General features: G+C 68.6%; 52 protein-coding genes (1 of these 52 only partly in view). 39 read left to right on the forward strand and 13 right to left on the reverse strand.

Annotation, left to right across the window (positions count from 1 at the left end; genetic code table 11):
- The first annotated feature begins 116 nt into the window (after positions 1–116).
- The 6 genes from purN (at position 117) to CHB84_RS04265 (ending at position 9,041) form a co-directional block, all read left to right on the forward strand.
- Entirely contained in the window at positions 117–749 is a 633-nt protein-coding gene (gene purN, locus CHB84_RS04240) for a phosphoribosylglycinamide formyltransferase (protein WP_089300318.1), read from the forward strand.
- Positions 743–2,302, forward strand: coding sequence for a bifunctional phosphoribosylaminoimidazolecarboxamide formyltransferase/IMP cyclohydrolase (gene purH / locus CHB84_RS04245; RefSeq protein WP_425432276.1), 1,560 nt, complete (start codon positions 743–745; stop codon positions 2,300–2,302). Before purN ends, purH begins: the two co-directional genes overlap by 7 nt.
- Positions 2,303–2,606: 304 nt before the next feature.
- Entirely contained in the window at positions 2,607–3,338 is a 732-nt protein-coding gene (locus tag CHB84_RS04250) for a hypothetical protein (RefSeq protein WP_342743923.1), read from the forward strand.
- Positions 3,339–3,342: 4 nt separating this feature from the next.
- Positions 3,343–4,965 carry a DNA polymerase Y family protein gene (locus tag CHB84_RS04255; protein ID WP_245818549.1) on the forward strand — a complete coding sequence of 541 codons (1,623 nt, stop codon included), beginning with the start codon at positions 3,343–3,345 and terminating at the stop codon, positions 4,963–4,965.
- A complete protein-coding gene (locus CHB84_RS04260; protein ID WP_089300169.1) occupies positions 4,965–8,375 on the forward strand; it encodes an error-prone DNA polymerase in 3,411 nt (1,136 codons plus the stop codon). The genes CHB84_RS04255 and CHB84_RS04260 overlap by 1 nt, the downstream gene beginning before the upstream one ends.
- 54 nt (positions 8,376–8,429) lie before the next feature.
- Positions 8,430–9,041 carry a pentapeptide repeat-containing protein gene (locus CHB84_RS04265; RefSeq protein ID WP_089300320.1) on the forward strand — a complete coding sequence of 204 codons (612 nt, stop codon included), beginning with the start codon at positions 8,430–8,432 and terminating at the stop codon, positions 9,039–9,041.
- Positions 9,042–9,116: 75 nt separating this feature from the next.
- Here CHB84_RS04265 and CHB84_RS04270 read toward each other — a convergent pair whose 3' ends face one another.
- Positions 9,117–10,895 (reverse strand): TNT domain-containing protein, encoded by a 1,779-nt coding sequence (locus tag CHB84_RS04270; RefSeq protein WP_089300170.1) that lies wholly within the window; start codon positions 10,893–10,895, stop codon positions 9,117–9,119.
- A gap of 82 nt (positions 10,896–10,977) precedes the next feature.
- Between CHB84_RS04270 and CHB84_RS04275 the strand changes: the two genes are divergently transcribed.
- The 3 genes from CHB84_RS04275 to CHB84_RS04285 are packed head-to-tail and all read left to right on the forward strand — an operon-like array spanning position 10,978 to position 13,229.
- Entirely contained in the window at positions 10,978–11,967 is a 990-nt protein-coding gene (locus CHB84_RS04275; protein ID WP_089300171.1) for a DMT family transporter, read from the forward strand.
- Between the two features lie 60 nt (positions 11,968–12,027).
- The gene (locus CHB84_RS04280; protein WP_089300172.1) at positions 12,028–12,933 is read left to right on the forward strand and encodes a bifunctional methylenetetrahydrofolate dehydrogenase/methenyltetrahydrofolate cyclohydrolase; all 906 of its coding nucleotides are present in this window, start codon (positions 12,028–12,030) and stop codon (positions 12,931–12,933) included.
- On the forward strand, positions 12,933–13,229 hold the full coding sequence (locus tag CHB84_RS04285; RefSeq protein WP_089300173.1) for a DUF3017 domain-containing protein: 297 nt from the start codon (positions 12,933–12,935) through the stop codon (positions 13,227–13,229). Before CHB84_RS04280 ends, CHB84_RS04285 begins: the two co-directional genes overlap by 1 nt.
- Before the next feature lie 4 nt (positions 13,230–13,233).
- Here CHB84_RS04285 and CHB84_RS04290 read toward each other — a convergent pair whose 3' ends face one another.
- The gene (locus CHB84_RS04290) at positions 13,234–13,422 is read right to left on the reverse strand and encodes a DUF1918 domain-containing protein (RefSeq protein ID WP_089300321.1); all 189 of its coding nucleotides are present in this window, start codon (positions 13,420–13,422) and stop codon (positions 13,234–13,236) included.
- 109 nt (positions 13,423–13,531) lie between these two features.
- On the opposite strand from CHB84_RS04290, the gene CHB84_RS04295 reads away from it, so the two are divergent.
- From CHB84_RS04295 to CHB84_RS04325, 7 genes are all read left to right on the forward strand, one after another.
- Positions 13,532–14,194, forward strand: coding sequence for a spermine/spermidine synthase domain-containing protein (locus CHB84_RS04295; protein WP_089300174.1), 663 nt, complete (start codon positions 13,532–13,534; stop codon positions 14,192–14,194).
- Positions 14,195–14,307: 113 nt separating this feature from the next.
- Positions 14,308–14,571 (forward strand): Prokaryotic metallothionein, encoded by a 264-nt coding sequence (locus CHB84_RS04300; RefSeq protein WP_089300175.1) that lies wholly within the window; start codon positions 14,308–14,310, stop codon positions 14,569–14,571.
- A 51-nt stretch (positions 14,572–14,622) separates the two neighbouring features.
- On the forward strand, positions 14,623–15,102 hold the full coding sequence (locus CHB84_RS04305; protein WP_089300176.1) for a hypothetical protein: 480 nt from the start codon (positions 14,623–14,625) through the stop codon (positions 15,100–15,102).
- A gap of 336 nt (positions 15,103–15,438) precedes the next feature.
- Entirely contained in the window at positions 15,439–16,662 is a 1,224-nt protein-coding gene (locus CHB84_RS04310) for an NADP-dependent isocitrate dehydrogenase (protein WP_089300177.1), read from the forward strand.
- A 225-nt stretch (positions 16,663–16,887) separates the two neighbouring features.
- On the forward strand, positions 16,888–17,655 hold the full coding sequence (locus CHB84_RS04315; protein WP_089300178.1) for a hypothetical protein: 768 nt from the start codon (positions 16,888–16,890) through the stop codon (positions 17,653–17,655).
- Between the two features lie 8 nt (positions 17,656–17,663).
- Positions 17,664–18,062, forward strand: a complete 399-nt coding sequence (locus tag CHB84_RS04320) for a DUF4326 domain-containing protein (protein ID WP_089300179.1) — start codon at positions 17,664–17,666, stop codon at positions 18,060–18,062.
- A gap of 80 nt (positions 18,063–18,142) precedes the next feature.
- Positions 18,143–18,946: an exodeoxyribonuclease III gene (locus CHB84_RS04325; RefSeq protein WP_089300322.1), complete on the forward strand. Its 804-nt coding sequence runs from the start codon at positions 18,143–18,145 to the stop codon at positions 18,944–18,946.
- Positions 18,947–19,249: 303 nt separating this feature from the next.
- Here the strand turns inward: CHB84_RS04325 and CHB84_RS23765 are convergent, their stop codons facing one another.
- Complete coding sequence (locus tag CHB84_RS23765; RefSeq protein WP_281251729.1) at positions 19,250–19,378, reverse strand: hypothetical protein; 129 nt, start codon at positions 19,376–19,378, stop codon at positions 19,250–19,252.
- 27 nt (positions 19,379–19,405) lie between these two features.
- Between CHB84_RS23765 and CHB84_RS04330 the strand changes: the two genes are divergently transcribed.
- From CHB84_RS04330 to pstB, 7 genes are all read left to right on the forward strand, one after another.
- Positions 19,406–20,227 (forward strand): helix-turn-helix domain-containing protein, encoded by an 822-nt coding sequence (locus CHB84_RS04330; RefSeq protein WP_176439774.1) that lies wholly within the window; start codon positions 19,406–19,408, stop codon positions 20,225–20,227.
- Positions 20,224–20,397 carry a DUF397 domain-containing protein gene (locus CHB84_RS04335; protein WP_089300181.1) on the forward strand — a complete coding sequence of 58 codons (174 nt, stop codon included), beginning with the start codon at positions 20,224–20,226 and terminating at the stop codon, positions 20,395–20,397. Before CHB84_RS04330 ends, CHB84_RS04335 begins: the two co-directional genes overlap by 4 nt.
- A 1,396-nt stretch (positions 20,398–21,793) precedes the next feature.
- Positions 21,794–24,346: a bifunctional FO biosynthesis protein CofGH gene (locus CHB84_RS04340; protein WP_089300182.1), complete on the forward strand. Its 2,553-nt coding sequence runs from the start codon at positions 21,794–21,796 to the stop codon at positions 24,344–24,346.
- Between the two features lie 412 nt (positions 24,347–24,758).
- Positions 24,759–25,841: a phosphate ABC transporter substrate-binding protein PstS gene (locus CHB84_RS04345; RefSeq protein WP_089300183.1), complete on the forward strand. Its 1,083-nt coding sequence runs from the start codon at positions 24,759–24,761 to the stop codon at positions 25,839–25,841.
- A gap of 154 nt (positions 25,842–25,995) precedes the next feature.
- A complete protein-coding gene (pstC, locus tag CHB84_RS04350; protein WP_089300184.1) occupies positions 25,996–26,940 on the forward strand; it encodes a phosphate ABC transporter permease subunit PstC in 945 nt (314 codons plus the stop codon).
- Between the two features lie 5 nt (positions 26,941–26,945).
- The gene (gene pstA, locus CHB84_RS04355) at positions 26,946–28,016 is read left to right on the forward strand and encodes a phosphate ABC transporter permease PstA (protein ID WP_425432277.1); all 1,071 of its coding nucleotides are present in this window, start codon (positions 26,946–26,948) and stop codon (positions 28,014–28,016) included.
- Between the two features lie 80 nt (positions 28,017–28,096).
- Complete coding sequence (gene pstB, locus CHB84_RS04360) at positions 28,097–28,876, forward strand: phosphate ABC transporter ATP-binding protein PstB (RefSeq protein ID WP_089300186.1); 780 nt, start codon at positions 28,097–28,099, stop codon at positions 28,874–28,876.
- A 42-nt stretch (positions 28,877–28,918) separates the two neighbouring features.
- Here pstB and CHB84_RS04365 read toward each other — a convergent pair whose 3' ends face one another.
- Positions 28,919–29,593, reverse strand: a complete 675-nt coding sequence (locus CHB84_RS04365) for a response regulator (RefSeq protein ID WP_089300187.1) — start codon at positions 29,591–29,593, stop codon at positions 28,919–28,921.
- Positions 29,590–31,275 carry a sensor histidine kinase gene (locus CHB84_RS04370; protein ID WP_089300188.1) on the reverse strand — a complete coding sequence of 562 codons (1,686 nt, stop codon included), beginning with the start codon at positions 31,273–31,275 and terminating at the stop codon, positions 29,590–29,592. The genes CHB84_RS04365 and CHB84_RS04370 overlap by 4 nt, the downstream gene beginning before the upstream one ends.
- Positions 31,276–31,523: 248 nt before the next feature.
- On the opposite strand from CHB84_RS04370, the gene CHB84_RS04375 reads away from it, so the two are divergent.
- The 6 genes from CHB84_RS04375 (at position 31,524) to CHB84_RS04400 (ending at position 37,780) form a co-directional block, all read left to right on the forward strand.
- Complete coding sequence (locus tag CHB84_RS04375) at positions 31,524–32,528, forward strand: tripartite tricarboxylate transporter substrate binding protein (protein ID WP_089300323.1); 1,005 nt, start codon at positions 31,524–31,526, stop codon at positions 32,526–32,528.
- 11 nt (positions 32,529–32,539) lie between these two features.
- Positions 32,540–33,055 carry a tripartite tricarboxylate transporter TctB family protein gene (locus CHB84_RS04380; protein WP_089300189.1) on the forward strand — a complete coding sequence of 172 codons (516 nt, stop codon included), beginning with the start codon at positions 32,540–32,542 and terminating at the stop codon, positions 33,053–33,055.
- Positions 33,056–33,094: 39 nt separating this feature from the next.
- Positions 33,095–34,609, forward strand: coding sequence for a tripartite tricarboxylate transporter permease (locus tag CHB84_RS04385; RefSeq protein ID WP_089300190.1), 1,515 nt, complete (start codon positions 33,095–33,097; stop codon positions 34,607–34,609).
- The gene (locus tag CHB84_RS04390; protein WP_089300191.1) at positions 34,606–35,574 is read left to right on the forward strand and encodes a tripartite tricarboxylate transporter substrate binding protein; all 969 of its coding nucleotides are present in this window, start codon (positions 34,606–34,608) and stop codon (positions 35,572–35,574) included. The genes CHB84_RS04385 and CHB84_RS04390 overlap by 4 nt, the downstream gene beginning before the upstream one ends.
- 91 nt (positions 35,575–35,665) lie before the next feature.
- Positions 35,666–36,778, forward strand: a complete 1,113-nt coding sequence (gene yhjD, locus CHB84_RS04395) for an inner membrane protein YhjD (protein WP_089300192.1) — start codon at positions 35,666–35,668, stop codon at positions 36,776–36,778.
- A gap of 96 nt (positions 36,779–36,874) precedes the next feature.
- Complete coding sequence (locus tag CHB84_RS04400; RefSeq protein WP_217898464.1) at positions 36,875–37,780, forward strand: SGNH/GDSL hydrolase family protein; 906 nt, start codon at positions 36,875–36,877, stop codon at positions 37,778–37,780.
- Positions 37,781–37,789: 9 nt separating this feature from the next.
- Here the strand turns inward: CHB84_RS04400 and CHB84_RS04405 are convergent, their stop codons facing one another.
- Complete coding sequence (locus CHB84_RS04405) at positions 37,790–39,055, reverse strand: D-alanyl-D-alanine carboxypeptidase family protein (protein WP_245818552.1); 1,266 nt, start codon at positions 39,053–39,055, stop codon at positions 37,790–37,792.
- A gap of 142 nt (positions 39,056–39,197) precedes the next feature.
- On the opposite strand from CHB84_RS04405, the gene CHB84_RS04410 reads away from it, so the two are divergent.
- From CHB84_RS04410 to CHB84_RS04420, 3 genes are all read left to right on the forward strand, one after another.
- Positions 39,198–39,476 carry an SCO4848 family membrane protein gene (locus CHB84_RS04410; protein ID WP_089300193.1) on the forward strand — a complete coding sequence of 93 codons (279 nt, stop codon included), beginning with the start codon at positions 39,198–39,200 and terminating at the stop codon, positions 39,474–39,476.
- The gene (locus CHB84_RS04415) at positions 39,476–39,823 is read left to right on the forward strand and encodes a hypothetical protein (RefSeq protein ID WP_089300194.1); all 348 of its coding nucleotides are present in this window, start codon (positions 39,476–39,478) and stop codon (positions 39,821–39,823) included. The genes CHB84_RS04410 and CHB84_RS04415 overlap by 1 nt, the downstream gene beginning before the upstream one ends.
- A gap of 401 nt (positions 39,824–40,224) precedes the next feature.
- Entirely contained in the window at positions 40,225–41,571 is a 1,347-nt protein-coding gene (locus CHB84_RS04420; protein WP_089300195.1) for an acyl-CoA dehydrogenase family protein, read from the forward strand.
- Positions 41,572–41,662: 91 nt separating this feature from the next.
- On the opposite strand, the gene CHB84_RS04425 is transcribed toward CHB84_RS04420, so the two are convergent.
- Genes CHB84_RS04425 through sdhC form a run of 4 tightly spaced genes read right to left on the reverse strand, consistent with a single transcriptional unit; the run spans position 41,663 to position 45,148 of the window.
- Positions 41,663–42,448, reverse strand: coding sequence for a succinate dehydrogenase iron-sulfur subunit (locus CHB84_RS04425; RefSeq protein ID WP_089300196.1), 786 nt, complete (start codon positions 42,446–42,448; stop codon positions 41,663–41,665).
- Entirely contained in the window at positions 42,448–44,250 is a 1,803-nt protein-coding gene (gene sdhA, locus CHB84_RS04430) for a succinate dehydrogenase flavoprotein subunit (RefSeq protein WP_089300197.1), read from the reverse strand. The genes CHB84_RS04425 and sdhA overlap by 1 nt, the downstream gene beginning before the upstream one ends.
- A 38-nt stretch (positions 44,251–44,288) precedes the next feature.
- Complete coding sequence (locus CHB84_RS04435; protein WP_089300198.1) at positions 44,289–44,705, reverse strand: succinate dehydrogenase hydrophobic membrane anchor subunit; 417 nt, start codon at positions 44,703–44,705, stop codon at positions 44,289–44,291.
- Between the two features lie 2 nt (positions 44,706–44,707).
- Complete coding sequence (sdhC, locus tag CHB84_RS04440; protein ID WP_089300199.1) at positions 44,708–45,148, reverse strand: succinate dehydrogenase, cytochrome b556 subunit; 441 nt, start codon at positions 45,146–45,148, stop codon at positions 44,708–44,710.
- 429 nt (positions 45,149–45,577) lie between these two features.
- On the opposite strand from sdhC, the gene CHB84_RS04445 reads away from it, so the two are divergent.
- From CHB84_RS04445 to CHB84_RS04470, 6 genes are read left to right on the forward strand one after another with little or no spacing between them, the layout of a single operon-like run.
- A complete protein-coding gene (locus CHB84_RS04445; RefSeq protein ID WP_089300200.1) occupies positions 45,578–46,669 on the forward strand; it encodes a BMP family lipoprotein in 1,092 nt (363 codons plus the stop codon).
- 19 nt (positions 46,670–46,688) lie between these two features.
- Positions 46,689–48,269, forward strand: a complete 1,581-nt coding sequence (locus tag CHB84_RS04450; protein ID WP_089300201.1) for an ABC transporter ATP-binding protein — start codon at positions 46,689–46,691, stop codon at positions 48,267–48,269.
- The gene (locus CHB84_RS04455) at positions 48,266–49,513 is read left to right on the forward strand and encodes an ABC transporter permease (RefSeq protein WP_217898465.1); all 1,248 of its coding nucleotides are present in this window, start codon (positions 48,266–48,268) and stop codon (positions 49,511–49,513) included. The genes CHB84_RS04450 and CHB84_RS04455 overlap by 4 nt, the downstream gene beginning before the upstream one ends.
- Entirely contained in the window at positions 49,510–50,793 is a 1,284-nt protein-coding gene (locus CHB84_RS04460; protein WP_217898466.1) for an ABC transporter permease, read from the forward strand. Before CHB84_RS04455 ends, CHB84_RS04460 begins: the two co-directional genes overlap by 4 nt.
- Positions 50,794–50,823: 30 nt before the next feature.
- Positions 50,824–51,213 (forward strand): cytidine deaminase, encoded by a 390-nt coding sequence (locus tag CHB84_RS04465; protein ID WP_425432273.1) that lies wholly within the window; start codon positions 50,824–50,826, stop codon positions 51,211–51,213.
- Positions 51,214–51,225: 12 nt separating this feature from the next.
- Complete coding sequence (locus CHB84_RS04470) at positions 51,226–52,530, forward strand: thymidine phosphorylase (RefSeq protein ID WP_089300203.1); 1,305 nt, start codon at positions 51,226–51,228, stop codon at positions 52,528–52,530.
- A gap of 21 nt (positions 52,531–52,551) precedes the next feature.
- Here CHB84_RS04470 and CHB84_RS04475 read toward each other — a convergent pair whose 3' ends face one another.
- From CHB84_RS04475 to CHB84_RS04485, 3 genes are all read right to left on the reverse strand, one after another.
- Positions 52,552–52,878: a hypothetical protein gene (locus tag CHB84_RS04475; protein WP_089300204.1), complete on the reverse strand. Its 327-nt coding sequence runs from the start codon at positions 52,876–52,878 to the stop codon at positions 52,552–52,554.
- Positions 52,879–53,116: 238 nt separating this feature from the next.
- Positions 53,117–54,241, reverse strand: a complete 1,125-nt coding sequence (locus CHB84_RS04480) for a PA containing protein (RefSeq protein ID WP_245818553.1) — start codon at positions 54,239–54,241, stop codon at positions 53,117–53,119.
- 337 nt (positions 54,242–54,578) lie between these two features.
- Complete coding sequence (locus CHB84_RS04485; RefSeq protein WP_089300205.1) at positions 54,579–55,808, reverse strand: primosomal protein; 1,230 nt, start codon at positions 55,806–55,808, stop codon at positions 54,579–54,581.
- A gap of 112 nt (positions 55,809–55,920) precedes the next feature.
- On the opposite strand from CHB84_RS04485, the gene CHB84_RS04490 reads away from it, so the two are divergent.
- Positions 55,921–57,671, forward strand: the 5' portion of a protein-coding gene (locus CHB84_RS04490) for a DEAD/DEAH box helicase (protein ID WP_089300206.1). It continues 781 nt past the right edge of the window; the window shows 1,751 of its 2,532 coding nt (coding positions 1–1,751); it begins with the start codon at positions 55,921–55,923; the stop codon falls past the right edge of the window.

Genomic DNA, 57,671 nt, shown 5'->3' on the forward strand with positions numbered 1-57,671 from the left:
GATGTCTAGGGTTGGCTGTGCCATCCGTTCGATCCCGCGCGTAGCCGCGCGAGTCCAGGCAAGGAGCGGCGTTGCAACGTCCGTGGCGAGTACCGGCCGGCACCGGGCCGGCAGAGGTGCAGCACGATGCGCCGGAAGAGGGATCCGTCGCCAGGCTCGTCGTGCTCGCCTCGGGATCGGGGACGCTGCTGCAGGCACTGCTGGAGTCCACCAGGGAAGCCGGGTTCCCGGCGCGGGTGGTCGCTGTCGGCGCCGACCGCGACGGCATCGCGGCACTGCAGCGCGCCGCGGACGCCGAGGTGGATCACTTCGTCGTGCGGCTGGCCGATCATGGCGATCGTGCCGCGTGGGATCGCGCGCTGACCGAGGCGGTGGCCGCGTACGAGCCGGATTTCGTCGTCTCGGCGGGCTTCTTGAAGATCCTCGGCCCGGAGTTTCTCGCTCGTTTCCCGTCCCGTGTGATCAACACACATCCGGCGTTGCTCCCGGCCTTTCCCGGGATGCACGCTGTCTCGGATGCGTTGGCGGCTGGGGTGAAGGTCACCGGATCCACCGTGCATTTCGCCGATGCCGGGGTGGATACCGGACCGATCATCGCCCAGGAACCGGTCACGATCGAACCGGAGGACGATGAAGCGAGCCTGCACGAACGTATCAAGGCTGTTGAGCGAAGGCTGCTCGTCGACGTGGTGGCGAAGCTGGCTCACTACCGCTATACGGTGACTGGACGGAAGGTGAGTTTCTGGTGAGTGCATCGGATCAAGCTGTGGTGCGACGCGCCTTGCTCGGGGTGTCGGACAAGTCCGGCCTCGCAGAGCTCGCGTCCGGGTTGCACGCCGCCGGTGTCGAGATCGTCTCGACGGGCGGCACCGCCCGTGTCATCCGCGACGCCGGCGTGCCGGTGACTCCGGTCGAGGAGGTCACAGGGTTTCCCGAATCGCTGGATGGCCGGGTGAAGACGCTGCATCCCGGTGTGCACGCAGGGTTGCTCGCCGATGTGCGCAAGCAGGAGCACCGCCGGCAGCTGGAGGAGCTGGATATCGCGCCGTTCGACCTGCTCGTGGTGAACCTGTACCCGTTCGCGGACACGGTCGCCTCCGGGGCGAGCGGAGAGGACTGCGTCGAGCAGATCGACATCGGCGGGCCGGCCATGGTGCGGGCCGCTGCGAAGAACCACCCCTCGGTCGCTGTGGTCGTCGACCCGCAGCAGTACGAGTGGGCGCTCGGGCGGGTGTCGGCAGGAGGGTTCACCCTCGCCGAACGCAAGCGGCTCGCGGGGCAGGCGTTCGCCCACACGGCGGGCTACGATCTCGCGGTCGCCTCGTGGTTCGCCGACACCTATGCCCCCGACGACCAGGCGCGGGCCCCGGAATTCCTGGGCAGCGCGTGGCGGCGCTCGGCCGTTCTGCGCTACGGGGAGAACCCGCACCAGCACGCTGCGCTCTACACCTCGGGATCGGGCGGGCTCGCGAACGCCGAGCAGCTGCACGGCAAGGAGATGTCCTACAACAACTACGTGGACGCCGACGCGGCCGTACGCGCCGCACACGACCACAACGACCCCGCCGTGGCGATCATCAAGCATGCCAACCCGTGCGGGTTGGCGACCGGTTCGGACGTCGCCGAGGCTCACCGCAAGGCGCACGCCTGTGACCCGGTCAGCGCGTTCGGCGGCGTCATCGCGGCCAACGGCTCCGTCGGGCTGGATGCGGCGGAGCAGATCGCCGAGGTGTTCACCGAGGTGGTCGTGGCTCCCGACTACACGGAGGACGCACTCGACGTGCTGCGGCGCAAGAAGAACGTCCGCATACTGCGCTGCGCCGCTCCGGAGCGCGGTGGTCGCGAGCTGCGGCCGATCACCGGCGGCGCGCTCATGCAGGCGGCGGATGCTCTGGATGCCGATGGCGACGACCCCGCGAGCTGGACGCTGGCCACGGGCGCGGCCGCCGACGCGGCGACGCTGGCCGATCTGGCCTTCGCCTGGCGTGCCGTGCGCGCGGTGAAGTCGAACGCGATCCTGCTCGCGGACGACCGTGCCTCCGTGGGTGTCGGTATGGGGCAGGTCAACCGGGTGGACTCGGCACATCTCGCTGTGCAGCGGGCAGGCGACCGCGCGCGCGGCTCGGTCGCCGCGTCGGATGCGTTCTTCCCGTTCCCCGACGGGTTGCAGGTGCTGCTCGACGCCGGGGTACGCGCGGTCGTGCAGCCGGGTGGTTCGGTGCGCGACGCCGAGGTGATCGCGGCTGCCGAGGCCGCGGGCGTAACGCTCTACCTCACCGGAACCCGCCACTTCGCGCACTGATCTCACCCCACCCCCTCCAGGTAGGAGCCGAAGGTGACATCGGGCTCCATAGAAGGAGCCGCGGCCACCTTGGGCTCCTACCACCTCGCGCCAGCGGGAAGGAGCCCGAGGTGACCTCGGTTCCCTAGAAGGAGCCCGATGTCACCTTCGGCTCCCTCCTCGCGCGTTCAGTCGGCTTGACAGCACCGGGGCGATGAGGTTGACTATCGGTGTCGAACACCAGTTCGATACCTGTTGATCAGGTGGTGTACGAGAGCTCGCCAAGGTGTGCTGCCTTCGGTGTGGTTGAGCGGAGGTGGTGATCGTGTCCGGCTCGGTTCGGTCCACCGGGGCGGTCGCACGGCTCTCGTCGTTGCCAGGAGTGAGCACGGCCAGTGACATGGCCGCTGCCGCCGAGCGGGATTCGGTCACGGGACGGCTACTTCCCGTGCGTTCCGAGCTGTCCGCTGCGCTTCCTCTCGGGGGGTTGCGCAGAGGCAGCACGGTGTCGGTTCGAGGCTCGCGTGCTCTGCTGTTCGCGTTACTCGCCGAGGCCACGACACGGGGGTCGTGGGCGGCGATCGTGGGGATGCCCGATATCGGGGCGGTCGCGGCGGCAGAGCTCGGAGTGGATGTGCGCAGGCTGGCGGTGGTGCCCGCGCCGGGAACCGAGCTCCTGCCGGTGACAGCGGCCCTGCTGGACGGGCTCGACCTGGTCGTTCTCGGGGACGGTCTGCTGGCGCGGCACGCACTGTCGCGCCAGCAGACCGAGAAGTTGACAGCGCGAGCGCGGCACAGGGGAGCCGTGCTGCTCGCCGCCGATGCCTTCCCGGGGGCGGAGCTGGAGCTGCACTGTACGCCGGGGCGCTGGTACGGCCTCGACGAGTCGGGTGGCTACGGGTACCTGCGGGAGCGTGCGGTCACCGTGCACGGTTCCGGTAGGGGAGCCGCGGCGAAGCCCGCCCGGGTGAGCGTGCTGCTTCCCGGCCCGTCCGGGGGAGTGGCCGCTCCCCACTCGAGTGGTACGGAAACGTCTCGGGCGCGAGAAGCGGGGTAGCGGAGTGCCGTCTCACGTCGTATCCCGCGGCAGGGTGCTCGTGCTGTGGTGTCCTGACTGGCCGGTCACCGCGGCGGCCGCGGCTGCCGGCGTATCCCCGCATGTACCGGCCGCGGTGTTCGCGGGCAACCGCGTGGTCATCTGTTCGGCCGTGGCGCGGCGCTACGGTGTGCGCAAAGGGATGCTTCGCCGGGAAGCGCAATCCCGCTGCCCCGATGTCGCGGTACTCGCCTCCGACCCCGCGCGTGACGCCCGGCTGTTCGAGCCGGTGGTCGCCGCTGTCGAGGATCTCGTCCCCGGGGTTGACGTGGTACGCCCCGGGGTGGTCGCCGTTCCCGTGCGGGGAGCGGCCGCGTACTTCGGGGGCAGGAACTCACCGGATGCCGCGGAACACGCGTTCAGCGAGCGGCTGGCCGAGCAGGTCTCGGCAACGGCGGGGGTGGAATGCCAGGTAGGCATCGCCGATGGCCTGTTCGCCGCCCTGCTCGCCGCACGTCGAGGGGTGCTCGTGCCCGAGGGGCGGGACGCGGAGTTCCTGGCGCCCCTCCCGGTCGCCGAGCTCGATCAGCAGGGCGAGGGCACGGCCGAGTTCGTCGACCTGTTGCGGCGCCTGGGGCTGCGCACGCTCGGCCAGCTCGCGGAGCTGACCGAGCGCACCGTCGCCACCCGGTTCGGACAAGAGGGAGTGCTCGCGCGCAGGCTCGCGCGCGGTGCGGCCGAACGCCCCCTGTCCCCGCGCAGGCCTGCCAGGGATCTCGCTGTCGAGCAGCACTGCGATCCGCCGCTCGAGCGGGTCCATACGGCGGCGTTCGTGGCCAGGACGTTGGCGGACCGGCTGCATGCCGGCCTGACCGCGCAGGACCTGGCCTGCACGCGGGTGGGTATCTATGCCCGTACCGAGGGAGGGGAGGAGCGCCACCGGGTCTGGCGCTCCGCGCGACCGGTGACCGCGCACGACGTGGCGGATCGTGTGCGCTGGCAGTTCGAGAGCTGGCTGCAGGCGGGCTCCGGGGCCCGCCCGACGGGCGGGGTGGTGCACCTGCGGCTGGTGCCGGAGGAGCTGGTGCACGGTGCCGCGCTGCAGCTTCACCTGTGGCACGGCGCGGGCGCTGCAGGCGAGATGGAGGACGACCCCGGTACGGAACGGGCGACCCGCGCCTTCACCAGGGTACAAGCCCTGCTCGGTCCGGAGGGCGTATGCACTCCCGTACTGACCGGCGGGCGGGGACCCGCCGAGCGGGTCGAGTTCGTGTCCTGGGGAAGCCCCCTCGACAGGGCCGGGGAGCAGGCACCGTGGCCCGGCAGGCTCCCGGCGCCGTCGTCGACGGCGGTGCCGGCCCGCCCGGTACCGGCCGCCGTGTCGGACAAGGAGCGCAGAGCGGTGAGCCTCACCGCGCGGGGCGCGCTCACCTCTCGGCCACACTCCGTGGCCGTCGAGGGAGGGGCAGCCAGGAACATCACCGGCTGGGCAGGGCCGTGGCCGGTGGACGAGCGGTGGTGGGACAGCGCGGCGGAGGGGCAGCGCGCCAGGATCCAGGTGGTGACCGCGGGCGACGGGCCGGCCATGCTCCTGCTGCTGCGCGAGCATGGAAAGCCACAGTGGATAGTTGAGGGAGTGTACGACTAGTGGGCTGGTACAACCCGCCGATGCGATGGTCCGAATTGGAACGAACCCTGTCCGGTCGCCCGCGGCGCGCGGACGACCAGGGCGACGGTTCGGACAGTCCGGCGTGGACACGACGCCGTGAGGGCTATCTCAGGCCGGACGACCTCCGCTCGCTACGCGAGGACGACCACACAGGGGCCGGTACCCGCGTGCCCTACGCTGAGCTGCACTGCCACTCCAACTTCAGCTTCCTCGACGGGGCCAGTCACCCGGAGGAACTGGTCGAGGAGGCCTCCCGCCTCGGGCTGGATGCCGTGGCGCTGACCGACCACGACGGGATGTACGGGGTGATGCGCTTCTCCCAGGCAGCGCACGAGCTCGGCGTGCGTACGGTCTTCGGCACGGAGCTCAGCATCGGCCTGTCGCAACCGCAGAACGGTGTCGCCGATCCGGAGGGCGAGCACCTGCTGTTGCTGGCGCGCAACCCGCGCGGCTACAGCGACCTGTGCAGGGTGCTGACGGAAGGACAGCTCGGCACGGGTGAGGAGGACGGTGACGATCGCGGTGGGGTGCGGGGCACCGCGGAGAAGGGCAAGCCGGTCTACCGGCTCACCGATGTCGCCGAGCAGGTGGCCGGGAACTGCGTCGTGCTCACCGGCTGCCGGAAGGGGGCTGTGCGTACGGCGTTGGGCACCGGGCAGTCCGGCCACGAGTACCGGGCCGCCGCCGACAGGTTGCGGGAGCTCGGTGAGCTGTTCGGCTGGGACAACGTTCTCGTCGAGCTCTTCGACCACGGCATGCCTGCCGACAGCGCGCGCAACGACGTCCTGGCCACGCTGGCTGCGGAGTTCGGGCTGCCGACGGTGGCGACGGGCGTCGCGCACTACGCTGCGCCCGAGCGGGGCAGGTTGGCCGCCGCGCTGGCCGCTGTCCGGGCGCGGCGCAGCCTGGACGAGATGGACGGCTGGCTGCCTCCGGCACACGGCGCGCACATGCGGTCCGGAGCCGAGATGGCCGAGCGGTTCGCCCGGTATCCCGGCGCGGTCGGCCGGGCCGCCCTGCTGGGTGTGGAGTGCTCCTTCGACCTCACCCTGATCGCCCCCGAACTGCCGCCCTTCGACGTGCCGCCAGGGCACACCGAGGCCAGCTACCTGCGCCAGATGACCTACTACGGGGCGCTCGAACGGTACGGCAACCGCGAGTCCTGCCCGGATGCCTACCGCCAGCTCGAGCGGGAGCTGGCGGTCATCACCGAGCTGGGCTTTCCCGGATACTTCTTGATCGTCGCCGACATCGTCCGGTTCTGCAGGGAGAACGACATCCTGTGCCAGGGACGCGGATCGGCGGCGAACTCGGCCGTGTGTTTCGCGCTGGGGGTGACCAACGTCGACCCCGTGCGGTGGGGGCTGTTGTTCGAGCGCTTCCTGGCCACCGAACGGGACGGCCCGCCGGACATCGACATCGACATCGAGTCCGACCGGCGGGAGGAGGTCATCCAGTACGTCTACGCCAAGCACGGCAGGTTGCGTGCCGCCCAGGTCGCCAACGTCATCACCTACCGGGCCCGCTCGGCGGTGCGGGACGTGGCGAAGGCACTCGGGTACTCGCCGGGGCAACAGGACGCCTGGAGCAAGCAGGTGGAGCGCTGGGGCACGCGGCCGGGCCCGGTCAACGGCCAGCCCTACACGGCCCAGGTCACCGGAGGGGACGTGCCGGAACCCGTGCTCGGGCTCGCCACCGAGCTGGGTGACTTCCCGCGCCATCTCGGTATCCATCCGGGTGGCATGGTTCTCGCCGACCGGCCGGTGAGCGAGGTGTGCCCGGTCGAGCGGGCGCGGATGGACGGCCGCACCGTGCTGCAGTGGGACAAGGACGACTGTGCCGCGGCTGGGCTGGTCAAGTTCGACCTGCTGGGCCTGGGGATGCTCTCCGCCCTGCACTACGCGATCGACCTCGTGGCCGAGCACGAGGGCGTCTCGGTGGACATCGGCCGGCTGGACCTGGCGGACCAGGAGGTGTACGCGATGCTGCGCCGCGCCGATGCCGTGGGGGTGTTCCAGGTGGAAAGCCGGGCACAGCTGGCCACCCTGCCCAGGCTCAACCCGCGGACGTTCTACGACCTCGCCGTGGAGGTCGCGTTGATCCGTCCCGGCCCGATCCAGGGCGGCTCGGTGCACCCCTACATCCGCAGGCGCAACGGCGAGGAAGAGGTGAGCTACGAGCACCCGCTGCTGGCCAACGCGCTGGACAAGACCTACGGCATCCCGCTGTTCCAGGAACAGCTCATGCAGATCGCGGTGGACGTGGCGGGCTTCGGCCCAGGGGAGGCGGACGAGCTGCGCAGGGCGATGGGCGCCAAGCGTTCGGCCAGGAAGATGGAGCGGCTGCGGGAACGCTTCTGCGCCGGGGCGATGCGCAACGGTGTGGATGCCGAGCTCGCGGAGCGTATCTACGAGAAGCTGCTCGCCTTCGCCAACTTCGGTTTCCCGGAAAGCCACGCCCTCAGCTTCGCCCATCTGGTGTTCTCCAGCGCCTACTTCAAGCGTTACCACCCGGCGGCGTTCTGCGCGGCCCTGCTGCGTGCCCAGCCGATGGGGTTCTACTCTCCCCAGTCGCTGGTCGCCGACGCGCGCAGGCATGGCGTGACGGTGCGCGGCCCGTGCGTCAACGCCGCGGCCGCACACACCGGGCTGGAACCGCTCGGGGAGGGGAGCGAGGAGCCCGCGGTGCGTATCGGGCTGGCTTCGGTGCGCTCGCTCGGCCAGCACGGTGCCGAGGAGATCGTCGCGGAGCGGGAGCGTGGTGGTCCGTTCACCGGCCCCGCCGACCTGGCGCGGCGGGTGCGGCTGCGGAGGGCGCAGCTCGAGTCGCTTGCCACGGCCGGTGCGTTGCACTGTTTCGAACCGGACAGGCGCAAGGCGCTGTGGGGTGCCGGTGCCGTAGCTCGGGAACAGGACGGCACGCTGCCGGGCACCGGCCTCGGAACGGCTGCACCCGAGCTGCCCGGGATGGACCCCGTCGAGCTCGCTGTCGCCGACGTCTGGGCGACGGGGCTGTCGCCGGACAGCTTCCCGACGCAGTTCCTCCGGCAGCACCTGGAGGAGCTGGGGGCGCTGCCCGCGGAGCGTCTCCACACGGTCGAGCACGGTAGCCGGGTACTCATCGGGGGTGCGGTGACCCACCGCCAGCGTCCGGCCACGGCGGGCGGGGTGACGTTCCTCAACATCGAGGACGAGACCGGGATGGTCAACGTGGTGTGCTCCCCGGGGCTGTGGGGGCGCTACCATCGTGTGGCGCGGTCGAGCCCGGCACTGCTGGTCCGTGGGGTGGTCGAGCACGACCAGCACGAGGCGGGAGTGGTCAGCGTGCTCGCCGACCGGCTGCAGCATCTGGACCTGCGGATCCCCTCGGCCTCACGCGACTTCCGGTGAGCGGTGCCGGTCGGCGTCGGGTTCGGTGTCGGCCGGCTGTGCCAACCTGGCCGCATGCCTGACATCGACGCCGTCACCGAGATCGACGCGAACTACCGGGATGCCGTGTGCGCGGGCGAGACCTGGGTCGACCGGCACTTCCTTCGCTGTGACTTCACCGAGGCGGATCTGCACGGCCTCCGTACCCAGGGATGCACGTTCACCGACTGCAGGTTCGTCCGGACCGACCTCGGCGAGTCGAGCCACGCCTCGTCTGCGCTGCGTACGTGCACGTTCCAGCGGGCGAGCCTCGGCGGAAGCTCGTGGCATCGATGCAGCTTGCTGGGATCGACGATCGTGGATTGCCGGATACGTCCCGTCACCGTCGCCGACAGCGACCTGACCCTGGTGGGGCTCGGCGGAGCCGACCTGCGCGGGACCGACCTGTCCCGGCTACGGCTGAGGGAGGCGAACCTGAGCGAGGCCGACCTGCGAGAGGTCGACCTGCGACACGCGGACCTGTCCGGCGCCCGGTTGCTGCGGACCCGGCTCGACGGGGCCGACCTACGCGGCACCGTCCTGGACGCCGACGGTCTCGTCCAGGCTTCGTTGCGCGGCGCTCACGTCGATACCGATACCGCCCTCGCCTTCGCCGCCGCTCACGGCCTGCGCTGGAGCGCTGAATGACGCTTTCAGTCCGTTTCGCGAGCTGAAAGCGTCATTCAGCGCTCCACACGGATTGAAAGCGTCATTCAGCATTCCCTAGTCGACGGGTGGGTCGCCGGGCTCGAGTTCGATCAGTACGCCGCTGTCGAGCAGCTCCTGTACGGACACGGGCAGCATGTACGCGTGACCGCCGCCCGGCTGGTTGAACCACGGGATCGCGACGCCGGTGAGCGCTTCGATGGGGCGCTGCACCCGGTAGACGTGGTAGGTCCGGTGCACCCACTCGGGCACCAGGGATCGCTCCTCGAAGGGGGTTCCCGCGATGTAGGTGAGGTTGCCGTCGGGAGAGCCGAACCGGTCCAGCTCACTGCCTGCCGGTAGCTGCCGGATCTCCTTGCCTCGGATCAGGGTCAGCGGGGGCTCGCCCGGCAGCGGCTGGATCGGCCACTGCTGTCCCGGACCCGGCTGAGCGGGCGTGCCAGGGACCTTCGACTGCTGGGAAGCCGCATCGGGAAGCTGCTGGGACTGTGCCGCTCCAGCGGCCGCCCCTGTAGCCGCCCCGGCCACCGCCGCGCCCGGTCCGGCGGCGCCTCCGGGGGCCGCTTCAGCCTCGTCCTGGGCACGGTCGGCACGGGTGACGTGCGGCGCCGCCGGTGCCGGCTGTTCTGCCAGCAGCAGCTTGCCGAGCATGAACGCGGCAGCGTCCTCGGCGTCCCCGAAGACCGCCGGGTTGGTGAGTGACTCGTCGTACCAGCCGACCCGCCACCCGTTGTCGACCTGCTCCAGGCTCCACGCGTGCCGGGCTGGTTCGCCGATGCGGAAGCGTGCGCGATCCACTCCCAGCTCGTCGAGCTTGCTGGCGAGCCGCTCGATCACGGGGAAGTCGGCGAGCGCGGCCGCGTGCGCCTCGCTGCCCGACGGTGGGCCTGCCGCGTGCCGCTCCGCAGGCTCACCTCCACCCGGTTGGGGGTGCGGCTCGGCTTGCGGCGGGGGCGCGGCCTGGTGACGGGGTGGTGGCGGAGGCGGCGCTTGCTGGGCTTGCTGGGCTTGCTGGTTGTTGCCGCCTGCGATGTAGCTGCTGGCCGCCGCGCGCTGCTCCTGACTGACCTCGGGAACGGTGAAGCCGTTGGCGCGGATGTGGGTGACGAGGTCGGGCTCGGGTGCGACGCCGTGCTCGCGGAGGTAGTAGTTGACCGCGGCCGGCCAGATCCAGGTCCCGTCGCTGTGGAAGGCCACGGGCACGGTCGGTTCGGACTGCCCGCTGAGCCGGTCGGTGTCCACGCCGTTACCCGGCAGCACCACGGGGGCGGTGTTGAGGTACTCGAGAACCTTCTCCCGCTCGTCGCTGTCCAGCTCCGTGCGGTTGATCAGCGGGCGCCCCGACGGGCCGGTGCCGTCGAACACGCGCGCGAACCGGAACCGCGGGCCGGGACGCTCTGGGCCGAGGCCCGCGAGCCGCCGCATCAACCACTCCGGGACGTTGTCGTCGGAGCGGGGGAACATGCGCAGTTCATCCGAGTAAGCCTGCGGCGGCGGCTCCATGTTCCACTGCGGTTCGTCCCGGTCGTACTCGAGGTTGTAGCTCGCCGGAGCGTCGAGCTGGTACACCGCGTTGAACCACGTGCCGCGCTGGTCGCGGTACATCCCCGCGCGGAGCTTGCCGAACATCGACGCGATGTCGTGGGTCGCGATCCACTCGCGCGTGGTCCCGTCGGTGAAGGTAACCTCGCCGTCGAGCTCGTGGTACTTGCCAACGGCGCGGTACTCGGCAGTGATGCTCTGCCAATCCTGCGGGGCTGCGCGGAGCAGGGCGAGGCCGATCTGCTTGACCAGAGTGTCCTGCTCCGTCGCGTTGAGCTGCGTCGCGTGTGCCACCTCAACATCTTGACGTGTAACCAGGGATTCTGCACAGGGGCGTGTGACAAGCACAGCCTTTGCGGCGGGCCGATTGTGAAGGATGAGCGAAATCGTCACCTCCGCGGACGGTAAGTGGCAGACGAGGAAGTTCCCGGGCGTGGCTCTGGCACTCGCCGCGGGCGGGGCGCTCGCCGTCCAGGCGCGGATCAACGGTCAGCTTGCCACCGACTTGGGTGACTCGATGCTGGCCGCGGTGATCTCGTTCGGCGGTGGGCTCATCGCCCTGCTGGCACTGCTGACGTTGGTGCCGGACATGCGCGCGGGGGTGCGCAGGTTGGTCGATGCCCTCGCCCGTCGCGTGCTGCCTCCGTGGCACCTGCTCGGAGGTGCCGGCGGTGCGATGCTCGTCGCCAGCCAGTCGGTCACCGTCGGCGTGCTCGGTGTCGCCTTGTTCACGGTCGGTGTCGTCGCGGGACAGACGATCAGTGGTCTGGTCGTGGACAGGATCGGCCTGGGGCCTGCCGGGCCGCGCGCGATCAGCGTGCCGCGCCTGGTCGGTGCGGCGGTCATGCTGGTGGCCGTGGTCATCACGATGCGAGGCGGCATCGTGGTGGCCGGCGCGGGCGCGTGGCTGCTTGTCCTGCCGATCGTCGCGGGTTTCGCCATCGCGGTCCAGCAGGCCGTCAACGGCAGGGTCGGTGCGGCCTCGGGCAACGCCATGACGGCGACCCTGGTCAACTTCGCTGTCGGCACGTCGTTCCTGGTCCTGGCATGGCTGGTGTCGCTGGTACTCAGGGGAGGGCCTACCGGCGCGCCCACCCATCCGATGCTCTACACCGGCGGCCTCATCGGCATCGGGGTCATCGCCGTGGCCGCGGTCGTGGTGCGCTGGACCGGGGTGCTCGTGCTGGGACTCGCGACGGTCGCGGGTCAGCTTGCCGGGTCGTTCCTGCTGGATGTCTTCCTGCCCGCCCACGACGAGGACGTCACCGTGGCAACGGTGGCCGGGCTGCTTCTGGCGCTGGCCGCGACGGCCTGCGCGTCGATCCCGCACAGGGAGCGGGGCTGGTCGGCTGCTCTGCGAGAATGAGCGCGTTGGGGCACGCGGTACGGCCGGCGAGGTGGCGCGTCCCGCGAGCCGCGGCACGGGATGAGGATCGAACCGGACGTTGGAGGGCAGGCTGTGGCCACGCTGCTGGATGGGAAGGCAACCAAGGACGCCGTCTTCGCTGAGCTGGAGCCCAGGGTGTCCGCCCTCGCCGAGCAGGACGTGGTGCCGGGGCTGGCTACGGTGCTGGTGGGGGACGACCCGGCCTCGCAGAACTACGTGCGGTCGAAGCATCGCGACTGCGCGGCGGTCGGCGTGCGCTCGATCAGCAGGGAACTACCCGCGGACGTGTCGCAGGCGCAGCTGGAGGCGGTGATCGACGAGCTCAACGCCGACCCCGCGTGCTCGGGCTACATCGTGCAGCTGCCCCTTCCCGAGCACATCGACACCGGCGCGGTCCTTGCCCGTATCGACCCGGCCAAGGACGCCGACGGGTTGGCTCCGAGCAGCCTGGGGAGGTTGGTGCTCGGTGAGCCGGCCCCGTTGCCGTGCACGCCGCGCGGCATCATCGAGCTGCTGCGCCGCTACGACATTCCGCTGGCAGGCGCCCACGTCGCGGTGGTCGGCAGGGGCATCACGGTCGGCCGCGCTCTCGGCCTGTTGCTGACGCGCAAGTCGGAGAACGCGACGGTCACGCTGTGCCACACCGGTACGCGCGATGTGGCCGCCGAGACTCGCCGCGCGGATATCGTCGTCGCGGCCGCGGGCGTGCCGCACCTGGTCACTCCGGACCACGTCAAGTCCGGGGCGGTCGTGCTCGATGTGGGTGTTTCCCGGGTGGACGGCGTGTTGACCGGCGATGTCGCGCCGGGAGTGGCCGAGGTCGCTGCCTACCTGTCGCCCAACCCGGGCGGGGTCGGGCCGATGACGCGAGCGATGCTGCTGACGAACGTCGTGGAGGCCGCGGAGCGGGCCCGTGGTCAGGTTCTCGCGAGCCGGGGTGCGTGATGGTCTCGCGGCTCGCCCGCTGGCGGCAGCCCGTGGTGGCCCACCTGCCCTTCGGGGTGGTGCTGGTCATGGTGGCGGCGGCTATGGTGCGGATCGCGCAGTACCACTGGCGTGAGGGCGCGGCGCTGATCGCGCTGTCGCTGCTGGCGGCGGCGCTGATGCGCGCGGTGCTGTCCACCGAGCGCGCAGGCCTTCTCGTGATCCGTGGGCGTGCCGTCGATGTGGCGTACTACTCGGCCTTCGGGCTGATGATCATGGCTGTCGCGCTGACCATCACCGGCGGCCCGTTCCACTGACGGGCTACCGGTTCGGGTTCAGGACCTCGGTGTCGGGACCGGGGTAGATCAGGCTCTCGTGGCCGTCGGAGAACCGGACGAGGTACGGCGGATGACCGTCGTCGCCACGCACCTCGAGGATCTCGGCTTGTTGCTCCCCAGCACCGACCGTGCGGCCGTGGATGAGGAGCTGGTCCCCTGTCGTCGCTTGCATGCCGACCACCTCCTTGCGCGTTCCAGGGTAGGAGAGCGCGCTGTCACGCGTCGATGGTCGGCGAGCCGGTCCACCGTGTTCGGTGAGCAGGTCCCGGTACCGTAGGTGCGTGGCTGAGGTCATCGACATGGCCGACGGCGTATGTGGGGTCATCGCACTGCGTTCGGCCGACGAGCACTACGAGGTCATCGCCGACGGGATGTTCCTCATGGATACCAGGGACGGCGAGTCGGAACGCCTGATGGTCACCAGTGTCGCCGACGAGATCGGCGCTCGCCCGGCAGGCGGTGCGCGCATCCTGATCGGCGGGCTGGGGGTCGGGTGCTCGTTGCGGGCCGCCCTGGACCATCCGGCTGTGGGCGAGGTCGTCGTCGTCGAGCGCGAGAAGGCGGTTGTCGCATGGAACACGACGGGGCCGTTGCGGCAGGTGCACGGGGACGCGCTGGCCGACGAGCGCGTGCGGGTGGTCGAGGCCGACCTGCTCGAGTGGCTCGGCCGCACGGACGAGCGCTTCGACGCGCTCTGCTTGGATATCGACAACGGGCCGACCTGGACCGTCAGCGCGAGCAACGCCGAGCTCTACACCTCGGACGGTGTGGAGCTGATGTGGTCCCGGCTGCGCGCGGGCGGGTTGCTGTCGGTGTGGGGTGCTCAGGACGACGCGACCTTCACCGCGCGGCTGCGCGCGCAGTTCACCGAGGTGCGTACCGAGACGGTCGCGGTCCGGCGGGGCGAGCCCGATGTCGTCTGGGTGGCGCGCAGGGGCCGCTGACCCGCCGGGAGGCCTTCGAGTTGCCTGCCACGAGCACGAGGAGCACCCTTTGACGGTGAGCGGGCGCCGGTGGGCGGCGTGCCGCATGCCCAGTCAGGACAGGAGGTGCCGTTGTGGGTACGTGCGAGGTCTGCGGGAACGACTACTGGATGGCCTTCGAGGTGCGCACGTCCAGCGGTCACACACACGTATTCGACTCCATCGAGTGCGCCGCGCAGCGGATCGCTCCGGAGTGCGAGCACTGCCGGTGCCGGGTGCTCGGCCACGGAGTGGAGGTCGACGGGCGGTTCTTCTGCTGCGCCCATTGCGCGCGTTCGGCCGATGCCGCCAAGGGGGCCGATATCCGCGACGCGGTCGGCGCACATCCGGGCGCGTAGCTGACCGGCGCTGCGGCGCCGGTACAGGTGTGCAGTCGATACCGTGGCCCCATGCGCCTGGATTGCCGGTGTTCGCGGTACGCCGTTTCCGTCCTCGCACCTGCGGTGCTGCTGCTCGGTGCCTGTACGGACTCGATCGCCGGTTCCGCGGCCCCTGTCACCTTCGACGGGGCCGAGCTGGTCGAGGAGCTGGCGGGCACGTGGCAGGGAGAGTACACGTGCCCGCAGGGCCGGCAAGGTATGACGTTGGTCATCGACGGCGGTGACCAGGGCGGTGACCAGGGACGGCTGGTCGTCGAGTTCTTCGAGCTCGGCCACAACCCGGGAGTCGCGGAGGGGAGCTTCCTGGCGCGCGTCACCGCCGACGAGGACGGCACCGTGGAGTTCACCCCCGATCGCTGGATCGAGCAGCCGGAAGGCTACGCGATGACTCCCCTGGTCATCAGCGATGCGATCGCGCCGGGGGCCACGCGGCTGCGTGGCGATGTCGACTCCCCGGGGTGCGGGGAGTTCGTGGTGGAGAAACAGTAGGGCGCCCCGCGCGGGCGGTCGAGGCTGCGGTCGAACATGGGGTCGAACCTGCGGGGCGAGCGTCGACGCGGCCGGGTCACGGATAGCACGATGGGGTGAGTGCTGCCCCAGCAGGCATTACTGCTGGGTAACCAGGGGACGGGCGACAGGTTGTTCCTTTACCAGTACGCTTGTACCGCTAAGAAGTGCTGACGTCGAGCTCTGTTCCGTCCGCCGGAGCACTGCAGGGTAGTCGCGACCGCCGACGGGCGGCCCCGTCTACCGGGCAGGCGGACGGACCACCGCAGGGCTGATAACTAGAGACGCGAAGATCCGCGAGAGGAGCACCCGGCGCTCATGGGCAAGATCAAAGTCCAGGGGACCGTCGTCGAGCTGGATGGCGACGAAATGACCCGCATCATCTGGCAGTTCATCAAGGACAAGTTGATTCACCCGTACCTGGATGTGAATCTCGAGTACTACGATCTCAGCATCTCCGAGCGCGACCGCACGGATGACCAGGTCACGGTCGACGCGGCGAACGCGATCGCCAAACACGGCGCCGGTGTGAAATGCGCGACAATCACCCCCGACGAGGCTCGGGTCGAGGAGTTCGGGCTGAAGAAGATGTGGCGCAGCCCGAACGGCACGATCCGCAACATCCTCGGCGGCGTGGTGTTCCGCGAACCGATCATCATCTCGAACATCCCCCGCCTGGTACCCGGCTGGACGAAGCCGATCATCATCGGCAGGCACGCGCACGCCGACCAGTACAAGGCCACCGACTTCAAGGTGCCCGGTCCCGGCACGCTCACCATCACCTACACGCCGGAGGACGGCTCCGAGCCGATGGAGTTCGAGGTCGCCCGCTACCCGGAGGGCGGCGGCGTCGCGATGGGCATGTACAACTACCGCAAGTCCATCGAGGATTTCGCACGCGCGTCCCTGCAGTACGGGCTCGACCGGGACATGCCGGTGTACATGTCGACGAAGAACACGATCCTCAAGTCCTATGACGGCATGTTCAAGGAGGTCTTCGCCGAGATCTACGAGTCCGAGTTCAAGGCGGACTTCGAGGCCAAGGGCCTGACCTACGAGCACCGACTGATCGACGACATGGTCGCGGCCTCGCTGAAGTGGGAAGGCGGCTATGTATGGGCGTGCAAGAACTACGACGGCGACGTGCAGTCGGACACCGTCGCGCAGGGCTTCGGATCTCTCGGCCTGATGACCTCGGTGCTGCGTAGCCCGGACGGCAGGATCGTCGAGGCCGAGGCCGCGCACGGCACGGTGACCCGGCACTACCGCCAGCACCAGCAGGGCAAGGAGACCTCGACCAACCCGATCGCGTCGATCTTCGCGTGGACGCGGGGCCTGGAGCACCGCGGCAAGCTGGACGGCACACCGGAGGTCGTCGAGTTCGCGCACACGCTCGAGCAGGTCGTCATCGAGACCGTGGAAAGCGGCAGGATGACCAAGGATCTCGCGCTCATCGTCGGTGACGACACGCCGTTCCAGACCACCGACGAGTTCCTCACGAGTCTGGACGAGAACCTGCAGAAGAAGATGGCCTCGCGCTGACCGGCCCGTCCACGCGACACGGCCGGGGCCCGGTCCGGATGCGGTGTTCGCGCGCCGCCCCCGCCGTACCGGGCCACTGACCGCCCTCGCTCGCCGGCCATCGGCTGCAGGCTGATTCGTTCCGGCAGCGGGTAGCCCGGCGGGCCGCCCAGGGGCCGGCAGGCACGTCGTGCGACGCGCCGACGGCCACGCAGGCATACTGGGATCAGGCGTTGGAGGTGGTCGTTGAAGCTGGCCGATAACGGCGGGGAGCTGGATCGCCCGCGACACGAGGACTGGCGGGACCGCACGTCCGTCAAGGGCGGTCCCCTCGTTCACGCGCTCGCGCGCGCGGGCTGGGGGGCGGGTGCCGCGCTCGGTGCGGTGACCGTGCCCGGCGCGGTCGTGCTCGGCGGCGCGCTCGGTGGCACCGGTATCGGCGCTGCGCTGCTTGTGCTGGCGGTACTACTCGTCGCAGGGGCTGTGCCGGGTGCCGCGCTCGGCGCGCTCGCCCAGCAAGGCGCGCGGGCATGGCTGTGTGCGCCGACCGAGCAGGAACGGCGTTCGGCCCGCTCGCGTTCGGCGCACGCCGAGCGACTGGATGCCTCGGACCTGGACGACTCCAGCCGGTGGGGTCGGCACTACCAGGCCTGTGCCGCGTCCGTCCGCGCCTTCCACGAGCTGGTGCGTACGGTCCCGGCAGGCCGGAGCCGGGACTGGCTCGCCGACATCGGTGAACGCCTGGACGGCGAACTCGCCGAGGCGTTGCGGTTGGCGCGGCTCGGCCAGCAGCTCGACAGCGGCGCGTACCAGCACGACGAGCAGGCGGCGACGCCGGAACGCATCGTCGAGCGGTTGCGCGCGGCGGAGGCCGACTTCGCAGCCACGGTCGAGCGCGCTTCGGCGATCGCCCTGGAATCCACAGGCGACAGCGACTTCCAGCACCTGCACGCCGAGCTCGACATGCTCGCCGAGCAGGCCCCGCGGCTGCGCCTTCCCGGAGGTCACGAGTAGGGGGAGCCATGACGCACGAGCGGCTGCCCGAGGAGTCCACCACCTGGACAGACGATGAGCGCGAACGCGCGGCACGGGTGCTCGACGGGCGCACGACCGTGGTGAACGTCCGCAAGTCCGGTCCGCACAAGCATCTCGTGCCGTGGCTGGTGCGGCAGGATCTGCTGACCTACGTGGGGCATGGCGGTCCCCGGCACGCCTGGCCAGAGTCCGACTTCGCCAGCCCGTTCGTCAAGCAGGCCCGCACGGACCGTGCTGCCGCCAAGCGCAGCTACGAGCGGTGGCTCGATGAGCAGGACGAGCTCTTACGCAGGCTGCGTAGCGGCGAGCTGTCCGGACGCGCGCTCGGCTGCTGGTGCGCGCCGGAACCCTGCCATGCCGACGTGCTCGCGGAGCGGGCAGGCTGAGACGTGGCGCGCGGCCGGTTGGGCCGGGCACGCCGACCGGAGTGGACCGTTCGTCGGGGGTGGCCGGTACGCTGCGCGACGTGTTCACAGTTTCCACGGTTAACGTCAACGGCCTGCGCGCCGCGGCGCGCAAGGGGTACACGTCCTGGCTCGACGACACCGACGCCGACATCGTCGCGTTGCAGGAGGTCCGGGCCGAGCCGGACCAGCTGGCGGCCGGTGTGCGTGATCCGGAGGGGTGGCACTGCACCATCGCGCCCGCCTCGGACAAGGGGAGAAACGGGGTGGCCCTGCTGTCCCGCAGGGAGCCGGACGAGGTGCGCGTGGGGTTCGGCTCCACCGAGTTCGACGCGGCGGGCCGCTACTTAGAGTACGAGTTCGACAACCTGGTCGCCGGCAGCCTCTACCTGCCGAGCGGTGAGGTGGGTACGGCCCGCCAGGACGAGAAGGAACGGTTCCTGGACGAGTTCCTGCGGTACCTGAAGACGTTGCGCGAGTACGCCGAGACTGAGGGTAAGGAGGTCCTCGTCGCAGGCGACTGGAACATCGCCCATGCCGAGATCGACTTGAAGAACTGGAAGAACAACCAGAAGACCGCAGGCTTCCTCCCGGAGGAGCGGGCATGGCTGACCAGGGTGCTCGACGAGGCCGGGTATGTGGACGTACATCGCGCGCTCGAACCGGAGGGTCCGGGTCCGTACTCCTGGTGGTCCTATCGCGGCAAGGCCTTCGACAACGACGCAGGCTGGAGGATCGACTACCAGATGGCGACACCCACCCTGGCCGGGAAGGCCGTTTCCGGCAGGGTCGAGCGCGCAGCGAGCTACGACCAGCGGTGGTCCGATCACGCGCCCGTGACGATCGTGTTCGACTGGGAGCTGTAAGCGGGAAACGCAAGAAGCCCCGGTCTCGCGAAAAGCCCTGGCAACGACGCAAGGCAGACCCGGGTCGGGTGCGGGGTTTCACTCGTCGCTGCCGTCGCCTTGCGTTGGAATGCACCGTGCCCCGCAGGGCCCCGCAGGCAGCGCGATAGGCCCAGCCGTAGACGTGTGGTGTGACCTCTGCGTCCTCGGGCACGTAGTGCACCGGCCTCGTCGGTCGTCGTAAGTCGGGCACCTCAGACATCCACCCAGCGGTCATGTCAGTCCACCTCGATCCGGTATGGGGGCCACCCATCGGGGTTGTGTTCAGCGGCGTCGATGACGCCCTCCGGAGTACTGGTGCCACGCCGAGCGCCGGGTGATCAGCTTGTTCCACGGCACCATCTGCAATACCGCGATCGCCGACATGGCCAACAAGGTCACGAGCGCTGTCATGTACACGGGTGTGCCTCCAGTCACGTCGTGTGCCTGGTAGCCGAGCTGAAGAGGGAGCGCGAGTCACGTGGGTTGTCGGTACAAGACGCGGCGGAGGCCGCTGACTGGGACCCGACGAAGCTTTCCCGTATTGAGAACATGCGTGTCGGGATCAACGGCGACGACACGCTGATCCTGTGCGAGGCGTTAGGTGTGGACGAGGACAAAGCCAATGCCTTGGCTAAGCTCACTCGTGAATCCCGTCGTCGGGGGTGGTGGCACAGCTACCACGACGTGCTTGGCGATTTCGCCGGCTTGCTGGAGCTGGAGATGGACGCCGAGCGCATCCGGGAGTGGGAAGCCGACGTGATCCCCGGCGCACTGCAGACCGAGGAGTATGCGCGTGCCGTCATCACACACGCTCACTCGCGAAGCACCCCAGATGACGTGGAGCGCCGTGTCGACCTCCGCACCGAGCGTCAGCAGAAGCTGCACAAGCGTCACGTAGAGCTGTGGTTCATCATTGACGAAGCTGCATTGTTGCGTCCGATCGGTGGGTGGGAGACCATGGCCACGCAACTTGAGCAGCTTGTCGAGTCAGCCCGGCAGCCAGGCATCACCGTGCAGGTGCTCCCGCTGGAGCTGAGCGGCCACCCGTCGATGGGAACGCCATTCACGGTGCTTGATCTGGCTGACGGTGCGCAGTATGTCTACATCGAGAGCATCACGGGCGGGCTCTACCTAGAGGAGCCCCAGGACATCAGCATGTACTCGGCCGTGATGCAGCGCCTTCAGGCCCAGGCTCTAGACTTTGATCGATCCGTGCAGACGATCAAGGGTCGAGCCGACCAGATGAGGACGCAACAATGACGCACTCGGAATGGCGCACGGACAGCTACTCAGGCGGTAGCGGCCAGTGTGTCGAGGTATCCTTCGGCGACACAGCCCGCGTGCGCGACACCAAGGACCGGCAGGGTGGCGTGTTGGACCTGTCTGACGCCGCGTGGCGAGCATTCACAACCGCTCTCAAGGTTCGTTGAGAGCGGTCAACGTGTAAAAGTCCCGGTCCGTCCATGGTGTGGGCCGGGACTTTGTCTACGGTGCTTAGCTGAGGCCTTGCTGGTACAGGTGATAGTCCCGCGTGTACGCGGCTAGCTTCTGCTCGTATTCGCGTTCCGCTCGCGAGTTGGACAGGTTGATAGCAATGGCCCACCAGGGCCATACCATGATCGCCCAACTGCCGAATGTAATGATCGTGAGTACCAGGTGAAGGAGGTGGTTGACCTTCTTCGGCGTTGGTCGTACCGGAGGCACCGGGGGCGGCGCCAAAGGTGCTTGTTTCGGGCTTTGATCATGGTGTGTCATTGACTGCCTCCTGTCCGGTACCTGCATTGTCGCACGAATCTCCTGTGTTGTTAGCGGCTCTACTCAGAAGTCGCCGGGGCGACCTGATAACCCATCGGTCGTCACACATTGACCACGCTGATGCGGTCATCGAACAGGCGAGCACGTTGTAGTTGCCTCGGACGTGCTCGTCGAACAGCTCCTGCTCGACCAGCGGTGGTCCGATCACGCGCCCGTGACGACCGTGTTCGACTGGGAGTTGCGCCGACGCCGCCGTGTCGCGGCCGGGCCGCACAGTGAGGCGTCCGGCGTCGCTCGTCGGAGTGGTTCGGGGCGGGCGAGAGCCGACACGCGTGCGGTGCGGCGTGTTTCGCGAGCGGGCAGGTGCATGATGGGGATACGCGGTCGCTCACGCGGCGTACCGCGACGGCAAGACCGGGTCGTGCGTGTTTCAGCGGGGTGGCGTCCCGCCTGTTACTCACCTCCGGTAGTTTCTGACCGTCACTGTTACTCGTGCCTCGTTCGAACGAGGGACGTGTATCGCTGGAGGTGCTTCGGTGCGTAGTCGAGTTCCGTCGCTGACGCGGAGCGTTCGGCACGTCGGAGCATGCAGTGCGCTCGTGCTCGGCTGGCTCCTCGCTTCCGCTGGGGTCGCCGCCGGCGAGCCGGAAGGTGTTGCTGGGGGTGCCATGGCAGGGTTCGCGAGTGTTTCCGGAGTTGCCGCGGCGGAGGCTCGGATAATTGTGGCGCAGGCAACACAAGCGGGTGTCCCGTTCGGCTTGCTTGGGCCCGTCGGGGTGATCGCGGTCGGACTCGGTGTGTCCGGGTTGTGCGCCGGGCTCCTCCGTGCGGCAAGTAGGCGTGGTTCCGGCGAGCGCGGTGATTCCGCTGGTCAGAACCGCACTGCTGACCCTTCGGGGCAGATCCCGTCGGCCGTTACGTCCCGAACCGCGACGTCCGGCTGGGTCGGTGACCGTGCTCGTGCAGCGGACCGGTCGACGCGCGTGGACGGATCCTCGCCGGCCTAGCGGGACCCCGCGAGACTGCGCGGTTGTTGGCCAGTACAGCGACGTGAGTCGTAGTCTCGCGATCATGGCTGATTCCACACCTCACCCCACGTCCGACTCCGCGCCGACGACGTCCGCGTTGCGCCGTGCCTTGCGGCGCGCAGAGGACGGTGTGCCGCTGGATGTGTCCGAAGCGGCGACGTTGCTGCACGCGCGGGGCGACGACCTGGAGCGCCTGCTGGGCGCGGCCTCGCGGGTGCGTGCGGCACACACGACGGACCAGGGACGCAGCGGTGTGGTGACGTACAGCCGCAAGGTGTTCGTCCCCCTCACCCACCTCTGCAGGGACCGGTGTCACTACTGCACGTTCGTCTCCGTCCCGGGCAAGCTGGACCAGCTCTTCATGGAGCGCGACGAGGTCGTGGAGATCGCGAGGGCCGGAGCCGAAGCGGGCTGCAGGGAAGCGCTGTTCACCCTGGGGGACCGTCCGGAGGATCGCTGGCCGCAGGCGCGGGAGTGGCTCGCCGCGCGAGGGTACGACTCCACGCTGGACTACGTGCGCGCGTGCGCGATCGCGGTACTCGAGGAGACCGGCCTGCTGCCACACCTGAATCCGGGGGTGATGAGCTGGGAGGAGCTGCAGCGGCTGAAGCCGGTATCACCGAGCATGGGCATGATGCTGGAGACCACGGCCGAGCGGCTGTGGTCCCAGAAGGGGCAACCGCACTACGCAAGCCCGGACAAGGAGCCAGCCGTCCGGTTGCGGGTACTCGACGACGCCGGGCGGGTCGGCGTGCCGTTCACCACCGGCATCCTGGTCGGGATCGGGGAGACCCACACCGAGAGGGCCGAGTCGCTGCTGGCGATCCGGCAGCGCGCTCGGCAGTACCGCCATATCCAGGAAGTCATCGTGCAGAACTTCCGCGCCAAGCCGGATACCGCGATGCGCTCGGAGCCGGATACGGACCTGGAGGAGCTGGCAGCCACCGTGGCGGTGGCGCGGCTGTTGATGCCGCCCGGGGTCAGTATCCAGGCCCCGCCCAACCTGGCCGGGCAGGAGCATGCCCTGCTGCTGCGTGCCGGCATCGACGACTGGGGCGGTGTCTCTCCGGTGACCCCGGACCACGTCAACCCGGAGAGCCCGTGGCCGCGGATCGAGGAGCTGGCCGGGTGGACGGCCGATGCCGGTTTCGAGCTGCGTGAGCGGCTGACCGCCTATCCCCGGTACGTCAACGCGGCCGAGAAGTGGATCGACATCCGGCTGCACGAGCACGTCCGCGCGCTCGCAGCCGATGACGGGCTCGCTGCCGGCGACTCGGTTGTCGAGGGCAGGCCGTGGCAGGAGCCGGACGGTGGGCTCGAGACGACGGGCCGGGCCGACCTGCACACCGCGATCGACACCGAGGGCAGGACAGGGGACCGCCGCGGCGACTTCGACAGCGTGTACGGCGACTGGGAGATGCTGCGCGAGGCGGTGCGCGATCGCGGCGCCCCGGAACGCATCGACTCCGATGCTCGCGACGGCCTCGATCTCGCCCGCCGAGACCCTGCCGCGTTGCTCGACCCCGCGCACGCCGACGCGGCGTTGGCGCTGTTGACCGCGGACGGCCCTGCGTTGGAATCGCTGGCCGAGCTCGCCGACGAGTTGCGCGCCGATGTGGCAGGCGACGACGTCACCTACGTGGTCAACCGCAACATCAACTTCTCCAACGTGTGCTATGTCGGGTGCCGGTTCTGCGCTTTCGCGCAGCGTGAGCGGGACGCCGACGCGTTCCGGCTGTCGGCGGAGGACGTGGCCGACCGGGCGGCCGAGGCAGCCGCCGCCGGGGCGACTGAGGTGTGCATGCAGGGCGGGATCGACCCGAAGCTGCCTGTCACGTACTACGCAGAGATCGTGCGGGCGATCAAGGCACGGGTGCCGGGGATACACGTGCACGCGTTCTCCCCGATGGAGGTGGTCTCGGCTGCTTCCAAGGCCGGGGTCAGCGTGGCCGAGTGGTTGACCGAGTTGCGCGATGCCGGTCTCGACTCCGTGCCGGGCACGGCGGCGGAGATCCTCGATGACGACGTGCGGTGGGTCCTGACCAAGGGCAAGCTACCTGCCGCCACCTGGGTCGACGTGATCAGCACCGCGCACCGGCTTGGGCTGCCGTCGAGCAGCACGATGATGTACGGGCACGTGGACCGGCCGGATCACTGGGTCGGGCACCTGCGCACGCTGGCCGGTGTGGCAGACAGGGCAGCCGAACACGGCACCGCGGGCTTCACGGAGTTCGTCGCTCTGCCGTTCGTGCACCACAACGCGCCGATCTACCTGGCAGGCGTGGCAAGACCGGGCCCGACGGTGCGGGACAACCGCGCGGTGCATGCCTTTGCGCGCCTGGCGCTGCACGGCCGGATCGCCAACGTGCAGTGCTCCTGGGTCAAGCTCGGCGAGCAGGGCACCGCGCAGGTGCTGCGCGGCGGGGCCAACGACGTCGGTGGGACTCTGATGGAGGAGACCATCTCCCGGATGGCAGGTTCCGAGCACGGCTCGGCCCGCACGATCGCCGAGCTGGAGAACCTCGCCGCGCTCGCGGGACGGCCCGCCCGCGAGCGTACGACGACGTACGGTGCGGTTTCCGCGCCCGCGAGCTGATCAGGATCGAGCTGAACCGGACGCTGCACCGGAGCCCGGTGCGTGGCCTCGTCCCCAACCGGCGTTCACCACGCCTTCGCCTGCGTACCCGCGCCGGGCTCGGGCAGTGACCGGGTCGTGCGACTGACATCACACTCACGCGTGAGCACCCGGTGATGCCGCTCGCGGAACGTGATGCTACAGCGTACCTGCGGTCGACCCGGCGCGCAGTGTACTGTCGGCTGTCTCATACCGCAGCTCGACACTTCGTTGTTTCACTGTGACGTCCCCCTGAGGGTGAACCATCGCCCCTTGCTGTTCCCTTTCGGTTCACCTGCAGTGCCCTTTCGTGTCACGTCGCCCTCCTAGCGTTCGACCTGTCCGCGTTATCGCGCGGAGGGAATCGAGCACAATACCCCGAAAGAGGTCGATCGTGAATCGCACCAGCCTTGGCCGCTTCGTTGCGTTACCGACAGCCGGCGCCCTCGTACTCGGAGTCGCGGCATGCGGTGCCGCCAACGAAGGTTCCGCGGAGGAGAGCGAGCTCGCCGGAACGATCTCCGGCGCGGGCGCCAGCTCGCAGCAGGCCGCACAGCAGGCATGGACGGCGGGCTTCCAGGACCAGTATCCGGACGTCACGGTGAACTACGACCCGATCGGCTCCGGAGGGGGCCGGGAGCAGTTCGTCAGCGGCGGGTCCGACTTCGGAGGCACGGACGCGTACCTCGATGATGACGAGCTCGCCGCCGCGCAGGATCGGTGTGCCGACTTCATCGAGGTCCCGCTCTACATATCGCCGGTGGCGATCGTGTTCAATCTGGACGGTGTCGACGAGCTGAACCTGTCACCGCGGACCATCGCCGGCATCTTCAACCAGGACATCACCGAGTGGGACGATCCGGCGATCGCCGAGGACAATCCGGACGCCGAGCTCCCGTCCTTGCCCATCAGCCCGGTGAACCGTTCGGACGAGTCCGGCACCACCGAGAACTTCCTGGAGTACTTGACCGCAGCCGCAGGCGACGCGTGGCCGCACGAGCCGAGTGGTGACTGGCCCGTCGGTGGCGGCGAGGCAGCGCAGGGGACGTCGGGTGTGGTCGAGGCGGTACGCAACGGCGACGGCACCATCGGCTACGCCGACGCAAGCCAGGCGGGCGATCTGTCTACTGTGGCCGTGGGAGTCGGCGACGAGTTCGTGAACTACTCGCCGGAGGCCGCGTCCACCGTCCTGGACGTCTCCGAGCGGGTCGAAGGCAGGGGCGAGAACAGCTTCGCCTATGAACTGGCGAGGGACACCACGGAGGAAGGCACGTACCCGATCGTGCTCGTCTCCTACGGGCTCGCCTGCACCGAGTACGACGACGACCAGGTCGGTGAGCTGGTCCGGGAGTACTTCACCTTCATGGCCAGTGAAGAGGGGCAGCAGCAGGCGGCCGAGAACGCAGGCTCCGCGCCGATCTCCGACGAGCTCCGCGAACAGATCACGCCGGCGATCGAGGCCATCGGCGCGACCTGAACGCACAGCGACCGGTCATCCGGGTAGCCGTACCCGACGGCTGCCCGGATGACGTCCTGTGCCTGCCCGGAGGCCCTGTACGGGATCACCCCGGGCCACCGGGTGACCCGGCGTTGGCCGGCTACCACGACACCAGGGAAAGGGATACCAGGCTGTGCCTTTGAGCGAAACACCCAGCGCGGTCGCTCGCCCCCGACTGCGCGCAGGCGACCGGGTCTTCGCCGGACTGTCGACCGGCGCCGGTCTGCTGATCCTCTTCGTGCTCGCGGGCGTGGCCGCCTTCCTCCTGGTTGAGGCCTGGCCTGCGCTGACCGCTCCACCGGAGGAGGTACCCGGTGGGCGTGGCGTGGCGTTGTACGTATGGCCGTTGCTGTTCGGCACCGCGCTCTCGGCCGTCTTCGCCCTGCTGATCGCCGCCCCGCTCGCGGTCACGATCGCGCTGTTCGTCACGTACTACGCGCCGCGCGCCCTTGCCCAGGGGCTCGGTTACCTCATCGACCTGTTGGCGGCGGTGCCGAGCATCATCTACGGGCTCTGGGGCTTCACGGTGCTCGCCCCGGCGACCGTGGGACCGAGCGGGTGGCTGGCCGACAATCTCGGGTTCATCCCGCTGTTCGCCGGTCCGGTCTCGGCGACCGGGCGAACCATGCTCGTCGCGATCCTGGTGCTCGCTGTGATGATCCTGCCGATCATCACAGCGGTCGTGCGCGAGGCGTTCCGTCAGGTTCCGCGGCTGCACGAGGAAGCGGCGCGCGCACTCGGCGCGACACAGTGGGAGATGCTGCGGATGGCGGTGCTGCCGTTCGGCCGTTCCGCGATCATCGGTGCGTCGATGCTGGGGTTGGGGCGCGCGCTCGGCGAGACGATGGCGGTGACGATCGTGCTCTCGGTTTCGGGAGGTGTGACGGTCAACCTGATCAGCTCGGGTAACCCGTCCACCATCGCCGCCGACATCGCGCTGCAGTTTCCCGAGTCGACCGGCCTGGCCGTCAACACGCTCATCGCCTCGGGGCTCGTACTCTTCGCCGTGACCTTCGCCGTCAACATGGCCGCCCGCACGGTGATCAACCGCCGTAGCGAGTTCTCGGGAGCGAACTGATGAGCGTGCCCACCAGGACAGAACGAGAGTCGGACCTCACGCTCACCGAAGCGGCGCCGGTACGCAGGACGCTGCCGCCCTGGGCCCCGTACGCCGCGCTGGCCGTCGCGATCGCCGTCGGCGGCACCGTCACACTCGCCGGTGTGAGCGCGGGCCTCGGCGCCGTGCTGACCGTGGTGCTCTACGTGGCCTGCGTCGTGACGGTCTCGCGGCTGGTCGAAGGCCCGCGCAAGGCGAAGGACCGCGCGGTGACCACGGTCGTCACGTCCGCCTTCCTGCTCGCGCTCGCTCCGTTGATCTCCGTGCTGGCTACGGTGATCAGCAGGGGCACGGCGCGAATGGACGTGGAGTTCTTCACCTTCTCGATGCGTGGCGTCGTCGGCGAGGGCGGTGGTGTCTACCACGCGATCACCGGCACTCTGATGATCACCGGCCTCGCGACGCTGATCTCGGTGCCCGTCGGCATGCTGTGTGGCGTCTACCTGGTCGAGTACGCCAAGGGAAGGCTTGCCACGGTCATCACGTTCTTCGTGGATGTCATGACCGGTATCCCGTCGATCGTGGCCGGGCTGTTCGCGTACGCGCTGTTCGCGCTCATCCTCGGTCCCGGAGTTCGCATGGGGCTCATGGGTGCGGTCGCGCTGAGCGTGCTGATGATCCCTGTGGTCGTGCGCTCCACGGAGGAGATGCTCAAGCTCGTGCCCAACGAGCTGCGTGAGGCGGCTTATGCGCTCGCCGTGCCGAAGTGGCGGATGATCCTGAAAGTGGTGATCCCCACGGCACTCGCAGGCATCGCCACCGGTGTCACGCTCGCCATCGCCAGAGTGATCGGTGAGACGGCGCCGTTGCTGGTGACGGTGGGGATCACGCAGAGCGTCAACCTCAACCCCTTCGACGGGCGTATGGCGACGCTACCGGTGTCGGCCTACTACCAGTACGTGAACCCGGGTGTGCCGCCGGATCCCTCTCTGGATCGCGCGTGGAGCGCCGCGCTGCTGTTGATCATCATCGTGATGGCGCTCAACCTCGTTGCCCGGCTCATCTCGCACCGGTTCGCCCCCAAGTCCGGAGGCTGAGCCTCACGGTCCCATCGCTGCGCCCCAGACCACGTCCACCGGAGACGGTGCGCAACCGACAAGTAGCTAAGGACCCCGCTGTGGCCAAACACATTCAGGTCAAAGACCTCGACATCTACTACGACGAGTTCCTCGCCGTGCAGGGCGTGTCCATGACGATCGAGCCCCGGTCGGTCACCGCGCTGATCGGGCCTTCGGGCTGTGGAAAGTCCACGTTCCTTCGCTCGCTCAACCGGATGCACGAGCTCGTTCCCAAGGCCAGGGTCGAGGGACAGGTGGCGATCAACGGCAGGGACATCTACGGCAGCAACGTGGATCCGGTCGACGTCCGTAGCGAGATCGGCATGGTGTTCCAGCGTCCCAACCCGTTCCCGACCATGTCGATCTACGAGAATGTGGCAGCGGGGATCCGGCTGAACAATGTCCGGATGAAGCGTTCCGAGCTCGACGATCTCGTGGAGCGTTCGCTCCGCTCGGCGAACCTGTGGAACGAGGTCAAGGACCGGTTGCACAGGCCGGGCGGCGGCATCTCCGGCGGACAGCAGCAACGGCTGTGCATTGCACGGGCCATCGCTGTCGACCCGGCGGTGTTGCTGATGGACGAGCCGTGCTCGGCGCTGGATCCGATCTCGACCCAGGCGATCGAGGATCTGATCAACGATCTCAAACCCGACTACACCATCGTGATCGTCACCCATAACATGCAGCAGGCCGCGCGGGTGAGCGACACGACCGGGTTCTTCAACCTCGCCGACGTCGGTCAGCCGGGTCAGCTCATCGAGATGGACACCACCGCCAAGATCTTCTCGGCGCCGCGCGAGCAGGCTACGGAGGACTACATCACCGGCCGTTTCGGCTGATCGCCCCACCGGCGTGCGTGACGTGCCGCAGGAGACGTCCGGTCACGCGCCCGCGATCCAGTGGTAGCGGCGTTCGGGGCGTCCCGCCGTCCCGTACCGCAGCCGTACCTCGGCGCGGCGCGACTCCGCGAAGAACTCCAGGTACCGCCTGGCACTCACCCGTGACACGCCGGTCGCTTCGGCGCACTCCGTCGCGGACAGGCCGTCCTCCGCGGCCAGCAGCGCGTCCCTGACCAGCTCGGCGGTCTGCGTGGTGAGGCCTTTCGGCATCCGGGGAGTCGCCGAGGACGTACCGAACACCCTGTCCACCGCTGCCTGATCCGCGTCGCTGATCTCGTGCAGCTTCTTGCGTTGCTCGGCGAACGAGGACAACCGCGCCTGCAGGGTAGCCGAGTCGAAGGGTTTGATGATGTAGTGCACCACCCCGCCGCGCAGGGCCGTGCGCACGGTCTCGGCGTCGCGTGCGGCGGTGATGACCAGGACGTCCACATCGGGCACGTCGCCGCTGCGCAGCCGGCGAAGGACGTCGAGCCCGCTCATGTCGGGAAGGTAGATGTCGAGCAGCACGAGGTCCGGTCGCCTGTCCCGTACTGCGGTGAGCGCCTCGTGTCCCGTGCGTGCCTCACCGACGACGGTGAACCCCGGAATGCGCTCGACGATTCCTCTGTGCACTCTCGACACCATGAAGTCGTCGTCGACGACAAGGACGCTGATCATGTGACACTCCCGCGCTCCTCGGTGTTCTCCGCCGGTGCCCCGTACGGTAGGTACGCGATGAACTCGGCTCCGCCCCGCACCGCGGAGCTGTCCCGGACCTCGTCACCCGGCTCCGGCCCACCCTGCTGCCGGCCCGCCGCCGCCTGCATGCGCACCTCGCCGCCGCGGCGCGCGCAGATGAGCTGGATGATGGCGAGGCCGAGGCCGCGCTCGGTGGGGTCCCCGGATTCCTTCGTGGAGAAGCCGTGCTGGAAGATCTTCTCGCTGAGCTCGCTCGGCACTCCCGGCCCGGAGTCCCGCACACGCACCCACACACCGCCGTTCCCGTCGGTCAGTTCCACCTCGACGAAACGGTCGGTGCTGTCCGCGCGACCGGAGTGGACAGCGTCGAGTGCGTTGTCGACGAGGTTGCCGACGACGGTGACCAGATCGGCGGAGAGTTCCTCGCTCGTCGGTCCGAGCGCGGTGTGCTGCGAGACGGTCAGCTCGGCACCCTGCTCGGCTGCCCTGCTCGCCTTCGCGATGAGCAGGGCGGCAAGCGAGGGGTCGGCCACTCGCGCGGTGATGTCCGCGCTGAGCCGCGCCCGCGCACCGCCGATGCGGTTGACGTACTGGCTCACTTCGTCGTACTCGCCCAGCTCGACCAGCCCGGTGATGACGTGCAGCTGGTTGTTGAACTCGTGGGCCTGCGCGCGGAGGGCCTCGGTGGTGGTGCGGGTGACATCGAGCTCGTGCTTGAGCGCGACGAGGTCGGTCCGGTCACGCATGGTGGTGACCGTTCCGGCGTGCTTTCCGTCGGTGACCAGCGGCATCCTGTTGAGTGTCACCAGCCGGTCGCCCATGGGTACGACCTGGTCGCGCCCGCGAGCGGTGGTCGTGAGGACCTCGTACAGGCCGGGGTCGAGGGCGAGCTCGTCGAGACGGCGGTGCGCGCAGTCCTGCGGTAGCTGGAGCAGCTCCGTAGCGGTGTCGTTGACCAGGGTGATCCGGTTGTCGGTGTCCAGGGCGAGTACGCCTTCCTTGATGCCGTGCAGGATGGCCTCGCGATGCTCGGCGAGCCGGGCGATCTCGGTGGGTTCCAGGCCCAGCGTCTGCCGCTTGACCCGGCGTGCCAGCAGTACGGAGCCGGTGATCCCGACCGATCCCGCGATGCCCAGGTACACGAGCAGGTTCGGGGCGGCCGTGACCAGGCGCTGGGCCAGGTCCGGGTAGCGCCGCGCTGCCGCGACCATCCCGATGACCTCGCCCTCGTCCCCGATGACCGGTACGTGCGCGAGCAGGTACTCCTCGCCGCCGATCGAGCCCATTCCGGTCCACGCGCGGCCCTCGAGCACCGGACTGTCCCCGATGTCGAGCTGCGTGTCGATATCGGCAGGGTCCGGGGAGGTCTGGATGCGCAGGTCCCTGCGCGTGATGATGAGCTTGTCGGCCCCGGAGAGGTTGCGCAGGCTCTCCGCCGTCGGCTGCAGTATGCCCTGGTTGCCCACGTCGCGTAGCCCGACGCGTACGGCCTCCCTCGTGGCTCCGGTCTCGGCGATGGCGCGCATGCGCTGGCTCTCGGACTGCCGGAATCCGGCGTCGGCCTGCGCCAGGGACACCCCGGTGATCGCGATGAGCACGAGCACGATGATCGCGAGCTGGATGGCGAGGAACTGCCCGGCGAGGGTGAGCCTGGGGCGCACGTGCCACACCTTTCGCGTCGTCGGCCGGACCGCGCGGGAGGCGGTCGTCCGGGTTCGGTCCAGGACCTCATCCTCCCTGGTGCGCGGGGTTCACGCACCCGAGCGCCCGGTGAACACAACGACCAGAACGGCCACTACCTTCACTGTCCTCGCAACGCACACAAGGGTTACCGAGCCGGCAGGCCCGCTGGTTGCATGTGGAGCACTTCACAGCCATCACATGGCAACGAGAACTCAGGGAGGTCGACATGTCTGGTACCCGTGCCCGTACGCGTGCGGTACCTGCCGCGCTCGCGGCATCAGCGTTGGTGCTGGCCGGCTGTGGCGCCGAGGGGGCAGACGACGGCGGGGAGTGGACCCCGCAGCAGCCGATCGAGATCACCGCCCCCGCCGACACCGGCGGCGGCTGGGACACGCTGGCCCGCACGAGCAGCAGGATCATGGAGGACGCCGGCCTGGTGGACCAGTCGGTCCAGGTCGTCAACAAGCCGGGCGGCGGCGGAGCCATCGGCTGGTCCTACATCGCCAACAACGCGGGTGACCCGCACAAGCTGTTCGTGACCAGCCCGCCCATCCTGTTCGTTCCGCTCGCAGGCGAGTCCGATCACGACCATAGCGACTTCACCCCCATCTCGCGGCTCGCTACCGAGTACATGACCTACCTGGTACCCGCCGACTCTCCGATGGAGACGTTCGACGACCTCGTCGACGAGCTGGAGGACGACCCGGGTGCGGTCAGTGTCGCCGGCGGGTCGGCGCCGGGCAGCATGGACCACGTCGCCCTTGCCGGTGCCGCCGACGCCGCGGGTGTCGACGCGGGCGAGCTCAACTACGTCGCCTTCGACGGCGGGGGCGAGGCCACGACCGCGCTGCTCGGCGGGCACGTCGACGCGGCCGTCTCCGGTGCCGGCGAGAGCATGGAGCTGATCGAGGCCGGAGAGGTGAAGGCACTCGCCGTGTCGGCTTCTGAACGGGTCGACGTGCTGCCGGACGTGCCGACGCTGACCGAACTCGGCGTGGACTTCACCTTCGACATCTGGCGCGGCGTCATGGGCCCACCGGACATGTCGCAGGAGGAGATCGCCTACTACGAGTCGGTCTTCGCGGAGATGATGGAGCAGGACTCCTGGAAGGAGGAGTCGAGCAAGCTCGGCTGGACCGACACCTATCAGGACAGTGCGGACTTCGAGGCCTTCCTCGACGAGAAGCACACCGAGTTCGTCGACATCCTCGACGAGGTCGGCCTCCAGTAAGGCGTCGGGCCATGACGGAGTTTCGCTTCTCGCACCGTACGATCGCCGTCGCGATCGCGGGGTTCGCGCTGGTGTACCTCCTCGGCGCGTACCACCTTCCCGGCTTCGTGGCCGTCGACGTACCCGTCCAGCCGGCGACCCTGCCACGGGGACTCGGTTACCTCCTCCTCGGCCTCGCGGCCATGCTGTTCTTCCAGCGTGCCGAGCAGGCGGAGGACGAGACCGCGACGGACGCAACGGCAACGGAACAGCCTGCCGAGCCCGACGAGGTCGGGCTCGGCAGGCTGCGGGACACCCGGCTGGAGCTGGCCGTGTTCCTCGTCGCGGCGTGCCTGTACGTGGCACTGTTCGCGGTCGCCGGGTTCGTGCTGGCCACGGCCGCCTACATCGCGTCGACGGCCTGGTACCTGGGCTACCCCAGGCATCTGGTGACCGTGCTGACCAGCGTCACCATCCCGCTCGCCGCCTACATCGGCATGTCCGAGGGGCTCGGCGTGGCGCTGCCCAACGGTCCACTCCCGTTCTAGCCCTCCGGGACCGGAACGTACGTCCTCACGGAGCCTTCCATGGATACGCTTACCCAGCTGGTGTCCGGGTTCAGCGTGGCGCTGAGCCCGGAGAACCTGCTCTTCGTGTTCGTCGGTGTCCTCGCGGGCACGATCATCGGGATCCTGCCCGGCCTGGGACCGATGACCGCGATCGCGTTGATGATCCCCGTCGCGTTCGGCATGGACCCGACCACCGCGATCATCATGCTCGCCGGTGTCTACTACGGCGCGGTCTTCGGCGGTTCGACCTCGTCGATCCTGCTCAACGCGCCCGGCATCGCCGGAACGGTGGCCACCTCGTTCGACGGCTACCCGATGGCGCGGGACGGTAGGGCAGGCAAGGCGCTCGCCGTGGCGGCCATCGCCTCGTTCGTCGGCGGCACGGTGGGTGTGGTCGGCCTGATGCTGATCGCGCCGACCCTGTCCAAGGTCGCGGTCAGCTTCGGGCCTGCGGAGTACTTCGGGCTCATGGTTCTCGGGCTGACCGCAGTCGTGTCGCTGGCGGGCAAGAACGTCACCAAGGGGCTGATCTCGGCCGTCGTCGGCGTGATCGTCGCCCTCGTCGGCATCGACTCCGCGACGGGAACCCTGCGGTTCACCTTCGACCGCCCGGAGCTGTACGAGGGCATCGACTTCCTGATCGTCGCGCTCGGTGTGTTCGCGCTCGCCGAGGTGTTCGTCTTGCTCAGCAGGCGCGGCCATGGAGGGGCGCAGGGCGGCGTGACGTCGCTGCGGCTGAGCAAGCGCGAGGTGAGGGCGATGACCCCGCCCGCGTTGCGGGGATCGGTGCTCGGCTTCTTCACGGGGGTGCTTCCCGGAGCCGGCGCGACCGTCGCATCGTTCCTGTCGTACTCGACCGAGAAGCGCATCGCCTCGGACGGGGACACGTTCGGCACGGGCAACATCAAGGGAGTCGCCGCGCCGGAGGCAGGTAACAACGGTGCCGCGATCGGGTCCTTCGTCCCGCTGCTCACCCTGGGTGTTCCCGGTTCGGGTACGACGGCCATCCTGCTCGGTGCCTTGCTCGTGCTGGGTGTGCGGCCCGGGCCGATGATGCTCGAGCAGCATCCCGGGGTGTTCTGGGGTGTCGTGGCGAGCATGTACATCGGTAGCATCGTGCTGCTGATCCTGAACCTGCCGCTGATCCCGCTGTTCGCCAAGGTGCTGAACACCCCGAAGGCGGTGCTGTTGCCGCTGGTCGTCGTGTTCTGCGTGATGGGTGTGTACGGTCTGAGCTTCAGCGTGTTCGACCTGTGGCTGCTGATCGGCTTCGGTGTGCTCGGGTTCCTGATGCGGGCTAACTCGTTCCCGGCCGCACCGCTGATACTCGGCCTCATCCTCGGCGGACTGATGGAGCGCAACATGCGGCAGGCGTTGCAGATATCCGGAGGCGACTGGTCGGTGTTCGTGACCAAACCCATCCCAGCCGTGCTGCTCGCGCTGGCGGCCGCCTCGCTGCTTCCGACCGTCGTCGGCCTGATCCGGCGCAGGCGCGCGCGGGCCGACCGCGGGTGGGAGGTTCCCGCAGCGTGACCCGGTACGCCCGCCTGTCCGTCGTCGCGGTCTCGGCGCTGCTCGCCGCCTGCACCGCCGCGCTGGGGCCGGATGAGCTCCGCGTCATCGTGCCGACACCTCCCGGCGGGGGTTTCGACCAGACCGCGCGCACCCTGTCCGGTGCCCTCGAGGAGACAGAGCTGGCCGAGGACGTGAACGTGGTCAACATGCCGGGTGATGCGGGAATGGCCGCGCTGTCCCGGGTGCGTTACGAGGAAGGTGACGAGGCACTGCTGCTGCAGATGGGCCTCGGGCTCGTTGCCACGGCCCACATCACCGGGTTCACCGGTGAGCTCGCCGAGCTCACCCCGCTCGCCAGGCTGATCGAGGAGTCCGAGGCGATCGTGGTGCCCGCCGGGTCCGAGTACGAGAACCTGCCGGAGCTGACCGACCGGCTGCGCAGGCACCCGGAGGAGATCTCGGCCGGAGGCGGCTCGCAGCCGGGCGGGCCGGACCATCTCGCCGTCATGTTGCTCGCCGAGGAGCTCGGGGTCGACCCGGGGAGCCTCGAGTACGAACCCTACGACGGGGGAGGTGAGATCCTGGCGGCGTTGCTCAGTCACGAGGTCGACTTCGCCGCTATGGGGGCTGGTGAGCACCTGCACGCCGTCGAAGCAGGTGAGCTGCGGGTGCTGGCTGTGACCGGGCCGGAGCGGGTTGCCGGTATCGACGCCCCCACGTTGCGTGAGCTGGGGATGGATCTCGAGTTCCTGAACTGGCGCGGGGTACTCGCACCGCCCGGACTGGACGAGGAGGACCGTGCGGTGCTGCTCGAGGTGCTGGACGAGCTGCGCCGGTCACCCGAGTGGGCAGCGGCACTCGAACGGTACGGCTGGTCGGAGGCTTACCTCGCGGGCTCGCACTACCAGGAGTTCCTCGCCGCCGAGGCCGAGCGCGTCGGCGACGTGCTCGACTCCCTCGGCCCGGACACGGACGGTGAGTAGGTCCCTGCTACTGAGTAGGTGAGCACGCCACTCGGTACGACACCGGCACGGTGTCCACAGCGGAACACGGCCGAACGGTTACCGTTGGCACGTGGCAGCAGATCGACGTAGGTCGGATAACCGGCCGGCCAAGGAGAAGGCGCAGCAGGTCGCCAGGGGCGCGCAGCAGGTCGTTCCGAACGTGCGGCAACGCTACCCGGCGATCGATCACCTCGTCCGTGCGAAAGAGGCGTTCGGCGAGCGGTACGGCACTCACTACGCGGCAGCGATCACGTACTTCAGCGTGCTGTCTCTCGTACCCATCCTGATGGTCGGCTTCGCCATCGCAGGCTACGTGCTGGCCGCCGATCCCACGCTGCTGGCCGAGCTGCAATCGCGACTGCAACGGGCCGCCCCCGTCGGCCTCAGGGAGACCGTCGGGGAAGTCGTCGAGACCGCAGTGGACTCTCGCGCGACCGTAGGGGTTCTGGGGCTCGCCACGGCCCTGTACTCCGGTATCGGATGGATGCGCAACCTGCGGGACGCCCTCACCGCGCAGTGGGGCCAGGAACGCAAGAAGCGCCCCCTGCTCAAGGGCACGGCTCGCGACCTGCTCGCACTCCTCGGCCTGGGGTTCGCCCTGATCGTTTCCTTCGCGTTGACCACCGCAGGGTCCACAGCGGCGAACTCGCTGCTCACCCTGGTCGGCTTGGAGGACGACCTGCTGGCCAGGATCGGGCTGACCACGCTGATGACCGTGCTGTCCCTCGCCGCGAACTGGCTGGTGTTCCTCTGGGTCATCGCGCGGTTGCCGCGCGAGCGCGTGACGTTGCGTAGCGCCGTCAAGGGCGCGCTGATCGCCGCGGTGGGGTTCGAGATCCTCAAGCAGATCGCGTCCCTGTTCATCGCCAGCGTGATGTCCTCGCCGACCGGCGCGCTGTTCGGGCCGATCATCGGGCTGCTGGTCTTCGCCAACATCGTCTCCCGCTTCCTGCTGTTCGTCACCGCGTGGACGGCCACGGCGACCGAGAACATCGTGCAGATCGTCCACCCGCCCGGCCCTGCAGAGGTACGGCCACTCGTGCATGTGCGGCGTGGACCCAGCGCCCGCCAGACCGTCGGCATCCTCGGCACCGGGGCGCTTCTCGGCGGCGGGGCGCGCTGGTTGTGGCGGCGCTCGCGTGGTAGCGCTGGGCAGCGGCCCCCGGACGGGCGCGCGGAGTGACGCTGCGTAACCGATCGGGAGCCGTGCTCTCTCTTTCGATCGATTGATCCGGTGTGGCCTGTCCGGCAACCTCTGGGGCCGGAGGTCGACCACGCCATGCCCGAACGCCCCGCCTGCTCGCCGCAGCCCGCCACCGGCCACCCGCACCACGCGGGCCGGGCCGGTGGGTTCGCCTTCCCGCGCCGGTCCCGTGCCCCGATGTTGCTGCGCCTGATGCTGGTCATCGCTCTCGCAACGGGCACGTTCACGGGCGCGGAGCGACACGCACACGCCGACGAGGTGTCCTATGTAGCTCTCGGTGACTCCTACTCGTCGGGCGTCGGAACCCGGACATACCACGACTCCGACGACGGGTGTTACCGCTCGCCCGCCGGCTACCCCGCCTTACTGTCCGCAGAGCTCGGTGGGGGTCTGGACCTCCAGGCGTGCTCCGGGGCAGGGGTGAGCGCCGTACGGGCCAACCAGCTGGACTCGCTGGATGCCACGACGACGCACGTGACCGTCTCGGTAGGGGGCAACGATGCCGGTTTCGCGAGCGTGCTGACGGCCTGCGCCCGGCCGTGGCCGTATACCTGCTGGGACGAGATCGACTCGGCGAACACGGTCATCACCGAGTCCCTGCCCGGCAGGCTGGACACGCTCTACGCCGAGATCGCCGAGCGTGCCCCGAACGCGACCGTTGTCGCGGTCGGTTACCCCCGCCTGTTCAACGGCGAGCAGTGCAACCTCGCCGCGCAGATCACGCCGAGCGAGCAAGCGGAGCTGAACGCCACGGCGGACCTGCTCGCGGAGGTGACCGGTGAGCTGGCGGCAGCACACGGCTTCGGCTTCGCCGATCCGCGCGCGGCATTCCTCGGGCACGCGGTGTGCGACAGCGCGGAGTGGATCAACGGCGTGTCGTACCCGATCCTGGAGTCGTACCATCCGAACCGGACCGGATATGCCCGTGGCTATGTGCCCGTGGTCGCCGAGCGGTTCGCTGCGGGCGTTCCGGCGGCGTAGCATGCGCCGCTACCGGCGTGGCACCTGCTTGTTCTCGCGGCGTAACGCGATGATGCCCAGCAGCGCCAGAAGGGCGACGACGGTGGCGATGACCGGCCCCAACGCACTGCCGGCCCCGGACGCGCTCGTGGCGTCGTCATCGTGTGGCGGCTGCGCGCCCTCCTGCACGGCGACGTCCGGTTCGGACTCCGGCCGGGTGACGGACGCGAGCTGGCCGACCGCATCGTAATCGCCTTCGGCGAGGTCGAAGCCGTAGTCGAGTAGCGCGGAGGCTTGCTCGGGAACCGGTATCGGGCGGGCCTCCGCGTGCAGCAGGACCACCGCGACAGTGGCGTGCTCGCGCTGCGCGGCGCCGAGGTAGGTGTGCCGCGCAGCGTTCGTGTAGCCGGTCTTGCCGCCGAGGAACCCCTCGTAGGAGTTGAGCAGCCGGTTGTCGTTGTACAGGGTGACGGGTTCCTCGTCGGGTTCGACCGAGAAGTCCATCGTGCTGGTGCGCACGGCCTCATTGAACGGGGCCTGCCCCAGGGCGTACCGGAAGATCACGCTCAGGTCGTAGGCCGAGCTGGACATGCCGGGGCCGTCAAGACCCGATGTGGTGGCTGCACGGGTGTCGAACGCCTGCAGCCGTTCGGCGAGCGTGTTCATCGCATCGAGCGCCTCCGGGATCCCACCGAGGGCGTTGCCGAGCGCGTGCGCGGCGTCGTTCCCGGAATGGATCAGAGCAGCGGTGAGCAAGTCCTCGACGGTGTAGTCCTCACCCTCGACCAGGCCGACGCAGGTACAGACCTGCGCGACGTCCTCCTCCGTCGCGGTGACGACCTCGTCCGGGTCGACCTCGTCGATGACGGTGGCCGCCAGCAGTACCTTGATCAGCGAAGCCGGCCGGTGCCTGCCGTGCGGGTCGGAGGCCGCCAGCACGTCCCCGGACTCGAGGTCGGAGACCATCCAGGCGGAAGCGGTCGCCTCCTCAGGGGGGTCCGGTGCGCCGTCCGGCAGTACGACACCGCACTCGGCCATGCGTTCACCACCGACCGGCTCCTCCGGCACGGGGAGCGGCTCGGGAGCACTCTCGCCGGGCGCCGGTTCCTCGGAGGGCACGTCGGCCGACGGGGGCGCCTGCCTGTTGGCGCAGGACTCGGGGCCGGACGGCGATCCCGGGTCGGCGTGCGCGGCAGGCGCGACCGGGCCGAATGCGATGGCGCAGGTGAGCAACGCCGAGGACAGCACAGCTGTGCATCCCCGCTGGGATGCTCCGGGCCACGACCGATGACGCACCAGCACAGGCTAACCGTGACCGGCGCTGTCGGTATACGTGGCCGTGACACTCTGTCGTGCCAAGACGGACACGTACGGTGCGGGGCGTGGTGGCGCTCACCCGGTGTGTCGGCCGGTGATCGGGGACGTGGATACTGCGGGTATGCACGCACGCCCGACCTCGATCTTCCTGCTCGCCTTCGGCGTGTGGTCCTGGGCCATCTGGCTGATGTTCGCGCGCAATCTCTGGGCCAGCGAGAGCTCGTGGGCGGCCGACGGGTCGCCGACGTCGTACTTCGTGGTGCACGCCGTGCTCACCGTGGTATCGATCGTGCTGGGTACGATCATCGGCGTGATCGGCTGGCGCGGGCTCCGTGCGAGCAGTTCCCGTTCCCTTGACGACACCACATCTCCCGCCAACGACATCGCGAAGGGGCACTGATGGACTTCCTTCACCAGCTGCTGTTGTTCCTGCACCTGCTCGGTATGGGTCTGCTCGTCGGTACGTTCCTCCTGCAGCTGCGCGGCGGGGCGGATGCGCCGCTGAACAAGGGGTGGTTGCACGGTAGCGGTGTCATGCTGATCACGGGTGCGGCCATGATGGCGCTGGACCCGTTCAGCGACAACGACCTCAACCACACGAAGCTGGGCATCAAGATCCTGGTGCTGATCGCGATCGGCGGCCTCGCGCTGGCTTTCCTGCGCAAGCCGGCCGCGCCGCGGTGGGTCGGTTTCGCTCTCGGCGGGCTCGTGGTGGTCAACGTCGGCCTCGCCGTCTTCTGGACCTAGAGGTGTGCTGAATGACGCTTTCAGTCCATCTCACGAGCTGAAAGCGTCATTCAGCAATCCTGGGGGTTACTCGCCTTCGGGGTCGGTCATCCCACGCGACAGCGGCGGCGTCGCCGAACGCCGGGAGCATGCGCTCCGATGGGCAGGCCGGTCCTGTGATGGATCTTTCCCGCGCTCGTGACGTTCGTCCAGCCGGGCTTCGGTCGCCACGCTCCGGTGTCGTTAATGATAATCGTTATGCAGATTCCGGCCATTATGAACCGCGTCCCTAGATCAATTTATTGATGCCGCGGCCCCTGGACACCGGTGATATTCTATGATGTGCCTCACACTGCGGACGGATCTTTCTGACCCGCCTGTGCTCGGCGTGAGGATCATTCGGTACACGGAGGCGAATTACGATGGCGATCGATTTCACGCTGACTGCCGAGCAACAAGAGGTACAACGCCTGGCGCGTGATTTTGCGCAAAATGTGCTGGCTCCTATTACGGAAAAGGTCGACCAGGAGCCCGACCCGTTGACAGCTTTTCAGATGGTAAAACCCGCGTACGCGGAAGCGTGCAAGCAGGGTATCGCGTTCTCGATGCTGCCCAAAGAATACGGTGGAGGCGGCCTGTCGAATGTGGATTTCGTGATAGCGGCCGAGGAGATTCAAGCGGTCGACCCGGGATTCGGGACGACGGTCCTGGTGAACGGGCTCGGTCTGATGCCTGTCTGGTACTACGGCACGGAGGAACAGAAGAAACGGTTCATCGGCGGCGCGACATCCGACACCAGCGGCGAGTTCATCGTCGGCTATGCCGCGAGTGAACCGCCGGGCATGCCCGGCGGCACCGCGAACTTCGACGCCCCGGCCGTCGGCGGGGCGGGAATGAACGTCACCGCCGTCCAGGACGGTGACGACATCGTGCTCAACGGCCGCAAGTACTGGCCGTGCAACGTCGGTGGCTGGGACAACCTCGGTGCCAACCTGAACCTGGTCATCGCCCGGACCGATCGATCCGTCGGGGGAACGGCGGGTCTCTCGGCGATTGTGGTCGAGCGGGGCACCCCCGGGGTCACCTACCGGTCGATCAGTACGTCCGCCCAGCGCAGCGCCCCGAACTGCGAGATCGTCTTCGACAACGCGCGGGTGCCCGCTGCGAATGTGATCGAGGGCGCCCGGGGCAACGGGGACCTGGTGATCAACCGAAACTTCGCCTGGTCCGGGCCGGTAGCAGGGATCGGAGCGGTCGCGGTGGCGCGGTCCGCGTACGAGGACGCACTGAGATGGGCGAAGACCTACACTGCGGGTGGTCCCAAGCCCATCTTCCACTACCAGTACCCGGGTTACGTGCTCGGCGACGTGGCGACACAGATCGAGGCGGCGCGCTACTTCTGCTGGAAGGGCGCGCACTACCTGGATCAGCACGACTATCACGGCGAGGCGCTCGGCGCGATGTGCAAGGTGCACTGCACGGAGATGCTGTTCGACTGCGTCTACAAGTGCATGCAGGTCGTCGGTGTGAACTCTGTGGACAAGAAGACCAAGTTCGACCGCTACCTGCGGGAGGCAGCGCTGCTGCCGCTGTACGACGCGGGCAACTTCGGGATGCAGCGGCGCAGGGTGCACGGTGTGATGGCCGATGAGAACTTCAACCCGCGCGCGTTCATGGATGACGAGGCGATCGAGTTCACCAAGGGAATGGAAGGGATCGACACGATCCCCGGACCCACGACCGACGAGCCGGCGATGGCGCGTTCGTGAGAGGTCTCGCACGCGACACAGCCTGCCCGTGAGCCCGACACGGCCTGCCGGCACGCCCGACACGGGGTGCCGGCAGGCACGGGCTCGGGGCCTAGACGCGCTTGAAGAGGAGGGCTTGCTTGACCTCCTGGATGGCCTTGGTGACCTGGATCCCGCGCGGGCAGGCATCGGTGCAGTTGAACGTTGTGCGGCAGCGCCACACACCCTCGGTGTCGTTGAGGATGTCCAGCCGCTCCTCGGAGCCCTCGTCCCGCGAGTCGAAGATGAACCGGTGTGCGTTGACGATCGCCGCGGGCCCGAAGTACGAGCCGTCCGACCAGAACACCGGGCACGAGGTGGTGCAGCAGGCGCACAGGATGCACTTCGTGGTGTCGTCGAAGCGTTCCCTGTCCGCCTGGGACTGGATCCGCTCGTGGGTCGGCTCGTTGCCGTAGGCGATCAGGTACGGCTTGACCGCCTTGAACGCCTCGAAGAAGGGCTCCATGTCGACATAGAGATCCTTCATCTGCGGCAGGCCCTTGATCGGCGCGACCGAGATGGTGGTTCGCTTGTTGCCCTTGGCAAGCAGATCCTTGATCAGCACCTTGCATGCCAGCCGGTTCACCCCGTTGATCTGCATGGCATCCGAGCCGCAGATGCCGTGCGCGCAGGAGCGCCGGAACGACAGCGTGCCGTCCACATAGCTCTTGATGTTGATCAGCAGGTTGAGCACGCGGTCGGTGGGCAGCGCCGGGACGTCGTAGGACTCCCAGTGCGGCTCGTCGTCGAACTCCGGGTTGAACCGGAGGACCCGGACCGTGACCGTGATCGAGCCTTCCGGTGCCGGGATCTGCGAGGTGTCGTGGGCCGCGGTGTCGGTCGGTGTCGGGCTAGCCATCAGTACTTGCGCTCCATGGGCTCGTACCGGGTGAAGACTACGGGCTTGTAGTCCAGCCGGATATCGGACGTAAAGCCGGTCAGGCCGAGTGGCGCGTTCTCCTCCTTCTGCTCGGGCAGGAGCTTGTAGCACATCGAGTGACGCATGAAGTTGACGTCATCGCGGTCGGGGTAGTCCTCCCGCGCGTGCCCGCCACGCGACTCCTTGCGTGCCAGCGCGGTGGTCACGAGCGCCTCGGCCAGGTCGAGCAGGAAGCCCAGCTCGATCGCCTCGAGCAGGTCGGTGTTGAACCGCTTGCCCTTGTCGTGCACGGCCACCCGGCCGTAGCGTTCCTTCAGCGCGTGTACATCGGACAGTGCCTGCTTGAGCGTGTCCTCGGTGCGGTACACGGCGGCGTTGGAGTCCATCGTCTGCTGCAGCTCGGTGCGGATATCGGCGACCCGCTCACCACCGGTAGCGGTGCGCAGGTGCTGCACCATGCCCTCCACCGTCTCCGCGGCGTCGTCGGGCAGCTCAACGTGCTCGGACCGCGCGGCATACCGTGCCGCGGCCATCCCGGCCCTGCGACCGAACACGTTGATATCCAGCAGCGAGTTCGTGCCCAGCCGGTTCGAGCCGTGTACGGACACGCAGGCGACCTCGCCCGCTGCGTAGAGTCCCGGCAGCACGGTGTCGTTGTCCCGGAGTGCCTCACCGTCGACGTTGGTGGGGATGCCGCCCATCGCGTAGTGCGCCGTGGGGTACACCGGAACCGGCTCGTACACCGGGTCGATGCCCAGGTAGGTGCGGGCGAACTCGGTGATGTCCGGCAGCTTCGTCTCCAGGACCTCCTCGCCGAGATGCGTGCAGTCCAGGAAGACGTAGTCCTTCTCGGGGCCCGCGCCGCGCCCCTCGAGGACCTCCAGCACCATCGAGCGCGCCACGATGTCGCGCGGGGCCAGATCCTTGATGGTCGGGGCGTAGCGTTCCATGAAGCGCTCGCCGGACTCGTTGCGCAGGATCGCGCCCTCGCCACGCGCACCCTCGGTGAGCAGGATGCCCAGGCCCGCCAGGCCCGTTGGGTGGAACTGGTAGAACTCCATGTCCTCCAGCGGCAGGCCCTTGCGGAAGTAGATACCCATGCCGTCGCCGGTGAGCGTGTGTGCGTTGGATGTCGTCTTGAAGACCTTGCCGAAGCCCCCGGTGGCGAACACGATCGACTTCGCCTGGAAGATGTGGATCTCGCCGGTGGCCAGCTCGTAGGCGATCGCGCCGGAGGCGACCGGCCCGTTCTCGGTCTCGGTCAGCACGACGTCGAGTACGTAGAACTCGTTGAAGAACTCGATCCCGTGCTTGACGCAGGTCTGGTACAGGGTCTGCAGGATCATGTGCCCGGTGCGGTCGGCCGCGTAGCAGGCCCTGCGCACCGCTGCCTTGCCGTGATCCCTTGTGTGCCCGCCGAAGCGACGCTGGTCGATGCGCCCCTCGTCGGTGCGGTTGAACGGCAGGCCCATCTTCTCCAGGTCCAGCACGGCGTCGATGGCCTCCTTGGCCATGACCTCGGCAGCGTCCTGGTCGGTGAGGTAGTCACCGCCCTTGACGGTGTCGAAGGTGTGCCATTCCCAGTTGTCCTCCTCGACGTTGGCCAACGCGGCGCACATGCCGCCCTGGGCCGCCCCGGTGTGCGAGCGGGTCGGGTACAACTTGGTCAGCACAGCGGTGCGGGGGCTCGCCGCGCCGGACTCGGTCGCCGAGGCGATCGCGGCGCGCATGCCGGCGCCGCCCGCCCCGACGATCAGCACGTCGTACTTGTGGAACTGCATTGCGAACTCCGTGTTCGATTCGGCAGTCGGGGCGGCGGTCAGCCTGCGATGTTCGGGTCGAAGGTGAAGATCACCAACGTGCCGACGGCGAGGATGAGCGCGATCGAGGCGTAGAGGAGCATCTTCAGCCAGAACCGCGTCGTGTCCTTGCGGGCGTAGTCCTCGATGATCGTGCGCATGCCGTTGCCGCCGTGCAGCTGTGCCAGCCACAGCATGGCCAGGTCCCAGAACTGCCAGAACGGTGAGGCCCAGCGGCCTGCCACGAAGGCGAAGTTGATGCGGTGCACCCCGTCGTCGAGGATGTTCATGATGAACAGGTGCCCGAGCACGAGCACCACGAGAGCCAACCCGGACAGCCGCATGAACAGCCAGCTGTAGAGCTCGAAGTTGTTGCGGCGTGCTGCGGGCCTGCGGGGGGAACGTGGCTTGTCGAGGGTGAGGGATTCGGCCGACATGATCAGTGACCCCCGAACATCGTGGAGACGGTGCGCTCGAGCATGAAGTAGGTACCCGGGATCATCACCGCGGCCCAGACGCCGATCAGACCCCACAGCATGGGGCGCTGGTACCTGGGCCCCTGCGACCAGAAGTCGACGAGCATGACGCGGATGCCGTTGAGAGCGTGATACAGCACCGCGCCGACGAGACCGACCTCGAGCAGGTTGACGAACGGGGTCTTGTAGGTCTCGATGACCGCGTCGTACGCGCTCGGCGAGACTCGCACCAGGGCGGTGTCGAGTACGTGGACGAAGAGGAAGAAGAAGGTGAGCGCGCCGGTGATGCGGTGCAGCACCCAGGACCACATGGCAGGGTCGCCGCGGTAGAAGGTTCCGCTCAGACGCGAGGCACCCGCCCGATCGCTCGTACCCGCAGGCGCGGTACTCGCAGTGACAGACATCGGTGTACGGCCTCCATTGTCTTGTGGCATACCCACGCCTGCCGGCCGCGTACCAGCCGCGCACCGCGGGGGCGTCCTCGACGCGACGGCTGAGGTCATCCCGGACCGTGGCCAACGTGGGCCTTAGTAGGGGGATGCTAGACCCGCCCGTTGTTCCCCGCGAGAACTCGGTTGGTCCGTTGTGATCGACAAGACAACCCACCTGTGATCGTCGGTGCCCGTAACCGGCGATTCGAGGGGCGAACCGGAGCCCGGGACTCGATCGAACGGGAGCTCAGCAAACAATTTGATTACGTAGTGTAGAGGTCATGTGGCATGTGTCTCATCTCCGGGTAGTGTTCTGCCGTCGTGCTCACTTCAGGGTGAATCGGCGAGAGACGAGGCGCCCGGAGTGCCGCCCCGACCGAGTGTGGAGGGTGAGTGATTGCCATGCACCGAGCAGCTGTCATTCGACTAGGAGCCGTGCTCGCGGCGTCGGCACTGGCGGTTACCGCCTGTGGTGAGGCCCCGGAGGAGACCGATGCCGGCTCGGAGGGTGACGACTTCGTCGGTTGCATGGTCACCGATGAGGGAGGCGTCGACGACAAGTCCTTCAACGAGACGTCTCATCGTGGCCTCGTGAACGCGCACGATGCGGGGACGATCTCCGACGTCCAGGTAGCCGAGTCACATTCCACCGCGGACTTCGAACCCAACGTGTCGAGCATGGTCTCCCAGGAGTGTGGCCTGATCGTCACCGTAGGGTTCATGCTCGCCGACGCGACGGCCGACGCAGCCGAGAGCAACCCCGACGAGCGGTTCGCGATCGTCGACTTCCAGTACACCGACGAGGACAGCGGCGAGCCCGTCACGATCGACAACGTCAAGCCGCTCGTCTTCAACACCCACGAGGCGGCCTTCCTCGCCGGTTACCTCGCAGCGGGGTACTCGGAGACCGGCACGGTCGCCACCTGGGGAGGAGCGAAGATCCCCACGGTGACGATCTTCATGGACGGGTACTACGACGGCGTGCAGCACTACAACGAGGTCCATGACGCCGACATCGAGGTGCTGGGATGGGACAAGGAGTCCCAGGACGGGCAGTTCACCGACGACTTCAGCAACTCCAGCCTCGCCCAGCAGTACAGCGAGAACCTCATCCAGCAGGGCGCCGACGTGATCATGCCGGTCGCCGGGCCGATCGGCGAGTCCGCGGCGGTCGCCGCACGGGACGCGGGCGATGTCGCGCTGATCTGGGTGGATACCGACGGGTACGAGTCGTTGCCCGAGTACTCCGACCTCATCCTGACCAGTGTCGTCAAGGGGATGGACACGGCGGTGGAGGAAGCCGTCGAGGCGACAGCCGACGGTGAGTACTCCCCGGACCCGTTCGTCGGGACGCTGGAGAACGAGGGTGTATCCATCGCGCCGTACCACGACTTCTCCGGCGAGATCGATGACGAGCTCGCCGAGGAGGTCGCCGAGCTCGAGCAGCAGATCATCGACGGGGAGCTCGAGGTGCAGTCCGACGCCGCTTTCTGATCCCCGATAGGGGCTGCAGGTGAAACTCGAGCTCCGCGGCATCACCAAGCGCTTCGGCACGCTTGTCGCCAACGACGACATCCGCCTCACCGTCGAACCCGGTGAGGTGCACTGCCTCCTCGGGGAGAACGGTGCCGGCAAGTCCACGTTGATGAACGTGCTCTACGGCCTCAGCGCGGCTGATGCCGGTGAGATCGTTGTGGACGACGAGCCGGTCTCGTTCTCCGGGCCCGCTGACGCGATGGCAGCGGGGATCGGCATGGTGCACCAGCACTTCATGCTCGTCCCCGTGTTCACCGTCGCGGAGAATGTCATGCTCGGTGCCGAGCAGACCCGTGGCGCCGGTCTGCTGGACGTCGAGGCGACGCGCGCGCGGATCCGGGAGATCTCCGAGCAGTACGGCTTCGACGTCGATCCGGATGCCGTGGTCGAACACCTGCCCGTCGGCGTGCAGCAGCGGGTGGAGATCATCAAGGCGCTCGTGCGGGACGCGCACGTGCTCATCCTCGACGAGCCGACAGCGGTGCTGACCCCGCAGGAGACCGACGAGCTGATGGGCATCATGCGGCAGCTGACCGCGAACGGCACGTCCATCGTGTTCATCACGCACAAACTCCGTGAGGTCAAGGCCATCGCCGACCGCATCACGGTGATGCGGCTCGGCCGCGTCGTCGGCCAGGCGCAGCCCGAGTCGACCGAGAGCGAGCTCGCCTCCCTGATGGTCGGTCGCCCGGTCAGCCTTGTGGTCGACGCCGGTACCTCCGAACCCGGAGAGGTCGTGCTCGCGGTGCGCGGGCTCACCGTGGTCGACGATCGGGACCAGCTGGTCGTCGACGACGTCTCGTTCGACGTGCGCGCCGGCGAGGTACTGGTCGTCGCGGGGGTACAGGGCAACGGCCAGACCGAGCTGACAGAGGCACTGCTGGGACTGGGGGGCAGAGCGAGCGGCTCGGTCCGGCTGGCCGGTACGGAGCTGCTCGGCCGCCCGGTGCGGGACGTACTGCGTGCCGGGGTGGGCTTCGTCCCCGAGGACCGCAGGACCGACGGGTTGGTGGGCCAGTTCACGGTCGCCGAGAACCTCGTACTCGACCTGTACGACCGCTCGCCGTTCGCGAGGGGTCCGATGCTCAGGCACTCCCGGATCAGGAGCAACGCTGCCGAGCGGGTCGGCGAGTTCGACATCCGTGCCGGCAGCATCGACACCCTGGCCAGCACGCTGTCCGGCGGCAACCAGCAGAAGGTCGTGCTGGCACGGGAGCTGTCCCGGCCGTTGAAGTTGCTGGTGGCGACTCAGCCCACGCGCGGGCTGGACGTGGGGTCGATCGAGTTCGTGCACCGGCGCATCATCGCCGAGCGGGACAACCGGACCCCGGTGCTGATCGTGTCGACCGAGCTGGACGAGGCCGGCGCGCTCGCCGACCGGATCCTGGTGATGTACCGCGGGTCCGTGGTCGGCATCGTGCCCGGTGACACCGAGCGCGACGTCCTCGGCCTGATGACCGCGGGGTACGCACCCGAGCAGGCCTTCGAGCAAGCCGCGAGGCACCCCACGCGTACCGGCCACCCGGAGCACGGCGGCGGGGACGAGGGGGAGCCGTGAGCGAGCAGGAGCACGACACGACCGCGACGTCGGGCGGCGAGCAGCGGCAGCAGGAGCCGTCGGTCTCCCAGCGGCTCTGGCGCGAGCTGACCACCGGAAGCGCGATGCTGACGGTGCTGTCGATCGTGCTGGCGCTCGCGATCGGGGGATTGCTGATCATCCTGTCCGACCCCAGGGTGCAGCAGGCCGCCGGGTACTTCGCCGACCGGCCCTCCGACACGTTCGCCGCCGCGTGGCAGTCGGTGAGCTCGGCGTACGCGGCGATGTTCCGGGGCTCGCTCGTCGACTTCGGTGAGTACTCCGTGGTCCGTGCCGTCCGGCCGCTCGCCGCGACGCTGACCAACGCCACGCCGCTGATCGCCGCGGGGCTCGCGGTGGCGATCGCGTTCCGGACCGGGCTGCTGAACATCGGCGCGGAGGGCCAGATCATCCTCGGTGCTGTCGGTGCGGGCTACATCGGCTTCACGATGGACCTTCCGGTCGTGGTGCACCTCGTGGTGGCCGTGCTCGGAGGTGTTCTCGCCGGCGCCTTCTGGGGCGGTATAGCCGGGTTCCTCAAGGCGCGTACCGGTGCCCACGAGGTGATCGTGACGATCATGCTCAACTACATCGCCCGGTTCCTGCTCGCCTACCTGCTGACCCTCGAGGCGTTCCGGCGGGCGGGCAGGTCGGATCCGATCAGCCCCTATGTCGCCGAGTCGGCCCAGCTCCCGCGCTTGTTCGAAGGCTCGCGGCTGCACCTCGGCTTCCTGCTCGCGGTGGTCGCCGCCGCGGTCGTGTGGTGGCTGCTCACCCGCAGCACCATCGGGTTCCGGCTGCGTGCCGTCGGGTTCAACGCGCACGCGGCGACGACGGCAGGAATGTCCGTCGCACGCTCGTACACGCTGGCCATGTGCATCGCAGGGGGGTTGGCCGGGCTGGCAGGCGCGAGCCAGGTGCTGGGCACCGAACGGTTCCTGTCCTCGGGGATATCGGGTGGACTGGGCTTCGACGCCATCACCGTAGCGCTGCTCGGGCGTGCGAACCCGTGGGGCACCGTGGCAGCAGGCCTGCTGTTCGGGGCGCTTCGCGCGGGTGCCGTGACCATGCAGGCGGAGACGGGAACCCCGATCGACATCGTGCTCGTCGTGCAGTCGCTCATCGTGCTGTTCATCGCCGCGCCCCCGCTGGTGCGGGCCATCTTCCGGATCAGGGTTCGCTCGCGCGGGCTCGGCGCGCCGGAAGCGAGGGGGTGGGAAGCGTGAGCACAGGGGACACCGGCAACGAGGTCGGCTCGTGGGCCGAGCGAGCACTGCGCCGCCGCTGGCGCGCACCGGTGATGTTCACGGTCCTCGGGCTGGGCGCGCTCGTGCTGTTCGGCCTGCTCGCCCCCGGTGGCGAGCGCAGCACGTTCGGGATCTCCACCGCGGGAGACATCGTGGAGATCGATCCGGTCGGCGTGCCGTCCCGGCAGGCCGCGATCCTACTCGCGTTGCTATGCCTGGCTGTCGCTGGATACGCGCTCCTGCTCACCGCCCGCGCGGAGCCCGTGCCGCTGTGGCTGTCCGTCCTGTTCGGAAGCGCATTCGTGCTGTCCTTTCTGACCTGGGCTGTCGCGGGGGAGACGATCTCACTGACCGGGGCGCTGCAGGGCTCGCTCGCACTGTCCGTTCCGCTGATCTTCGGGGCGTTGTGCGGGATGCTCGGCGAGCGAACCGGTGTGATCAACATCGCGATCGAGGGGCAGCTGCTCGCAGGCGCCTTCCTGTCTGGGGTCGTCGCGTCCCTGCTGGGCAACCTGTGGGTAGGCCTGATCGCGGCACCGGTGGCTGGCTTGCTTGTGGCCTACCTGCTCGCGGTGTTCTCGATCCGGTACCTGGTCAACCAGATCATCGTCGGGGTGGTGCTCAACGTCCTGGTGCTGGGTCTGACGAACTTCCTGTACGGCAGGCTGCTCAGCCCGCAGGCTCAGACGTGGAACTCACCCGGTCGATTCCCCCGCTGGAAGCTCCCGGTGCTCGGCGACATCCCCGTGGTCGGGCCGGTGCTGTTCGACCAGACCGTCATCGTGTACTGCATGTACGTCGCGGTACTCGTGGTGCATGTCGCGTTGTTCCACACCCGCTGGGGGCTGCGTGTGCGGGCGGTCGGGGAGCATCCCGAGGCCGCCGACACCGCCGGTATCGCGGTCAACGTGGTCCGGTTCCGCAACGTGCTCATCGGCGGTGCGGTCGCAGGCTTCGGGGGCGCCTACTTCACTCTCGGCGCGATCGGGGTGTTCAGCAGGGAGATGACCGCCGGAGCCGGCTTCATCGCGCTCGCCGCGATGATCCTCGGCCGGTGGAAACCGATGGGTGCGGTCTTCGCGGCACTGCTGTTCGGTTTCGCCAACAACCTGCAGAGCGTGCTCGGGATCATCGGCTCGCCGATTCCCAGCGAGTTCATGCTCATGGCACCGTACGTGCTGACGATCTTCGCGGTGGCGGGGCTGGTCGGCCGGATCCGCCCGCCTGCCGCGAACGGCCAGCCGTACATCAAGTCGTGACAGCCCGGCTGCTGGAGGCGGAGGTGTAACGTGTCGGCGGTGGACCCGGTCACGATCGACTGGACGCAGCTGCGTGCCGAGGCGACGGCGGCTGCGCAGAGCGCGTACTGCCCGTACTCGGGCCTACGGGTCGGTGCGGCCGGTCTGGCCGAGGACGGCCGGTTGGTGCGCGGGTGCAATGTGGAGAACGCGTCCTACGGCCTGACGTTGTGTGCCGAGTGCGTGCTCGCGGGGCAGCTCCACCTCTCCGGCGGTGGCAGCCTTGTCGCGGTGGCCTGTCGCAGCGGTGCTGGGGAGCTGTTGCTGCCGTGCGGGCGATGCCGGCAGGTACTTCTCGAGTTCGGCGGGGACGGGTGTCTCGTCGACGCCGGGGAAGGACCGACGCCGCTGTCCGCTCTCCTGCCCGAAGCGTTTCGTTGACGAGGTGTGCACATGGGACACGAACCGTTCGCCGCGGTCGACGTCATCCGCACCAAGCGGGATGCCGAGCCGCTCAGCGATGCCCAGATCGACTGGGTCGTCGACGCGTACACCCGCGGGGTGGTCGCAGAGGAGCAGATGGCCGCGCTCGCGATGGCGGTGTGCCTGCGCGGGATGGACGAGCGGGAGACGGCGCGGCTGACCGCGGCGATGATCTCCTCAGGTGAGCGGCTCGAGCTGCGCTCGGAGAGGCCCACTGTGGACAAACACTCCACGGGCGGGGTGGGCGACAAGATCACGCTGGTGCTCGCGCCGCTGGTTGCCGCATGCGGGGCGGCCGTGCCCCAGCTCTCCGGCCGCGGTCTCGGCCACACCGGAGGTACGCTCGACAAGCTGGAGTCGATCCCCGGCTGGCAAGCCGAGATGTCGGCGTCGCGACTCGTCGGCCAGCTGGCCGAGGTCGGTGCCGTGGTCGCGGCCGCGACCGAGGGCATCGCCCCTGCCGACCGCAAGCTGTACGCGTTGCGGGACGTGACGGGCACGGTGGAGTCCGTGCCGCTCATCGCGAGCTCGATCATGAGTAAGAAGATCGCCGAAGGCGCGGCGGGCTTGCTGCTCGACGTCAAGGTCGGGTCGGGTGCGTTCATGAAGACGCGGTCCCAGGCGGCCGAGCTGGCCGAGGCGCTTGTGCGGATCGGGCGCGCACACGGCGTGCGCACCACAGCCGTGCTGTCCGACATGTCGACCCCGCTGGGGCGCGCGGTCGGCAACGCCGTCGAGGTCGCCGAAGCCGTGGACGTGCTGCGCGGCGGCGGGCCGCCGGACGTGGTCGAGCTGACCGTCGTACTGGCCAGGGAGATGCTGTCACTGGCCGGTATCGACGGTCCGGACGCACCCGACCCTGCCGCCGTGCTGTCCTCCGGTGCGGCCTACGCGGTCTGGCGGGACATGATCCGTGCGCAGGGCGGTGACCCGGACGCCGAGCTGCCGCATGCGCGGGAGGTGCACCTGGTGGAAGCCGAACGCAGCGGGGTCGTCACGGACCTGGACGCGTTCGCGGTGGGGGTGGCCGCCTGGCGGCTCGGTGCCGGGCGCGCCAGGCGCGGGGATCCCGTCGCGCACGCCGCGGGCGTTCGCTGCCTCGCGCGGCGCGGGGAGCGTGTGCAGCGAGGCCAGCCGATACTGGAGCTGCACACCGACAGCCCGGAGTCGGTACCGTCCGCGCTGGACGCGCTGGCAGGAGCCGTCACGGTCGGTGCTGCCGAAGCCGCCGAAGCCGACCGTCAGCCGCTCGTGCTGGACATACGCCGCGGCTGACCGTGCGCTGCTCGCCGGGCGCTACTCGCTCTTGCCCCGGACGGTCCGCAGCTCGGGCCGCTCGCACGGGCACCGGTCCTCGGGAATGGGTACGGCGATGATGGTCGGCCCGCCCCGCAACCCCGTCGAGATCTGCTCCTTCGACCCGACGAGCTGCTTCCACAGCTCCGACTCGTCGGACAGCTCCATGTCCGGGTTACCGGCCGCCTCGCGTAGCTGGGTGGCCAGCCAGTTGATGACCTCCGCACTGCCGTCCAGGGCGCTGTGGAAGTTGGCGCGCTGCGGTTCGGCCTGCGACATCCGGGCGTCGTCGATATGGGCGTGGTAGTGGGTCTGCTTCCTCGCCATCGTCCGTCCCTCGTGCTGGTTCGCCGCCGTGGCGGTGCGGTAGGTCCGTGTACCCGCGTTACCGGGCCGGGTTGTCCGGTCACGCGCGGTGCTCCCCGAAACACGGTACTACCTCGGTACGGTCCCGTATACGCGTGCGGACTTCCTGCGCCCCGGTTCCCTACGCACGAGAGCCCCGCACCGCGGGGCTCTCGCTGATGGTGTCTTCGCGCCGCAGTGCGGCCGCGCGGCGGCTCTCTCAGCCCTCGCCGGAGGACTCGGCCGCCGGGGTCTCTTCCTTCTTCGTGCCGTTTCGCGCGCGGTTGGAGCCGCCGTTACGGGACCGCCGCGTCTGCCGCGGCGCAGGTGGTGGTTGCACGCTCTGCTGCGCGGGCTGCCCACCGCCGAGCATCAGCTCGGCGAAGGTGGCCATCGCCTCGTCGAGCTGCCCGCCGATCCGCCGCTCGGACTCCTCGTTGCTCTTGCGCACCAGCGAGCCGAGCGAGTCGGAGTCGGGCCGCTCGGAGATCGCGCCTTCCACGGTCGCGAGCCTGGCCTTCAAGGTGCCATCCAAGTCCCCGACACGGGTGGCGAGGTCGTCCTCGACCTTGCTGATCCGGTTGGTCACCTCGTCGATCCTGCCGGAGACCTCGTTGAGCTTCTCGGCGATGGCGTCGATGCGCTCGCCCGCGTCGATCGCGCTCGTCGCTTCGAGGATGTCGGAATTGATCGATTTGGCTGTGGAGCTCAGCTGCTCCTTCGTCGAGGTGTCGATCTCGTCGATGCGCTGCCTGAACTCGGTGTCGGTTGTATCCATACGCTCCCGGAGCGCGGACTCGGCGGCCTCGATGCGCTCGCGCACCGGGCCGTGTACCGCGTTGGGTACCGACTCCAGCTTGCTGTCCTGCTTGTCCAGGTGGACGTCCAGCTCATCGAGCCTGCGGTGGATGTTCTGCAGCTTGTCCTCGAGGCCGTCCATGCGCCCGGCGACACCCTCGAACTTGCCCGCGACGCCATCCAGGCGGCCGTCGAGCTGCGCGAAGGGCTTGGCCAGCTTGTCGACGATACCCTCGACGGCCCTGCTGACCGAGGCGATGGCCTTGTCCTGGGCCTCGAGGCGGGACATGGTCTCGTCGAGCCGCTCGGCAAGCACACTGACCTCGGTGCGATCCGGCAACTCGGACAGTCGCTTACGAATGGCACCGATCGACTCGACCGGGGCGATCCTGGCATAGATGTCGTCAAGGGCGTCAAAGATCTGTTGTTGCTCGCTCTCCCGCACCTCCGCGGCGCGCACGAGCATGTTGCGCATCCTGTCGAAGGAGGGGGCGAAGTTCGATTCCTGCGTCACGGCTTTGACCTTCGTCGGCACGGGCAGTGTCATGTTCCTGCGTAGGGCTTATGCACGAGGACTGCGGACAGTCTCGCGGTCTCGTTCCTCGCCCCAGCGAGCAGTACCGCTCATTCCAGACGCTGAAGCGGCCCCGCCAGCTGGAAGCGAACAACCCTCGGGGGATGGGTGTGAGCTTATCCATACGACAGGCGCGTCGTGTAACGCCCCCGCGGATTTCCCGTTACCCCAGGTCAGCCGGACGGCGCAACGTGGATTCTCGTCAGTAACCATATGGTGTGAACCTGGAGTAGACGGTGAGGGTTGTACGTCCGTTTCACTACGCCGTCGTTGGCCCGGCGGCGCTGACGGCGAGTGTAGTCCTTCGCGATCAGTGCGGGCTCAAACGGTCTTCAAAGGAGTTGACCAGCTTGCGCCATTCGGCGACCTCCTCGTCGAACGGCGGGCTCGGCTTCAACCGGGTCGGGTCCGGGTTGACGATGAACGACACCAGCCACCCGAGACGCTGGGTCGCGGCCAGCGCATCGCTCGCGCTGTCGTCGCCTGCCCAGTCCGCCACATCGGTGAGCAGTTCCACAGCGAGGTCGAGCTGGACCGGGTCCACGTACTCGATCCCGTCGGCGATGTCGGCGTCCAGACCGGCAAGCACGTAGGTGTTCTCCTCGGTGGCCTCGACGTCGAGATCACCCGTTGTGGCTTTGGTGACGACCTGGTTCCAGGTCGCGACGTCGGCGAGGTCGTTGCTGCCGAGCTCGTTCGGGTTGGCGAGCTGGCGCGCCAGCATGCGTTCCGAGCGGAACACCTGGATCTCCCCGTCCGAGCCGAGGAAGATCGGTTCGTCGTCCAGGTAACAGCGCAGCGTGAAGTACTCGTCGGTGCCGGTGACGATCTTGATCGGGTCGATTCCGACCTGGGTCCAGAAGTCGGAGCCTTCCTCTCCCGACTCGCCGGAGTACGTGCCGTCGGCGCTGACGCCCGCGCCCGCCTCGGCCGACTCCTCGTGGAAGGCGGCGAGTTCCTCGGCGGTCTCGTCCAGGGTGGCCTCGTCCACGGTCGGCACGGTCACCAGCTGGTCGATGGCGTCGAGCACGGTGTCCCACTTCTCGGAGACGGCCCCGACCAGGTCGTTCCACAGGCGGGTGCCCTCCCGTCCTCCCGCGGGGAACTTGCCTTGCTCGAGCAGGCCGAATCCCTCGTGGGCGTCGAGGACGTCGTGCACGTCGTCCAGCTCGCAGACATCGGCGATGGAGCGCACCATGCTGACCACCTCGGCGAGCTCGCCGAGCGTCCAGGAGTCGGGCTCCTCGGCCACCAGCTCGGGGACCCCGACGAGGTCGTAGGAGTGCTCGTCATCCGGGATCAGCTCGGGGACGTGCAACTGTGGCACCGAATGCCAGGCCGGGTGGTCGACAAGGTCGTGCTGCTCGGCCGTGCGGATGAACGCGGCGAGGTGCGCGGAATCGGGGAAGCCGTACAGGTCGTCCTCGTCGCCGAGGAACGCCTCCCATTCCTCACCGTCCTCGCGCCAGCGAGGAGCCCACAAGGTAACGAGATCACCCTGGGGGAGCCCAAGCTCGATCGGGACGATGTCGGTTGCCATTACATCCTCCGATGCTGGTTACGCGCTCTGGCGTGGATGTGCTCCGCGTGCGCAGCCTACGGGGTTCGGCTCGGCGACGCGATCGACCCTACCTGGGTAGGCTCGACGGGACATGACTGCAACCAGCACCTCCCTGCGCGAGAAGATCCCGTCCGACCCTGACCCGGATGCCCTGTACGAGGCGTTTTCCACCTGGGCATTCGAGCAGGGGTACACGCTCTATCCTGCGCAGGAGGAGGCGCTGATCGAGATCGTGTCCGGGGCCAACGTGATCCTGTCCACGCCGACGGGCTCGGGCAAGAGCCTGGTGGCCACGGCCGCGCACTTCGTCGCGCTGGCGCACGGGCGACGCACGTACTACACGGCGCCGATCAAGGCGCTGGTCTCCGAGAAGTTCTTCGCCCTCGTCGAGGTGTTCGGTCCCGACGCTGTCGGCATGATGACCGGGGACTCCGCGGTCAACCCCGGCGCGCCGATCGTCTGCTGCACCTCCGAGATCCTCGCCAACATCGCGTTACGCGAGGGTGACCGGGCCGACATCGGCCAGGTGGTGGCCGACGAGTTCCACTTCTACTCCGAACCGGACAGGGGGTGGGCGTGGCAGGTACCGCTGCTCGAGCTGACCGGAGCGCAGTTCCTGCTGATGTCGGCCACACTCGGCGATGTCTCGTTCTTCTGTGCCGACCTCACCCACCGGACCGGTAGGACCACCACACCGGTGACCTCGGCACAGCGCCCGGTTCCGCTGACCTACCGGTACGCGATGACTCCCCTGCACGAGACCGTCGACGAGCTGCTGCACGGTGGGCAGGCCCCGGTCTACGTGGTGCACTTCTCCCAGGCCGCAGCCGCCGAACGCGCGCAGTCGCTGACGAGTATCAACGTATGCACCAAGGCGGAGAAAGCGGCGATCGCGGAGCACATCGGGGGTTTCCGGTTCACGGCCGGTTTCGGCAAGACGCTGTCGCGGCTCGTGCGGCACGGTATCGGCGTGCACCACGCGGGGATGCTGCCGCGCTATCGGAGGCTGGTCGAGCAGCTCGCGCAGGCCGGCCTGCTGAAGGTGATCTGCGGCACCGACACCCTGGGCGTGGGGATCAACGTGCCGATCAGGACGGTGGTGTTCACCGCACTGACCAAGTTCGACGGCGTGCGGCAGCGGCACCTGAAGGCGCGGGAGTTCCACCAGATCGCAGGCCGGGCCGGTCGGGCTGGCTTCGACACCGACGGTTACGTCGTGGTGCAGGCGCCCGAGCACGTCATCGAGAACGCCAAGGCGCTGGCCAAGGCAGGCGATGACACGAAGAAGAGGCGCAAGGTGGTGCGCAAGAAGGCGCCGGAAGGGTTCGTCAACTGGACGGAGTCCACGTTCGAGCGGCTCACCCAGTCCGAGCCCGAGCCGCTGGTGTCGAGCTTCGCGGTGAGTCACGCGATGCTGCTCAACGTCATCGCGCGGCCGGGCACCGCGTTCACGGCGATGCGTCGCCTGCTCGAGGACAACCACGAGCCGCGGCACATGCAGCGCAAGCACATCCTGCGCGCGATCGCGATCTACCGCGCGCTGCGGGCCGCCGGGGTGGTCGAGGAGCTCGACGAGCCCGACGAGTACGGGCGGAGCGTGCGCCTGACCGTGGACCTGCAGTTCGACTTCGCGCTCAACCAGCCGTTGTCCCCGTTCGCGCTGGCCGCGATCGAGCTGCTCGACCGCGAGTCGCCGAGCTACCCGCTCGACGTCGTCTCCCTCGTGGAGTCCACCGTTGAGGACCCGCGCCCGGTGCTGTCCCAGCAACGGTTCCTGGCGCGTAACGAGGCGATCGCCGAGATGAAGGCGGAGGGTATCGAGTACAACGAGCGTATGGAGTT

This window comes from Haloechinothrix alba (assembly GCF_900188115.1).
Taxonomy (GTDB): Bacteria; Actinomycetota; Actinomycetes; order Mycobacteriales; family Pseudonocardiaceae; genus Haloechinothrix; species Haloechinothrix alba.

Excerpts from the sequence above, each read along its gene's own strand:
- CHB84_RS04410 (WP_089300193.1), top strand. The coding sequence starts at position 39,198 with ATGCACGCACGCCCGACCTCGATCTTCCTGCTCGCCTTCGGCGTGTGG.
- CHB84_RS04385 (WP_089300190.1), top strand. The coding sequence starts at position 33,095 with ATGGATACGCTTACCCAGCTGGTGTCCGGGTTCAGCGTGGCGCTGAGC.
- CHB84_RS04445 (WP_089300200.1), top strand. The coding sequence starts at position 45,578 with ATGCACCGAGCAGCTGTCATTCGACTAGGAGCCGTGCTCGCGGCGTCG.
- CHB84_RS04485 (WP_089300205.1), bottom strand. The coding sequence starts at position 55,808 with ATGGCAACCGACATCGTCCCGATCGAGCTTGGGCTCCCCCAGGGTGAT.
- sdhC (WP_089300199.1), bottom strand. The coding sequence starts at position 45,148 with ATGTCTGTCACTGCGAGTACCGCGCCTGCGGGTACGAGCGATCGGGCG.
- CHB84_RS04475 (WP_089300204.1), bottom strand. The coding sequence starts at position 52,878 with ATGGCGAGGAAGCAGACCCACTACCACGCCCATATCGACGACGCCCGG.
- CHB84_RS23765 (WP_281251729.1), bottom strand. The coding sequence starts at position 19,378 with ATGACAGCGCTCGTGACCTTGTTGGCCATGTCGGCGATCGCGGTATTG.
- CHB84_RS04480 (WP_245818553.1), bottom strand. The coding sequence starts at position 54,241 with ATGACACTGCCCGTGCCGACGAAGGTCAAAGCCGTGACGCAGGAATCG.
- CHB84_RS04400 (WP_217898464.1), top strand. The coding sequence starts at position 36,875 with ATGCCCGAACGCCCCGCCTGCTCGCCGCAGCCCGCCACCGGCCACCCG.
- CHB84_RS04275 (WP_089300171.1), top strand. The coding sequence starts at position 10,978 with ATGAGCGAAATCGTCACCTCCGCGGACGGTAAGTGGCAGACGAGGAAG.
- CHB84_RS04280 (WP_089300172.1), top strand. The coding sequence starts at position 12,028 with ATGAGGATCGAACCGGACGTTGGAGGGCAGGCTGTGGCCACGCTGCTG.
- CHB84_RS04290 (WP_089300321.1), bottom strand. The coding sequence starts at position 13,422 with ATGCAAGCGACGACAGGGGACCAGCTCCTCATCCACGGCCGCACGGTC.
- CHB84_RS04415 (WP_089300194.1), top strand. The coding sequence starts at position 39,476 with ATGGACTTCCTTCACCAGCTGCTGTTGTTCCTGCACCTGCTCGGTATG.
- CHB84_RS04340 (WP_089300182.1), top strand. The coding sequence starts at position 21,794 with ATGGCTGATTCCACACCTCACCCCACGTCCGACTCCGCGCCGACGACG.
- CHB84_RS04420 (WP_089300195.1), top strand. The coding sequence starts at position 40,225 with ATGGCGATCGATTTCACGCTGACTGCCGAGCAACAAGAGGTACAACGC.
- CHB84_RS04380 (WP_089300189.1), top strand. The coding sequence starts at position 32,540 with ATGACGGAGTTTCGCTTCTCGCACCGTACGATCGCCGTCGCGATCGCG.
- CHB84_RS04310 (WP_089300177.1), top strand. The coding sequence starts at position 15,439 with ATGGGCAAGATCAAAGTCCAGGGGACCGTCGTCGAGCTGGATGGCGAC.
- sdhA (WP_089300197.1), bottom strand. The coding sequence starts at position 44,250 with ATGCAGTTCCACAAGTACGACGTGCTGATCGTCGGGGCGGGCGGCGCC.
- CHB84_RS04365 (WP_089300187.1), bottom strand. The coding sequence starts at position 29,593 with ATGATCAGCGTCCTTGTCGTCGACGACGACTTCATGGTGTCGAGAGTG.
- CHB84_RS04305 (WP_089300176.1), top strand. The coding sequence starts at position 14,623 with ATGCGCCTGGATTGCCGGTGTTCGCGGTACGCCGTTTCCGTCCTCGCA.
- CHB84_RS04375 (WP_089300323.1), top strand. The coding sequence starts at position 31,524 with ATGTCTGGTACCCGTGCCCGTACGCGTGCGGTACCTGCCGCGCTCGCG.
- CHB84_RS04470 (WP_089300203.1), top strand. The coding sequence starts at position 51,226 with ATGGGACACGAACCGTTCGCCGCGGTCGACGTCATCCGCACCAAGCGG.
- CHB84_RS04265 (WP_089300320.1), top strand. The coding sequence starts at position 8,430 with ATGCCTGACATCGACGCCGTCACCGAGATCGACGCGAACTACCGGGAT.
- CHB84_RS04285 (WP_089300173.1), top strand. The coding sequence starts at position 12,933 with ATGGTCTCGCGGCTCGCCCGCTGGCGGCAGCCCGTGGTGGCCCACCTG.
- CHB84_RS04335 (WP_089300181.1), top strand. The coding sequence starts at position 20,224 with ATGACGCACTCGGAATGGCGCACGGACAGCTACTCAGGCGGTAGCGGC.
- CHB84_RS04425 (WP_089300196.1), bottom strand. The coding sequence starts at position 42,448 with ATGGCTAGCCCGACACCGACCGACACCGCGGCCCACGACACCTCGCAG.
- CHB84_RS04320 (WP_089300179.1), top strand. The coding sequence starts at position 17,664 with ATGACGCACGAGCGGCTGCCCGAGGAGTCCACCACCTGGACAGACGAT.
- CHB84_RS04435 (WP_089300198.1), bottom strand. The coding sequence starts at position 44,705 with ATGTCGGCCGAATCCCTCACCCTCGACAAGCCACGTTCCCCCCGCAGG.